We start from the raw sequence: 57,671 nt of genomic DNA on the forward strand, positions 1-57,671 counted from the left end.
AAACCTAGCGGGGCAAAATAATTCAAAAAATATGGGGTTGCTCGGGGGGATACAACCAATCTATTACCCAAAGGGTTGAGGACTTTATACGGGTTAAGAAGAATATCTTCAGAAATCCTTTGAGAACCCTCCTTTTTAGCAAAAGGACTTAAATAAATGAGTTCACTATTATTTTTTAGATAAGCAAACCCAGACCCCTTAGGAATCACAAAACTTACAGGATCATACCTGTAAACCATTCCACCAATCGTATCCGGAGGGTTAGGATATACCTTTAAAATATTTCCAACCATTACATTTAACAGAAAAATATCTTTGCTGCCGGAAATCTGAAAAACAAGTGACTTTTCAGATTCAAAAACCTTGATTGGTCCACCCCACATTGGGTGCCGAGCACTTTTCATCATATCCTCATAAAATCCTGAAATGTTAACAGGAAATTTTATAGGGACTTCTTTATCTATAGAAGAATTACATGAACTCAAAACCAAAACACTACAAGCTACTAAAATCAAAAATTTCATACTTAACTTCATCTTCATTTAGATTGACATAAAATATATTTGTCATCGGCAAATACAGTCCACTTTCAGCAACAAATGCATGATATAAATTATAGACACTTCCGGGAAAAATCACCTCTTCGAGCTTACTGAATTCCTCATCTAGAACGATAATTGAAAATGGATTCTTTTGAGTGGATTTATAGTCAATCAGTTCATTTGGATCATAAGGGCGTCCTATGTAAGCAAATCTATAGTAAAGCCTGCGATATGAATCATAGATCAACCGAGGATAATGAGTCTGTGAAATAGTCAGTCGATCAGATTCCTCTTGACTCAATGGATAGGTTGTTTTCTCGAAGCCTTTGGAAAGTCCACTCTTGCCCAAGTATACTGACTTCAGATTGAAATCCATGTCAAATACATAAAGAGAATCAGAAGCAAACCAAGAAATGACAAACTCGTTTGAATTATTTAGAGCTTTGGAATGAAAAGAAAATGACAGTGGCATAGTACTGCCCAAGAAATCAGCAGGCATTTTCAAATGCTGGACTTGTACAGCTGAATCTTTTTCGAGGTAATAAATAAATTCCGGGTAATGACTTTCAGAAAACTTAGGATTACCTGCGGGATTGCCCAATGTCAATTGCGAAAAAAACAATTTTCCATTGGAAAAAACGGTTGGCATTGTCGGGTTCGAGGCTTGATTTATAACTTTATCTCGAGGGTTATCTGATTCTATAATAGGGCGGTGCAATGATCTTACTTTTCCATTTTTATCAAACAATCCGAATTTTGATAGTAAAAAGGAGGTGAATACGAAAATCGAATCCTGATTGTAAAAATGCATTCCCTGAATATTTCTAACTGGAGTAGGTCCATCTTGAGACACATCGAATCTATCTTCAATATTCCCATCTTGGAGATTATAAAAGTCAATAGAAGAGTTAATCTGATTTAGTACAACCAGTTTCTCCCTACCATCTATCCTGCCAATTTCAAAATAGTTAAAATCGTATCTTGATTTATCATCAATCTTAAGGATTAGGCTATCCTTAAGATAGGCCTGACTATCGATTGATTCGGTAGCCTCGTCCCTATTTCCAGAACAAGCCATTAAATAAAGCACAAAAAAAATCGGCAGACAAATGTATCTGCCGAGTAGTGATATTCTACCACACATACGCTCCAGTACAAGTAGTAGGAGGACCTGCGCAAGCTCCCATCGATGCCGGAGAGGAGCAAATCACAAATAATGCTCCATCTTCCCCTTCACAAACATAAACATCGGCTCCACCCTCCTCTCCAGCAAAAAGCTGGCATGTAGGATCCACATAAACTATTCCGCAATCTCCTGCATACGAAAATGTGAATGACATTAAGCAGAATAAAAGCAAAAAACAGCTTACTTTAATTTTTTTTTGAATTGTCATAGGTTTTATTAATTAAGTTGTTAAATAATCGGACATTTAAATTTCAACAAATACAAATACAAATACTAAACAACTTTTTATTCAGAAAACGTACTCTTTATTTTGGAATGAGCACGTTTTCTGAAAAAAACCTTTCCTTAAATTTATTTATAAAGCCCATTGAAGAGCATTTTAAATGTCCCGTGAGACTGAGCACGGAAGGTAATCTCAGGCCCAAAGGCGTAGAATTTACCCTTACCCATTTGCGCTTCGAAAGCAGTCACCCCATTTCTAAGGTAGGACTGACCCCAAGCCCATCCACTTCGTAGCGGTTCTTCCTCTCCAAACCAAGCGATGGCTTTCACTCCTTGGTTGGATGCTTCCGGGCTTAGCCGGAATACCGGCGAACGGTTAAACATGATGTAGGATTTTTCACCCATACCATAATTAATCGGCTGGGTATTGTCTACCTGCATTTCGAGTACAGAACCGGGAATGTAATACTTCTCCCCACTGAGCGGACGCGCATTTCCATCAGCATCTATCTCTACCAAGGCGTCTTTTACGGGAAGATTGAAATGGAAAGCCAATTCAGTAGCAGAACCTACTGAGATTACCTGACCCCCATTTTCGATAAATGCTCGAAGAGCCGGAACCGATTCATCGGCGGTGAAATTACCTAACATGTGATGGTATTTTTCCTCGATTTCGGAAGCTTCAGGCTGAGATCGTCCTCCACCTCTGCTTCCTACCGAGGGAATTCCAGGACCGATAAAAAGTAACACATCGTAGTTCTCACTCAGATTTCCTTCATTGATTTCCTTTGGAAAAACCTGCTTGTAATCAAAGTGGAATTGCTCGAGCATCCACCTTACCCATCCCGAAGGCATAGAACCTCCGTAATAATCATATAATCCAATTCGTGCTGGTTTTACTTCCTTGACTGATCGAGGTCTGGAGCTGGGTTTACCGTAGACGCCATACTCTTGTGCCGCTTTTTGCAAGATGGATTTTCCACCAGAACCCACAAAAAAGGATCCAGCCGGAAATTCGTCAACAGCGGCTGTGGTTCGATAAACTTTGACGTTTGCCTTAAGCAAATCATTCACCGCCATAAAAGCATTATTTCCACGAATATCAAGGAGATAGCCCGAACCATTGGCTAAAGTTTTAGCTGGGGGCGATTGAATTTGCCCATAAGGAACTGCTTCAAAAGGACCCTCAAAATCATCCATAACCCGATCAATTTCGGAACCCATCTGAAATGCCAAGGTCCAACCGGCAGCGTCGTAAGGCCGGATCGGAGGGCCGCCTGGATACAAGAAATCGTTAGGGTGATCCTGTGGCTCAAACATATCGATCACATGGGGACGGAAAGCCTGAGCCGTTTTGACTACATAAGATCCGGCAGGATAGGATTTTCCATTGACCGTAAAATCCTCAGTGGCTTTATGCACCTGTATTCCAGATTTGATCAAAGCATTCAGAAACTTAATTGCCGTTGGAAAATCAGCCTGATCGGAAGGCAAAATGTATCCATAGGGATCTTTTCGATCCTGATCTTGGTATACCTGATCGTAAAATTCCCTAGGTAGACCCGATCTCCAGCCTCCAGCTCGCTGAGCTGTTCCCTCTTCCCGAGCTTTTTCATACGCGTCTTTCACTGCCTGAGCATATTTTGGATAGGGAGTCCAAGTATCTTTTTGACCTTTCTCGATAGATCTTCTACCCATGAGGTAAATATTGCGTAGCAACTCATCTCCGTGACGCACCGCATGATTGAGAATCGCATAATTCAGGGAAACCGAATAATCGATAGACGTCTTGAAATGCCAATCCCGAGGAGTTACAGGATAGGGAGTCCCATTATTTGGAATCAAACGTTCCGGTACCAAGGGAACTTGAGAAGGAGTAGGATTTCCGATAATTTCGGTCAAAATTCCAATTTGATTATGATAATAAGGTGTGGTGCGCAGACCGCCATTCCACCAAGTAGAAAAAACCGATCCATCCAATCTCGTGTAGCCTGGACGATCTTCCTGATGCATGCGATTAATCATCGCAGCCCCCACCGCATCCAAACTCGTAATAATTAAGGGATCAAAAACATGGTTAAAAGGATCTCGATAGGGAGGGCCTGCCACTACAGACCCTGGAGGTCCTGACTGATGGTGATTGTAAATGATTTGAGGGATCCACTCTACATATTGTTGCAGAGACATATTGGTGGCCTCGGCCATATTATTCATATAGAAATCTCGGTTATTGTCATGCCCCACATATTTTTGGTAGAGAACAGGGATATTTTGATCGCGCTGGGTGGGATCTTCCTTTCTCATGTACCAATCGGACATGATTTCCATTCCATCTGGATTCGCATGGACGAGCAGGATTATGACTTCATCCAAGATTTTTAGTGTTTCCTGATCAGTTCTTGAAGCCAGTTCATACAAGGTCTGAATCAATTGATGCGGCCCGACAACTTCATTGGCATGCAATCCTCCATCAATCCAAATAACCGGCTTACCTTCGGAAATCAAAGCTTCCGCTTCTTCTCTGCTCATTTCTGCATGAGCCAGCTTTTGGGAAATCTCTTTGTATTTCTCCAGATTGGGGAAATTCTGTGGAGCTGTGACGATCATCATCGGTTGTTCACGCCCAAACTCGGTTTTACCAATGCTGGTCATCATCACTCGGTCGGATGCCTCTGCGACCTTTTTGAAATAAGCCTCGGTCTGACTGAAATTTGCCAGCATGTAGTCGTCTCCGATATCGAAGCCAAAATGAGATTTAGGGCTCGGCACCGTTTGGGCTTGCAGTGTAAGACTGCTTACCAAAAATGCCAATGCCCATAGGAATAAACTTTTTCTCATAAATTTTAGGATTGTGTTATTCTTAATTAAGTTCTCAAAATAAGCATTCTTAGGCGCTCTTTAGGAACGAATCCTACCATCAAGCCATTTTTTTACAGGACCGGAAAAATTGGAGAAAAAAACGGGAATTAGATTCAAAAGAAAATTTGGATTAGATCACCTATCGCTTCACTTGCCATCAAAAATTCTTACTTTTGTGAGCAAATCCAATCCAAATCTTCTTCCAAAAAATTCATTCATGTCTGAGGTAAAAATATTTGCGGGCTCCAACAGCAAAAGTCTGGCAGAACAAATCGCAAAAAATTACGGTAAAAAACTGGGGGACCTTACGCTTTCCCGCTTTAGTGATGGAGAAATGTCTCCTTCGTTCAATGAATCTATTCGAGGCTGCACTGTTTTTATTATTCAGAGCACCAATCCTCCCAGTGACAATATTTTAGAGCTTTGCCTGATGATAGATGCAGCAAAGCGCGCGAGTGCTTATAAGGTTTGTGCGGTAATTCCATACTATGGGTATGCACGACAAGATCGAAAAGATCGACCCAGAGTTTCCATCGCCGCCAAGCTCATTGCCAACATGATCACCTCAGCTGGGGCAGATCGAATTGTAACCTGCGACCTACATGCAGGACAGATTCAGGGATTTTTTGATTTGCCATTGGATCATTTGAATGGATCAGCTATCTTTGTGCCCTATTTGAGCCAGCTCAAATTGAAAGACATGATTTTTGCAGCTCCTGATGTAGGCGGAGTAGCTCGAGCAAGGGCTTATGCCAAGCATTTTGCAGTAGAAATGGTCGTCTGTGACAAGCACAGAAAAAGAGCCAATGAAATTGCTTCTATGCAAGTCATTGGTGATGTTGAAGGAAAAGATGTGATCCTTGTAGATGATTTGGTAGACACGGCAGGTACACTTTGCAAGGCCGCGCAGATTATCAAAGAAAAAGGAGCCAATTCGGTTCGGGCCATTGTAACGCATGGAGTCCTTTCCGGAAAAGCTTATGAAAACATCGAGAATTCTGTTTTGGAGGAATTAGTCGTAACGGATACCATTCCACTTAAGCAAGAATCATCCAAAATCCACGTGCTGACCGTAGCTGACCTATTTGCCAAAGCAATTCATGCGGTAACTGGTCACACCTCGATCAGCTCGTTATTTATTTAAGAACCAATTTAAAAACACATACTTATGAAAACGCTTGAGATTATAGGGTTTAAAAGAGCAAATCTCGAAAGCGCAAGCTTGAAAGAAATCAGAGAAGAAGGAAGTGTACCCTGCGTGGTATACGGACCGGGTATCCCTGAGCAAATTCACTTTCATAGCCCAGCTATCCTATTTCGTCCATTGATCTACACTCCTGAAGTTCACTTGGTAGAGTTGAACATCGAAGGAACTATCATTAAAGCTGTCTTGAAAGACGCACAATTCCACCCCGTAAGTGAGGCCTTGCTACACGTAGATTTCATGGCTTACACTGAAGACAGACAGATTAAATTTGAAATCCCGGTTAAAATCGTAGGAAACTCTCCAGGCCTTGCCAAAGGGGGTAAACTAGAGCTTAAAACCAGAACATTGAAAGTAAAAGGTTTGGCAAAGAACTTCCCTGATTTTGTGGAAGTAGATATTTCAAACCTCGACTTAGGCAAATCATTCAAAGTAGGCGAGTTAAAATCTGATGATTTTGAAATCTTGACCTCTCCAAATGTGTCCATCGTGACCATTGGTATCCCAAGAGCACTCAGAGGGAAGAAAGGCGAAGAATAATTTCTTGCCAAAGAAAGATAAATCCTGCCTCCAAAGGGCAGGATTTTTTATTTTAGCATCCACGAATTCTTACTTATGAAATACCTAATCATTGGCTTAGGCAATATCGGTCCTGAATATGAATTAACACGTCATAATATTGGATTTTTAACCATTGATCGTCTTGCCGATAAATTCAATGCGTCTTGGAAAAGCGGTAGATTGGCTTTTACCAGTGAAATAAAACATAAAGGTCGCAGCATCCATTTGATCAAGCCCACAACCTATATGAATCTCAGTGGAAAAGCAGTCAATTATTGGATGAAGGAACTGAATATTTCCAAAGAAAATATGCTTGTTTTGGTCGATGATGTGGCCATCCCCTTTGGAAAGCTGAGAATGCGCGCAAAAGGAAGCGCCGCAGGACATAATGGACTGAAAAATATTGAAGCACTTTGTGGAGGCCAGGATTATCCCCGACTGCGAATGGGAATCGGCGATGATTATCCAAAAGGCCGTCAAATCGATTATGTTTTAGGTCGTTTTACTCCAGCTGAATTTGACCAACTGCCCATTATGATGGATAAAGCCATTGAAATGATACTGGGATTTTGTAGTATCGGGATCGCCCAAACGATGACTCAATATAATGATTGAGGCTTTGGATTTGGAAATCCATTTTTCAACACCTTACTTTGCAACATCAGATTTAGATTTATAAAGAAGAGGTGAGAGAATAGGCTCTGAGACCCTCTGGCAACCATCCGCTGCGGTGGAAAGGTGCCAAATCCTACCCCAATCGGGAACTATAAATTGGCTTTACACTACCTAATTCCTCTTTATTTTTTCCTGAACCAGGGTTAGATTTTCTGATCGACTTCTGAAAATAATCATTCAACCCTTATCTCGATGAGTCCACATTTTGAAACCAATGCCGTTCGGATTTCTCCCTCTAAATCCAATCAAAAAGAGCATTCTGCCCCTATTTATTTGACTTCCAGTTTTACTTTTGACTCTGCCGAAGAGGCAAGGGCTACCTTCGCAGACGAGGTTCCCGGCAATATTTACTCTAGATATGCCAACCCAAACTCCGCTGACCTCATCGAAAAAATATGTGCTGCAGAGGGCACCGAGGACGGGATCGCAACCGCATCAGGCATGGCCGCCATGTTTGGCAGCATAGCTTCACTTTTGAAACAAGGAGATCACATTCTCGCATCCCGATCTCTTTTTGGCTCCACCCATCAACTGCTGACTAAAGTCTTTCCCAGATGGGGAATCACCTCCACTTATGGAGACATTTATGATTTTCAAAATTGGGAAAGATTAGTTCAGCCCAATACTAAAATGCTTTTTATCGAAACCCCCTCTAATCCAGGTCTGGAAATCATTGATTTGGAATGGGCTGGTCAATTTGCAGAAGCGCATAATTTAATTCTTGTCGTGGACAATTGCTTTGCCACCCCTTATTTACAACAACCCGCCAAATGGGGTGCCCACCTGGTCACCCACTCAGCGACAAAATACATCGACGGACAAGGCCGAGTCCTGGGAGGTTTGATTTTAGGATCAAAAGAGCTGATCAAAGAAGTGCAGTTTTTCACTCGGCACACAGGACCAGCCATTTCTCCATTCAATGCTTGGATTCTTTCCAAAAGTATGGAAACCTTGGCCGTTCGGATGGATAGACATTGCAGTAGTGCCCTGCGTGTAGCCGAATATTTTGAAAGAAACTCCGCGGTTTTAGAAGTAAAATACCCTTTCCTAAAATCCCACCCTCAGCATCAGCTTGCCAAGAAGCAAATGAGTCAAGGCGGTGGTATTGTTACGTTAAATCTGGAGGGTGGAGTTGCCCGAGCCCAACGTTTCATTGATCAACTCCAGCTGATTTCAGTGACGGCTAATTTGGGCGATAGTCGAAGCATCATCACACATCCTGCTTCCACCACGCACAGCAAACTCAGCGAAGAAGAACGGGAGAAAGTAGGGATTCATCCCGGATTAATCAGACTTTCGGTAGGATTGGAGCATCCCGAAGACATCATTCAAGATGTGGAGCGTGCCTTAGAAAAATCGAACTAAAAAGCGCCATGGCGCTTTTTTACTACCAGGTTGTCTGTTTGAGTTTAGGAAAAGCCCGGATAATATCACTTAAACTGATTTGACCAATCAGTTGACCATCCTTCATTACGGGAAACCTCCGGATTTTGTATTCCAAAAATTTGCCCGCCGCATCAAAAAGCGAAAGATCAGGCGATAAGGTCAGCACATCTTTGCTCATGTACTCTGCTACTTTCCCAGGAAATTTCGGAGTATTGGTGTACTTTCCTTTAATTATTTCATGAAGGCAATCTACCTCTGAAATAATCCCAACCAGCGCACCGGACTCATCCACGACTGGAGCTCCGGAAATCTTTCTTTTGGTCAGAATTTCCAAGACTTGATCAATGGTGTCCTCAGGGTGAAAAGTCACCAAATTGGTACTCATATGATCACGTACTAAAATCTGATCAATTGGCGATTTTTTGGGCTCAACCATGCGAACCCCTTGGAAACTTTTTACCATAGCTAAAAGAAATTTTGATGAATCTTTAATCTACCGATTATTTGCGAAATAAAAAAATATAAAGGATAAAAAAATTATTATTTCAATACTTTAATATATAATTAGTACCTTTTTAACGAATATTATTCTGAAACATCACAAAGGGAAGCCAATCGGATTTTCGCCTTCGATACAAATCCTCAAAACTAAAAGTCCCTACCACTAAGTCCAGGTCCCCATCCCGGTCGACATCTCCTTTTTTCACAGTCAGCAAACTCAAATCAGGAAGTCCCTCCGGCACATAGGAACTGAAGCCTCCTTTACCGTCTCCAAAAAAGAAAATCAGCTGCTGCTCTGGTATCTGCTCAGGATCTGGGAAAAATGCCAATGCCACTATGTCTAGATGGCCGTCTTCATTGAAATCTCCCACTTCCAATCCAGTTGCCCCATGCATGGGGTAAAACCAGGATTCCTCAAAAGTCCCGTTTCCCTGATTTTTGAAAATCCGGACCCCATGAAAATATTTTAAAATCTGAGATAAATCGGCATTATCTCCATTGACCAAAATTAAATCCGCTAATCCATCGCCATCCACATCCTGGTAGTGAACATCACTAGAACCAAAAGCTGGCTGAAATTGAAGTAAAACCTGCTCCTTGAAATTTCCCTTTCCATCATTTTCCCAAAGGTAAACTCCCTCCCAAGCCTGAGTCATCAAGCCAATTATATCCAAATCGCCATCTTGATCAAAATCAGTCAAAATGGTCTTTCTGGCACCCGGAAGGGCCTTAATTACTTTTTCTTTCAACCCTTCCATTCCAGAGAAATAAACACTTAGCCTCCCGAGGTGATCTCCAAAATGTGCGACAACCTTATCCTCCACTCCATCCCCATTTAAATCCCCATAAGACACGTGAACAGGTCTGGTAAGCGACTCCAAATCTTGAAAATCAACCCATTCCTGATTGATTTTTCGAAAATTAGTAAGCTTCCCCACTGAGTCATTGGCAGGATCCATTAAGCCCATGGTCAATAGATCAAATGACTGATCCGAATTCCAGCGAATGGACACCGGGGCGATGGACGTAGAAACAGAATCTTTGATGCCAAAGCCTTCTAAGGGATCCAAAACAAAAAGCTTTTGGTATCGATGCCCCAACCAAATCTCACCGGTCTTAGGATGAATATCTACCAAAGTCGTTAACGAAGGAAATTGAAAATCATAAGCTGGAATAATCAACTCAAATCCCGGAATTCCTACTTGAGGTTCTTGCTTTCCGACTTGTCTACTAGGTGATTCAGGTGCATTTTCTAGGTAGTAAGTCACTATTTTGTCCCAATCCCTCTGCTTGATTAAGGGATATTCGGAATAGACCCCTTTAGGCACCCCTCTTTCCTCAGGAAGTGAAACGCCCATGTCTTCGGCTAGGTATAAACCCAATCTTCTTCTCATATCCGGCAAAACGGAATTTTTCCAAGTTCTCTGATCGAGAATCTCCGGTTCGGGTTTTAAATGACAATTCCCACAATACACCTCTGCTAGTTTGGGTCCATCCAGCTTAAGGTCCATGGATGCCAATTGGGGAAGAGAAGGCATGGGCTGCTTTCGTTCCGAAATCGGGTTACAGCCGAAAAGGATAGGTACAACAAGAAACCCGAAAAGTAGATTCTTCATCCCAATACCTCCAAAAACTGATGTACACGAGTAGGATCGATACCCAGATGATGAGTAAAGGTTTTCGGATCCGATGAAAATTGTACCTCGGGATTGATCCATTGATTTGAACTGGGAATCCACGTTTTGCACGAGGCATGAATTTCCGAGAAGTGTGGAGATTTTTTAAATTTTAACACGTGTTCCGGCTTGGCACCTCCCCCAGGTAGGATGATGATTTTATCTTTGGCTTTTTCCATGATGGCTTCAATCTGATCAATTCCTTCGTCAATGGAATTTTTAGCTCCGGAAGTCAAAATCCGCTTAAAGCCACTTTGAATGATGGGTCCTAAGGCTTCCTGTTGATCGCTGCACACATCAAATGCCCGGTGAAAAGTACATGGCTTACCTGAGGCTGTGCGAACCAATGCTTCACAACCTTCCTGATTTACCCGGCCTTGGGTATTGAGCACTCCAAAAACAAAGCCATCCGCACCCAATTCTCCAAGTAACTCAATATCCCGCTTCATGACCATGAGCTCTTTTTGCGAGTAGCAAAAATCCCCCCCTCGGGGACGAATCATGACAAAAATAGGGATATCCAGTTCTGATTTCAGAAATTTCAGCATCCCTGCACTTGGGGTCTCTCCTCCTTCGGGAAAATTGGAACACAATTCCAAGCGGTGAACCCCTAACCTGGCAGCATTCAATGCGGATTGCACCGTAAAAACAGGGGCCTCCAATCGATATAAACTCATTTAAAAATGGCTTTTAGAGTCAATTAATACATTTTTCTGCAGGGTTGCTTGGGCATAATTAAAGCCAGGGTGAACCGCAAAAGCACCCACTTCTCCTTCTTTATTCATAGCAAGAAAACCCGCCTGAATATCCTTTATATTCTTGTTTTTTGAGATGAGCCGACGAACTGCCTCTTGGCAAGCCTCCCGGGGACTTCTTCCCTGGCGCATCAGCTCCACAATCAAAAATGCCCCACAAATCCGGATAATGGACTCTCCCAATCCTGTGGCAGTAGCGGCCCCGACTTCATTGTCTACATATAATCCAGCACCGATAATTGGGCTATCCCCAACTCTCCCATGCATTTTGTAGGCCAAACCACTTGTGGTACAGCTCCCGGCCAAATTCCCCTCTGCATCCATTCCTATCATACCAATGGTATCGTGATTTTCAATATTGATAATTGGCTTGTATTGGCTTGTCTTTTTCCACTCATTATAAGCCTCGGCTGCCTTCGGGCTGAGCTCCTCTTTCTCCAGCGGAAAACCTTCTGCAATGGCAAACTGACGGGCCCCTTCCCCAGCGAGCATCACGTGGGGAGTTTTTTCCATTACCGCTCGAGCCAAGGAAATGGGGTGCTTAATCTGCCGGACAAAGGCAACCGAACCACAGGAACCGTCTCCGGTCATAATGGAAGCATCCAAGGTAGTAATGCCTTCTCGATCAGGAAGCCCTTGCAGGCCCACAGAAAGATTATCCATATCCAGCTCGGTATCCTTGACCCCTACCTCCACTGCATCTAGGATACTCCCTCCTGATTTAAGTGTATGGATCGCAGCCTCATTAGCAGACAATCCATGATTCCAAGTAGAGAGAATTAGAGGTTTAGAGAACGTTTCTTTGCTAGGAATTGGTCGGGAAACAGCCTCCAAACCTGGAATTAAAAAAGCAGATCCCATCAGGGATTGTTTGATAAATTTTCTTCTTTGAGACATTGGCCTTATTTTAGATTCGAGAGTTCAAATTATCAAATTTGACTTCGATTTTCCCCAATTTTCAAATAATTCTTCCAAAATCAATGAGACCTTATATCCTAAAAGAAGCCAATTGGAAATCCTTAAAAGATCATCGGTTTGATTTAGCTGTCCTTCCCTGGGGCGCTACTGAAGCGCATAATTACCATATGCCCTATGGGACAGATATTTATGAAGCGGATGCAATTGGCGAGGAATCCGGGAAGAAAGCTTGGGAGAAAGGTGCTAATGTGGTGATTTTACCTTCCATTCCTTTCGGGGTTAATACAGGACAGGCTGATATTTATTTAGACATGAATTTAAATCCCAGTACTCAATTTGCCATTTTGAATGATCTAATCACGGTTTTGGATCGGCAAGGGGTCAAGAAACTTCTCATTTTAAACAGTCACGGAGGGAATGATTTCAAAACAGCCCTTCGAGAATTAGGTTTGAAATTTCCCCAGATGATGTTGTTCACCTGCAATTGGTTTCAGGCTTTGGACAAAACCCGCTACTTTGCTGAACAAGGGGACCATGCAGACGAAATGGAAACTGCTTTAATTTTACATTTGCATCCCGATTTGGTACTTCCACTGGAAGAGGCCGGAGATGGGAATGAAAAGAAAAGTGTCATCTCCGGTGTCCGAGAGCGCTGGGCTTGGGCAGAGCGAAAATGGTCAGAGGTCACAGCCGATACCGGAATCGGAAACCCCAAAAAAGCCAGTGCCGAAAATGGCAAGCGCTATTTTGAGGATGTCACGGAAAAAGTAGCCCAACTTATCGTGGAAATCTGTGAGGTCAAACCGGACAATTTGTATCGATAATCAATCCAATTGGGAGAGGTCTAATTCCTTTTCCTCTCCCCTATAATTGATGGTTTTCAAAGATTGAGCTCCTTTTGGCAACGTAATTTCCCGAGTAGATTGAGAGAAAAATCCGGAGCCAAAAGGGATTTCTATTCGTTGGGTTTTTCCATTTTCCAGTTGGACCAAAACCGCAATAATATCCTTGGGGAGTTTCAAGGAACTTCCCTGTTGAACTAATTTTTCAAAAACCTTAAGTTGACCACGATTTTGCGAAGCGATGTAAAGCGGACCCTTGGAAGCTGAGGACAATTTCACTAGGGCTTTTCCATCTCCTGGGACTAAAAAGCCACTTTCAGCCGGTGTCAGGGGAGTAAAAATCCCGTTACCCTCACCTAACAAAATCAGCCCATTAAACGCGTCTAAACGGCCAATAAAAATCTCATTTCCAAAATCATTTCCAACCAGCATCACATCCAGAAATCCATCTAGATTAAAATCATCCACTTGAATTCCAAAAATCGGAGCCATCTGAGCCGCTACCGGAAGCGGGTGGATTTCAAACTCCCCCTTTCCTTTGTTTTCTAGCCAGACTGATCGGTCATAATTACCCGTCAAAATTACTGCATCCTTGCGTTCTTCTTCTGTAAAAAGTGTAGACTCAGTGGTTTGACCATAAGCTTTGTAACGTTCAAACTTTCTCCTAAATAGCGTACTCTGGCCATACAAATCATCCCAAAAATGAACAGGATAGGACTCAAACTCTCCATTTCTGCTTTTATACCAAGAGAAAATCACTGGGTCCATGCTCCCATTCTGGTCAAAATCTTTGGCGTAAACTTTTACAGGTCTTTCAGCTGAAGGATGATAATGGTTATTGGCACCTAAATTTCCCACGATGTAATCCATATCTCCATCTTGATCAAAATCTCCAGGAGCAATGCTATTCCACCAGCCTAAATAATTTTCCAAACCAGTTTGGGAGGATTTCACCAGTTTCCCCGCCTGGTTTTTAAAAATAGAAATCTCCATTAACTCTCCGACTACGATCAAATCCAACCAGTTATCCCCATCAATATCAGTCCAAAGGGCATCGGTTACCATACCCACAGATTTCAATCCTTCGGCTACTTCATCAGTAACATTTTGGAGTTTCCCCGATTCATTTTTCAGCAAATAGCTATTCTCAGGAAGGGGATAGTGAGCCACCGGGGTTCGCCCGCCTACAAAAAGATCCAAATAGCCATCTCGATCAAAATCTGCTGCCCGTACGACACTTCCGCTTCCTGCTAGTTCTTTAAACTCCTGTTCTTGAGTGAATTCCCCTTTTCCATTATTGATGAAAATCCGGTCCTGATAATTGGGAGATCCTGCTGCAAACTCATTGCTCCCTCCGACTAAGTATATATCCAAATCACCATCATTATCCAAATCAAAAAGTAGGATCCCCTGCTCCTCAAATGCGCGATCCACGTCCTGATCAAATAAGTCCCTTCGATTAAAGCTGCCATCCGAATTTTGCGAAAAAATCACTGGGGAATTTCCCGAAGACGAACCGATGAGAAGATCATCCGTTCCATTTCCATCCAAATCACCTACTGCTAAAGCGGGACCGTATTGGGTGAGTTTATGAGGGAGGGTCCGTTGCACATTATAATCCACCTTATCCAACTCCTCGTGTGTAAAATCCAAACCACTTTCCGAATTAAGTTCATTCAAAAGCTTTTCTCTAAACTCTGCTTCTATCCTAGCCAATGGGAGTTTTCCGGATTCTGCATTTTTATAAGCTACCTCCAGCACTTGATTGGATTTCGGCTGTTTTGTAATGGAAGTTTTTCCATCGGGCCAAATGACCTGAAGGGAAGTGACATTCCCCTTACCCAACCCAAAATGAATAACCTCTTCAACAGATGACATGTAACCTCGAACCACCTGCTGCTCCTGAAATTGCCTAGTCCCATCGGATAAGCTCACTATTACTTTTGCTCCCAATCCCTGAGGATTACCCTTTGGACCCATAAGCTTGACACGGAGAAAATGGGGAGGCTCAGGTTTTTGATTGAGCGTATTTTCAAAAATCGAAGCGGGATCATTGATATTATTGACTACATAATCCAAATCTCCATCCAGATCCAAATCCACAAAAGCCGCCCCATTGGAAAAGGAGGGTTGGTTTAATCCCCAGGCCTCACCCGAATCCTCAAAGGTCAGGTCTCCCTGATTTTTAAATGCATAATTCGGGATTTTGACAATAGGAATGGAATCCAAGAGCTGACGAACCGTTGCTACATTTCCCACATCAGCCCGGTAATTGGCAAAATCTTTATCCGTGATATCCCGAGGGAAGCCATTGGTCACCAACAAGTCTCTCCAGCCATCGTTATCCACATCGGTAAAAAGCGGAGACCAGGACCAATCCGTTTGATAAACTCCTGCATACATCCCAATCTCGCTAAAAGGGACATCCGGTCCATTATTGATATGGAGCATATTTCGGACATGCTGGTATTCATAACCCCATTGTTCATTGCTGATGTAAACCTGATAGGAGTTTTTGCCTATGGTCGTTTTCTTACGATAATTATCTTCACCCAACATATCAAGTGTAATCAGATCAGGCTGGAGGTCATTGTTGAAATCCGAAAAATCCGCCCCCATGGAAAACTGACTTTGGTGCTTTATCCAATTCGAACTTTGATTGGAAAACGTACCATCCTGATTATTGATGTATAAAATATCATTGGTTACATAATCATTGGACACATGAATATCGGGCCAGCCGTCATTGTTGACATCGGTGATCAAAAGTCCCAATCCAAACCCTTCGATGGTAATTCCAGCCTCTTGGGTCACATCGGTAAAAGTCCCGTCACCATTATTACGGTAAAAAGCATCATTATTGATCGCCGAGCCATCGGTTATTTTCTCCCGATAGTTCGAAGGGATGATTTTGCTTTGCTCATTATTGAGCACGTAAAGGTCCAAATCCCCATCCAAATCGTAATCTATAAAGGCTGCCCCCATGCTATTTCCGGGATCAGCAATCCCGTAGGACTCGGCTTTTTCTTCAAATATCAAATCCCCCGCTTCGTTCAATCCCTGATTGACAAATAGGAGATTGTTTCGCTCTTTGGGACCAGTTTTCATGGCAGTAGCCACATAAATATCCATCCAGCCATCGCCATTAATATCGACCACCGTCACTCCCGTACACCAATGGTTCACTGCTCCAATTTCCGATTTGGCTGACACCTCATCAAAGCGAAAATCACCACGATTCAGGTAAAGTTTATTGGCTACCTGATTCCCGGTAAAAAATAGGTCAGGGAGCCCATTTTGATCAAAATCCGCAACGGCAACCCCACCTCCATTGAAAATATACTCATCGGTTAGAATATTAAAGGAATCCGTTTCGGTTATCAAGTTGTTAAACTCAATTCCGGTTCTTTCAGGATCCTTCAATTCAAATAATTTAGCTTCTTTTTGACAAGAGTAAAGTCCCAAAACAAGGACTCCTAGGGCCAGTTGAAATTTCAATTTCATAGGTAGGTTTGGGCTAATTGTTAGGGTTGAAATTAGCATTTATCAGTCAAGCGGAAAAAAAATATGCTAAAATCAATCAAATAAACACAAAAAAAGAAGGCCCGAAAGCCTTCTTTTAAATTCATTCAGATTCTGAAATTAGAATCCAGGGTTCTGAATCAGAATATCCGAACCTACCAAGTCAATTTGATCCAGCGGGATTGGATTATAGATGTAAGGATCGGTAAAGGTAGCTCCTCCGAATGTAGAAGAAAGGAACTGCGCTTCATACTGAAGGTAAGCGTTCATTTCTTCATTGACAATACCCCATCGAACCAAATCATAGAATCGATGTCCTTCCATGCCCAACTCAAGCATACGCTCAAGTCTTACTGCCTTACGGGCAACCGTAGGATCTGTCCAAGGCGTCTCATATAGACCAACTACGTAGTTGGCCGCAAGCGTACCATCTTCTCGTTCAAGGTTTGAGTTCTGAGCTCTTTCTCGAACCCGGTTTACTTTTTGACGAGCAGATTCCAAATTACCCGTTTCGATATCGGCCTCTGCGGACATCAACAACACATCAGAGAATCGGATGATGTACACATTCAATCCAGTGTATCCTGGCGTCCAAGAAGAGTTATCCTGGAATGAACCTACTTCATCTCTAGAGTAAACATACTTTTTGTTCGAATAAGGACCGCCATTGGGCTGGTTACGGATCCAAGAAGATCCGGGGTGATCTTGCCAATCCAAGTACGGAATTCCTCTACGACCTACAGTATGATCCAGACGAGGATCCAAGTTTCCTGTGTCGGGAGTAAAGTCATCTCCACTTCCAAGACCCATATCGTTCTTCACCTGATTGGCTCCTTCATTGTATTGACGGTCTAGTAATGGAAGGCCATTAGCATCAGTACGGAAGGAGTTTACAAAACTAAAGCTAGGCTGGTAGAATCCGCAGCAAACTCCAGGAGCCGCCGAATTATACGGGAAGTTCAAATCAAACTCTGGGTTGGCGTTATTGACAGATCCAGTACCCGCTGCAGACTGATAAGCCCACACCGTTTCCTGATTATTGTCAAATGCACCTCTCCAAAGGTTCTGATATTGGTCAACCAAACCAAACTTCACGCCATTGGAAGTCACCCCATTAGCAATTACATCATCAAATAAGGTCTTTGCCTCAGCGTATTTTCCTTGATACAGATAGACTTTGGCCAAGTAGGCCTTTGCCGCCCACTGATTTACCCGGCCTACTTGAGGCTGAGTAGGAGGCAAGTTATCTACTGCATATTGGAAATCAGCTTCAATAAAAGGCCATAGGTCCTGATTGTTGCTTATTTCTTCGAGACCTGATCCGTAATCTACCGTTTCATCCACATAAGGAGTATTGTTGTAGTCTCTTTTCAGTTCGAAGTAGTAATGACCTCTCAAGAAACGAGCTTGTGCACTGATACGGGTAATATCCGCTTCCGTTACATCATCAGCCGGATTTTGAATCAATCTCAACACTGAGTTTGCACGAGCGATGCCTTCGTAGGCACCATTCCATTTTGCTCCAATATCCCCAGATGCTGAGTTAGTTTCAAACCGCTGAATAGGGTTAATGGTCGCAAAGTCACCGGGGTCAGTCCCTTTGTTGGCTTCACCGCCTCTAATACTACCCCATACCCAATTGGATGCTGAGGCCAAACGGTTTGCACGACCGTTTACCTGGGAATATGCTGCAATCAAAGATGCCTCCAACCCCGCTACCGTAGACAACTGATTCTCTGCCAATACCCCTGTAGGGGCTACGTTAAGAAAATCATCGCTACAACTCACTGCTACCATCATCGCTGCGGATGATAATAGGGCTCCGATTTTTAATTTAAAATTGTTCATTTTTTATAATCTATTATAGTTTCTATAACTCGATTCAGATTTAAATGTTAACTATTAGAAACTCAGGTTTACTCCAAAAGTATACCCTCTTGTTACTGGATAGTTTCCGATATCGATACCGAAAGTGGTATCAGCAGATCCACCTACTGCAGGATCCAACCCTGAATAACCGGTTAAGGTAAATAGATTGTTTGCCCCTGCGAAGATTCTAGCTCTTCCGATGTTATACTTATCCAAGAATTGCTGTGGAAGGGTATAGCCCAACGTCACGTTTTGCAATCTCAAGTACGAGCCGTCCTCAATGTAGTAGGAATTAGCTTGCTCAGAAGTTGAGAAGTTGGTGGTTCTTTCTACGATTGGCACGGTAGCATTTGGATTTTCAGGAGTCCAAGAATCCTTCAATCGCTCAGAAATTGCAGCACCTTCAAAAGTCTGGAAGAAGTCAGTAAACCAACGAGACTGGTTCCATACTTCGTTTCCTACAGATGCATAGAAATAAGCAGCAATATCGAATCCTTTGTATCCTACAGAGAAGTTAAGACCTCCTGTAAAATCAGGAACCGGAGAACCCAAGAAGGTACGATCATCAGGAGTAATTTCTCCATCGCCATCGATATCTTCAAACTTCAATCGACCTGGAGCAGCACCTTGTTGATCGGCATGGCTTGCTACATCTTCTTCACTTTGGAATAGGCCAATTTGCTTATATCCAAAGAAAGCAGATAGAGATTGGCCCACTTGGTTTCTGATTGGCTGGATCCCTCTAAAGCTAGGGTTGATGGAAGTAATGAAATCCAAACCTGGTGCAAGAGATACAATCTCATTTTTCAAAGTGGAACCCGTTACGGTCAACTCATAAGTGAATTGAGAGGAAAGATTACCTCGAGTAGTCACCAAAAGATCCAAACCACTATTGGACATCTCACCAATATTAATAAACGGAGGAGTTGCATTACTACCTGCCGTTTGAGGAATTGGCAATTGGAATAGTAAGTCTTTGGTATCTTTTTTCCACCAATCAAAGATCACATCCAAGCGACCATTGTAGAAGGTACCGTCAAACCCAATATTTTGAGTAACCGCAGTTTCCCACTGGGTATTGGGGTTACCGATACGGGTTCTTCTAAAACCAATCACGGCAGAAGAGTTGGATCCAGAGATATCATAAGAAGATGCTCCGATATCACCTCCAAAGGTAGAGAATTGGTTGGTAGCCGGTACTGGGTTTGAGTTACCCATTTGTCCCCAACCCCCTCGGATTTTCAAATCATCAATCCAAGAAGCGGATTGCATAAAGGGCTCCGAAGAGATTCTCCATGCTGCAGAAAATGCAGGGAAGGTTCCATATCGAGCATTTATACCAAATACGGATGAACCATCGCGTCGTAATACCGCACTAAAGAGGTACTTATCATTGTAAGTGTAATTTACTCGTCCAAAATAGGAAGCAAAGTTTACCCCTCTGAATAATCCAGAGTTTACAATTCGTGTACTTACCGGTAGATTGGTGATGGTAATAAAGTCTGGATCTTGAGAGAAAGGATTCTGTCCATTTGCATCGATATTTCTACCTGATCCAGTATTCAAGGCTTCTTGACCTACAATCACATCAAATGCATGCTTATCAAAGGTTTTCTTCCAAGCAAGAGTATTGGTGAAAGTCCAGGCAAAACTAAATCCAGATCCTTCGTTGTATCCAAAAGCAGAGTTGTTCTCTGAGTTTTCATACTGTCTTCTGCTATAGCCCCAATAGTAATAATTGTTGTATTGCCCCCCGATAGTAGTACGGAACGTCAAATCTTCAATTAAATCAATCTCGGCATACACATTACCAAAAATATTGGCATTGAAGTTTCTATTGTCTTTCTGACCTTCACGACTAGCTACTGGGTTTCTTGGGTTATTAAAATCACCTACCGAAGTACCTGCATAGCCGCCAAACTCATCATATACCGGTATAATGGAAGGCATCCGGAAGGCACCAAGGATATCATTCTCATCCAGTGCAATTCCTCTACCTCCTGCACCACCGGATTGTCCTAAGACTTGACGATAGGTAGCTTGGAAGTTCTCTCCAATACGGATTCGGTTGGTTACATCAAATTCAGAGTTCGCTCTTAAGGAGATACGCTTAAAATCGTTATTCAACAAAATACCTGCCTGATCCTGATAACCCATCCCGATATAGAATCGACTCGTTTCAGAACCACCGCTTAGACCAATGGAATGTCTGTGAAGCGGAGCGGTCCGGGTAATGGCATCATACCAGTCTGTGCCTTCTCCTGTTGCGGCTCTAATTAACTGAAGAACTGGTCCCGCATTAGGATCCACATTGTACCAAGCTGCTTGTTGCTCAATCTGGGCTGCAGAAAGTGGACCGGGTTGACCGGGAACATTTTCGAGTGTCCCGTCTGAATTTTGACGAATCACACTTAGATAATAAGGTAAAACTGGAGAAGTTCCAGAACCAAAATGATCATGTCCAAATTCTGGATCATCCCCATCAATCATGGCTTGATTACGTTCCGCTAACCAAGTGTACTCGGCAAAATCAGCAGGGTTCATCATGTCCAAGCCTTGACCCGGATCGGTAGCACCAAACATCCCATTGTAATCCACTCGGATTTTCTCATTGCTTCTGGTGCCTTTCTTGGTGGTGTAAATAATTACCCCATTGGAAGCTCTCGCCCCATAAATAGAGGCAGCCGCGGCATCTTTCAATACCGTAGTAGACTCAATGTCATCTGGATTTAAGAAGTCCGTATTGGTTACCGGAACTCCATCAACGACATAAAGGGGTTCGTTTCCACCGAAGGAACCAAAACCCCGAACCCGAATGATGGATGTAGTACCTGGCTGACCGTTGGTAATTACAGTCACCCCGGAAACACGACCCTGTAACGTCTGTTCCACGTTACCTGTAGGAATTACCGTCAGATCCTTAGGGTCCACTGTTGCGATCGCACCGGTCGTCTCTCTCCGGCTGTCGATCGTATACCCCGTCACAACAAGCTCTGTTAAGGTTTGCTCATCTGGGGTTAATTTAACATCGATGACGCTGCGGTTTCCCACCAGTTGTTCGACTCTAGTATAACCGATAAAAGAGAAAACTAAAACAGCTTCATCATTAGGCACATTGAGGGAGAACTTCCCGTCAATATCCGTGGCTGTACCATTGGTCGTCCCTTTCACGAGGACAGAGACTCCAGGTAAGCCCGTATCAAATTCATCCAGAACGGTACCGGTCACTACGCGTTGCGCCAGGACAGCCGAACTGGTTATCACTAAGAGCAGGAATGCAGCACTTAGATTTTTGTAAAGATTTTTCATAAACATAGATAGATTGGGTAACAAGATTAATCTCAAATACTTGTTTGTTAATTGATATGCAATCGTTTGCGATTATTCTCAAAATAATTGCAATAGAAGTTTTCTCGAATTTTCGAAAGGTCTATTGCGATTATACCACGGTACGAATACCTGCAAAAGGATGAAATCCTATAGGTTTGAGTGCATCTAGCGATGCCACGTGAGAGACGGAGGTTTAGCTAGGAAGGATAGGTCATAGGCAGTATTTTGGGTTTTATTGTACAACTTAATCATCAATGTTAAAGATTCTAAAACAAAATTCAAATTCCTTAACAGAAATATTATTTGGTAATGGAAAGATTTTACAGTAGGAATCTTCCAATCAATTTTAAATTGACAATCTAATGTAGCCGATTTTTGACTGAATCAAAACCGGAAACTGTTAAAAATGAGCTTCTTTGACAAAAAACACCTCATTTTTTGCCCGGAATTCAAAAATTCTACAAAATCTTCTAGTATTAATTTTTTTTCAAAATCTTAAAAAATTCTGGATCTTCTCTTAACTCTTCGAAGCTTGGATCGGACATAATTCGAGCGTAAATCCCAGCATTGGATTTTGCAGCTCGATCAAGATGGATTAGTGCAGTCTCCTTTTGACCACTATTAATGGCAATCAGCGCTAGCCCATAATAGCCATAACCAAACTCTCGGTTTTTCACCACGGATTCCTCAAAAGAAATGGAGGCATTGGCGTAGTCTCCTGCCAGATAAAAGGCCAAGCCTTTATTAAAGTAATCCGCAGGATCGGTAAAAGGGTAATCAAATCTCAATAGCGCCAGTTTATAATCCCCTCGGATGATATCCAAAGCTCCACGCAAACTTTCATTTTTCATCAAAAAATCAGAATTTCTTGTCATTACGGAGGCATCAGAGAGAAATTGATAGGCTTCCCAATAGTATCCTCGAAGCGCATAAATCTGTCCCAGATTATGTAGGGAGTAGGGATTTTTCTCGATTTTGGCTGCGCGATTGAGGAGCCATTCTGCCTCATCCCAAAGCTTTTCCTTCCGGTCTAAATCCAGTGTTTGTTGGGCTTCACGCATTCGGATAACTGCCAGATTATTATAGGGCAAAGCCAATCCAAAAAGCTCGGTCATTTTACTATAAATCTCAGCTTTCTTCTCCAACCTCGGGCTTCCCTCGGCAGCAATAGCCCAATCCAAAAAGGAAAAACTCGACTGGGAAGATTTCTGATTCAATTCCCTCTGAAGACGAGAATAATCCCGTTGAGACAATCCATTACCCGAGCGGGCTACCACCTCAATTTTTGCCACTCTAAGCTTGGGAAACAAGGATCTGGAAAGCTGTGAAAAACCCGGAATTTGCTTGAGTTTTTGCTGTTGGTCCAAAAAATCCGTCCCATCCATCAGCACCGTATAATATTGTTCTTTTCGTTGGTCACTAATTTCATCCTCTTCCCGCAGTAAAAGTCTAAAATCAAACCAATCATTCCACCGGGCAGACGCTTCAATGAGTGAGTCTCTCAACAGAATTTTCCGAGAAATCAATTCTTGTTTCACTGTCTCAGCCCGATCCATTCCCAATTTGCTGTTTCTCCCTTCCGAGGCTTCAGGAGATTGCAAACCGGTAACTTTAACCGATTCTATAAACGGATGCTCGATCAAAAACTCTCGCAGGGACTTGAAAATGGCTTCATTGGCTTCTGTCTTTCTGAATTCAGAACTTCCGGGATTAAACTGAACAGTCGACTCAAAGGTCCTGCTTATTCCTCGCTCTTGCATCCCGGTTGGGATCATCAGACCGACAGATGGAATCGCTTCCCCCGAATTTACCTGCCCGATTTTCACCAAAAATGGGGTCGTGATGATGCCTTTTGCGAGGACTTTGGATTCAAAAGCTTCCTCTCTATTTTTTTTTCCCTGAAAAAATTCCAAGATGAGCTGTGCCGATTCCATCCAAGGCTCAAAGGCCAGGATAAAATCCCTTTGGTAGGAATAATTGGCTAGATTCTTTTGTAATTCGAAAAATCCCAGATCTAAATTTACTTCTGCTGTTTTCAATGAAAGTTTCACCTGGGGATTTCTGGGAGTAACCACCGATTCAATGGGGATTTCGCCTTGAATGGAAAAGCGGACAGAATCTCTAAAATAGGTTAATTTGTCAGGTTTAAGCTGAACATTTTCCAAAAACCGATAATTCTGAGTCCATCCAATAGTTCCGAATTGGAGAAAAACAAAAAACAGAAGAATATTAAATTTTGATGAAAACAATGAGGCCGACATTTTGCTTAGCTAATTCTAGAATGAATTTTGATATATTTGTATATAACTAAACCACTGAAGATCATGCAGAAATTAAAGTTGTTTTTCGAAGAGCGTGCTTTTGGGGTATGCTCGAGACTAGGTGAAAAGCTCAACTTTCCGATTGACAGCATACGTCTGTTTTTCATTTATTCGTCATTTATCACCTTGGGCTCCCCGGTGATTGTCTATGTTTCGATGGCAATGATGATGAAAATCCGTAAGTATTTCCGCAAGATGAATAATCCTGTTCTTTTTGATTAAAGATTGGAGAAATATTTCTTTCTCAGAACCAAAAAATTCCAGAAAATCAGGTCCACTGGACCTTTTTTTATGGGCTTTGGCCCCAAGTGGTTCGTTTTTTCGACCAAGTGTCGAGATTTCCAAAAATCCCAATAGGCCTCAAAAACTGCGACGAACATTTCTCGCTTTCCAGAAATCAAATAACCCATACCTGCCGCAAATTCCATTCCTGCTTTTAGTAAAAAAATCAAGAAAAAGCGGGCAGCCCCTTCATTTTTTGCGATCATTCGGAGGCTGTTTCGAATATTTAAATAGAGTTTTCGAGGACTACTCCTATCCAAAGTTGCTCCACCCAAATGGTAAACTACGGATTCCGCACTAAATCCAATTTTCCAACCTTTCCTCCTCCACCGAAGACAAAGATCAATCTCCTCCATATGGGCAAAAAAATGCGCATCAAATCCACCCGCCTCATGAAAATGCCTGGCCCGGAGGGCAAAACAAGCACCTGAAGCCCAATCCACTTCGATCGAATCTTCGTATTGCCCCCTATCCTGCTCGATGACATTCCAAATTCTACCCCGGCAATAGGGATAATACAGGGAATCGAGAAAACCGCCCGCTGCTCCCGCATAGTCAAAAAAGTCAGGGTTTTGAACAGATAAAATTTTTGGCTGAACGGCTACGTAGTCCTCCTTTTTCTGAAGGAAACCAATCAGGCTCAGATCCCAATTGGGGCTGACTTCAACATCCGAATTGACCAGAATGTAAAACTCGTATTTCCCTTTAAGCTGCTCCAGTCCCCAATTATAACCTCCGGCATAACCAAAGTTTTCAGAAAGATGTATCAAATGTACCGCTGGAAAAACTCCTGATAAAACGGCTAAAGAGTCATCCGAACTGGCATTGTCAACCACCCAAATGTCATAGCTAGAGCATTGACAAATGGAAGGCAGGAAACGCTCAAGCATTTCCCGTCCGTTATAATTGAGGATGACTATGGCGCAGGTTTTCATCCAAACATGCTTCCCAAGTCCATTCCTGGGATATTCGGCATCATTCCTTCCGTGGCTGATTTCATCGCGGCTTTGATTTTGACCTCAATGGCTTCCATGGCGATATTGGTAGCGGCTACAACCAAGTCACTCAACATCTCTTTATCAGATGGAGTCAAAAGCGATTCATCCATTTCAATTTTGAGAACCTTCCGCTCTCCATTGACCGTGACTTTGACCAAACCTGCACCAGATTCTCCCTCGGCGGTAAGATGAACCAATTTGGACTGGGCTTCTTTGATTTTGGCCTGAGCCTCCTTGACCTTATTCATCATATTCATGATATCAAACATGGGATCCTATTTAAAATTAAACTTATTTTTAACATGCTATTCCAAATAAAATTTGGTATATTTATTCTTATGCAATTTATAAGGTAATTTTTTGTAACATTTATGGAATTTTATCGATTAATGAAGTAATCAAATTTCCTAACCATGCACACAACCATCAAAATCGATAAAGAAAACATTTCAACTCTACGCTTTGGACTCAAAGAAGTTCTTCAATCTCCCGAAGAAATTAAAATGCGGCTTTTTGAATTGGAGCGATCCCAGACGTTGGGCAACTTACTTCAGACCAAAGTCCGGATCACTTTCCAGTCCTTTGACGAACAAATTTATGAAGTGTACACCACCGTATGGGCCGTCGGAAATCAATTTGTCCTTTTAAAAGGAGGAATCACCATCCCCATCCATTCGATTATTCAAATTGACTAAGCTTTCTTAACGTACTCAATCACTTGGTCCAAGGTCCAATTTTCCTGATTTCCTGAAATCAGATTTTTTAAAGCTATAGTTTGATTGGCAATCTCTTCATCTCCGCAAATCCCCACATACGAAATTCCCTTTTTACTCGCATAATCGAGTTGTTTTTTCATTTTAGCTTGATCTGGATAAATTTCTGATCGAATCCCAGCAGCTCTAAGCTTGGTCAACAAACTGAGTGCATAGTCGAATCCTTTTGGGTCAAAATAAGCTAACATTATCTTAGTACCCTGATTGTCTTGCTCGGGAAATAATCCCAACTCCTCCATTACATCATAAATCCGGTCCACGCCAAAAGAAAATCCCACACCGGAAACTCCACTCAGCCCGAAAACTCCGGTAAGATTATCGTATCGTCCACCACCACTCACTGAACCAATTGAAACCGTATTAACTTTGACTTCGAATATAGCTCCGGTATAATAGGACAATCCTCTTGCTAAAACCATATCCAACTGAACATGGGAGAGATCTTCTCCCATTGTTTGGATGATTTCAAAAGTTTCTTCCAGCTCTTTTACACCTTGCAGTCCAATTTCAGATGCCGCAAGATACGTTTTAAGAAAAACCAAATGATCAACCTGCTGTGATGATGCCTCCACGAGCGGTGCTAATTTTTGCACAGCCGATTCGCCAAATCCTCGCTCTAGAAGTTCTTCTCGAACTTTTTCCCAGCCGATTTTATCTAATTTATCAATTGCCACAGCTAGTGAACTTTCCTTACCTGCCTCACCGATGACCTCTGAAATCCCCGTTAGAATTTTACGGTTATTGATTTTAATGGAATAATCCGGTATACCCAAGCCTGAAAAAACCCGTCTGATCATCAAAATAATCTCGGCTTCACAGACCAAACTATCGGTTCCAACCACATCGGCATCACATTGATAAAACTCACGATACCTCCCCTTTTGCGGCCGGTCTGCCCGCCAAACCGGCTGGATTTGATAACGCTTAAAAGGAAAGGTCAGCTCATTTCTGTTCATGACCACGTATCGCGCAAAGGGCACAGTCAGGTCGTATCGGAGGCCTTTTTCTGAAATTTTAGGCAGCATAGCATTTGGCCCTAATTGCAGATCTGAAGCATCCACCTTTTTCAAAAAGTCACCTGAATTTACGATCTTAAACAACAGCTGATCACCTTCATCTCCATACTTTCCTGTCAAGGTACTGAGATTTTCCATTGCAGGGGTTTCAATTTGCTGATAGCCAAAAAGCTGAAAGGCATCTTTGATTGTTTCAAAAATAAAATTTCTTCGGGCCATCTGAACAGGGCCAAAATCTCTTGTTCCTTTGGGCAAACTCGGTTTTTGCATGGTATACTTTTGGTGATTAAAGGTCAAATTTATCGAAAAAATGAAGAATTATTTACCAAATCAGCAAAAGGTCTTGAATTTCTTAGCACTACATGCGGACAAAGAAAAAATGTTTGCATACCTTTGCAGTCCGTTTCGAAACAAAAACATTTAAATTATATAGTCATGGCAGTTACTACTCTGAAAAGAAAGTTAAGAAGAAAAAGACAAAGCCAGAATACCCGTGTGGCTAGAATCAAGCAATTGAGCGCCCAGCCAGTAATTAAAAACGTGGATGTGGAAGAGTTGAAAAAATCTTTTGATAAGAAGTAAACTTCTTATTTCAACAGTAGAAAGCGGTCTTTGATCGCTTTTTTTTTGACTTTTTCCCTTCCTAGCCTACGGGCTTTGAGCAGCTGCATTTGATTTAGTTGCTCCAAATATCGTGGCAGCATTCAAGTCAAAGTATCTAGCTTGCCCCGCTTGCCAAGTTCGACAACCCGGAGATTTTCAACTTTCCCCTGATTCAAGTCAAAGAGCAGAAGCGTACGCATCTGATGAAAACCCTGTTGACCGATCGCCCCGGGGTTCAGGTAAAGGCAATTCAGCTCCCGGTCAAATTCCACCTTACAGATATGGGAATGTCCGCAAACAAATAGCTGTACCTTTTCGAACTTGAGCAGTGATTTAATACCTTTGGCGTATCGGGGAGGCTTACCCCCGATATGGGTCATGGCAATTTTCATTTTTTCCAATTCAAAAATCTGCCATTCAGGATAATCCTGCTGAATCTTACTATCGTCTATATTCCCAAAGACTGCTCGAATCAGTTTCCCTTTTGGCAAGGCCTTCATTACCTGTAGGTCCCCAATATCTCCTGCATGCCATATTTCATCCACTTCCTGAAGATAAGAAAGGGTTTTGTGATCAATGTAACTGTGAGAATCAGAAATCAGTGCGATTTTAGTGGACATTTGAAACGAAAGGGATTAAATTTTGCTTCAATATGTACCGCTTTAGCACAAATCAAAAACCAAACCATGAAAAAACTCATCTTTCTCTCCGCATTCTTATTCCTGTTAACTTTAACTGGAAGTCCGCTCTTCGCCCAAGGAAAAGCAGATTCCGCAAAAGTGGTCTCTGTCGAAAAGTTTGACAAAATGACCTCGAAAAAGAACCATGTACTTTTGGATATCCGAACACCTGAAGAAATCGCAGAAGGTCAAATCGAAGGAGCACTCAACATTGACTTTTTAAACGAAAACTTCGCTCAGAATATCCAACAACTAGACAAATCCAAGACTTATTTATTGTATTGCCGTTCCGGGAAACGAACGGCTAAGGCAGGAGCTGCCATGAAAGCTGCCGGTTTCAAAAAAGTATACATGCTCGATGGTGGATTGACAGCTTGGAAAGAAAAACAAAAACCCACTACCCATGACTAAAATTAGCTCAATTAACCCTTTTACCGGAAAACTTTTAAACCAATTTGACTCTCTTTCCTCCTCTGAACTGGAGGGAAAACTAGAACAAAGCGCGCAAGCCTTTCAGTTGTGGAAGAATTTTTCCATGGAAGAGCGGGGCCAGTTCATGCGAAAGGCTGCCAAAGTTCTGAAGGAAGAAAAAGAATACTTTGCCAAAATCATTTCCTTGGAAATGGGTAAAGTCATCAAGGAATCCATTGCCGAGGTGGAGAAGTGTGCCTGGGTCTGTGACTATTATGCAGAAAATGCAACTGGCTTTTTGGAAGCCGAACCAATTCATCTTCCCGATGGGTCCAAGGCTAAAATTATCCATCAGCCCATCGGTGCGGTTTTAGCAGTGATGCCCTGGAATTTTCCCTTTTGGCAGGTCTTTCGGTTTGCAGCCCCCACACTCATGGCAGGAAATACCGGCCTACTTAAGCATGCCTCAAATGTTCCCCAGTGTTCCTTAGCCATTGAAGAGGTTTTTATCAAAGCTGGATTTCCAAAAGGGGTATTTCTTTCGCTGCTAATTGATTCGAAAACGACCACTGAAATAATTTCGGATTCCAGAATAAAAGCAGTCACGCTAACTGGAAGCGAGAAAGCAGGAGCAGCTGTCGCTTCAGCAGCAGGTCAAGAAATCAAAAAATCCCTGCTGGAATTAGGTGGAAGCGATCCATTTATCATTCTGGATGATGCCGATGTAAAAAAAGCAAGTGAGACGGCAGCAAAAGCCCGGATGATTAATTTTGGGCAAAGCTGTATCGCCGCTAAGCGCTTTATCGTGGTTGAATCGGTTTATGATCAATTTTTGGAACTATTTACCGAAAAAATAAAATCCATGAAGTTCGGTGACCCGCTGGAAAAAAAAAGTGACTTTGGGAGTATGGCCAGGCCGGATTTAGCCCAGGAATTGTATGAACAAGTTCAAAAATCGGTGGCAGCTGGTGCAAGAATCCATTTGGGAGGAAATAAGCCCGAAAAAGATAGCGCACGCTTTGACCCTACAATTTTGACTGAAATCCCGAAAGACAGTCCTGCTTATTCCGAGGAATTATTCGGGCCCGTAGCCTCGGTTTTCAAGGTTAAAAATACAGAAGAAGCAATCAAACTTGCCAATGACTCAGCGTTTGGTCTGGGAGCCTCCTTGTGGTCTGAAGAGTTGGAAAAAGCAGAAAAAATTGCCGAATCCATTGAATCAGGAGCCGTATTTATCAATTCCTTGGTTGCCTCCAATCCACACTTGCCATTTGGCGGAATCAAAAAATCAGGCTATGGTCGGGAGCTAAGCCGGTATGGAATTTTAGAGTTTGTCAATTCCAAAACCGTTTATCTCGGTTAAAAGTCTCCCACATAAACAAGAGCAGGGCCTTTGCAATTGCCCGATTCCTTTCTATTTTTACGAGCCAAAATTTTGTCTTAAACTAATGAGAGAAATACAATTTCGAGAAGCCCTCAGAGAGGCCATGTCCGAAGAGATGAGACGTGATCCCAATGTCTTTTTGATGGGTGAAGAGGTCGCTGAATATAATGGAGCGTATAAAGTTTCCCAAGGAATGCTGGATGAGTTTGGTCCAGAGCGGGTTTATGACACGCCAATTTCCGAATTGGGTTTTGCAGGCTTAGGAGTAGGTGCTGCGATGAATGGATTGATTCCAATTATCGAATTTATGACCTTCAACTTTTCGCTTGTCGCTATCGACCAAATTATCAATTCCGCTGCTAAAATGCTAGCCATGTCAGGCGGAGCTTACTCAGTGCCGATTGTATTTCGAGGTCCAACGGGAAATGCCGGACAATTGGGGGCAACTCACTCCTCCAACTTTGAAAACTGGTTTGCCAATACGCCCGGTTTGAAAGTAGTCGTCCCATCGAATCCTTTCGATGCCAAAGGCCTGCTCAAAGCCTCCATCAGGGATCCAGATCCGGTGATTTTCATGGAATCAGAGCTGATGTACAGTGATAAAGGTGAAGTTCCTGAGTCTGAATATTTATTACCCATTGGAGTAGCGGATATCAAGCGCAAAGGCAAAGATGTGACGCTCATCTCGTTTGGAAAAATGATGAAAGTTGCCCTAGAGGCAGCAGAAGAAATGGCCAAGGAAGGAATCGATTGTGAGGTCATTGATTTGAGAACGGTTCGACCCATCGATTATGCGACTTGTGTCGAATCCTTGAAAAAAACCAACCGGGCAGTCATCGTTGAGGAAGCCAATCCATTGGCAGCCATTTCATCCGAATTGACTTACCATTTCCAGCGCTATGCCTTCGATTACCTGGACGCTCCTGTGATTCGAGTAAATTCCATGGACGTACCTTTGAGCTATGCACCAACCTACATCGAAGCGACTATTCCAAATGTAAAAAGAACGGTAGCTGCGATCAAAAAAGTAACCTATAAAGACTAGGAACCTTATCCCATAAAAAAGCCCTGACTGACTAGCCAGGGTTTTTTGTTACCCAATCTATCTATTTACTGTAAAAAGTATCAACCTAGGATAAGGGTTCCGAAAAAAGGCTCTGGCAACCCAGAGCCTTTGCTTTTTTGATTTTTTTAACGATTACTGTTCTGCATATTTTCCATGCCGCCACCGCCGCCTTCTTTCAGGTCGTCATTGCTAACTGAACGTCTCCTTCTCGGGCGATCATCCATGCTGAGTTTTCCAATTCGATAGCTAAAATTGATCTTAAAGTTCATATTTCGAATCGCACTGGTGCTATTCTGAATGATTGTCGGGGTAATGGTTTCGTTTCGGATGATAAATTCCTTTGCCAAGAAATTCTCCACTCCAAAACCTACACTTCCACGCTTTTCTTTAAACTGCTTGTTCATACTCAATCCGTAAGCCGCAAATCCTCCACTTGTTCCCTGTAGTTGAACTTGTCTTCCCCGGGCAAAAGTAAAGAGCTGCACCTGCCAGTTTTTAGGCAAGGTATAGTTTCCAAACATCCGTCCACTGACTACCCAGCCTTCGTTTTGCGCCGCAAACATCGGATCTGTCAATCCATTATCTAGAATTGCATAGTACAAGTCAAAACCACCATTCAATGAAAACTTATTGTTGATATTGACATTGGCAAAAATATTGGTACCCAAGGCCTGTTCCTGACCGATGTTCTCGAACGTAGTGGAGATGATTCCATCATCAATTACATTTCGAATAGATTGAATGGATCCGGTGGTATTTCTGTAAAAACCAGTGAAGTTTAACATCGTTCCTTTGATGAACGTCGAGTAACCCAACTCGTAGTTATCGGTTAACTCCGGATCCAAAAGTGGGTTACCTTGGCTAATCTGTAGTGGGTTGGAAGCCTCGATATTGGGATTCAAAAATCTCAAGGAAGGACGCTGAATTCTTCGGTTATAGGCCGCCTTGATCAAATTACCGTTCTTTAATTTTCTACTCGCATTGATACTGGGCACCAATGTCCCGTAGCTAGGAATTTCTGCTTCCAATTCGGTTTTGAAATCCGCATTGATCGTGGTGTACTCGTATCGCAGGCCGGGCTTCAAGGTGTAATTTTCTAGGAAAGCAAATGTATAGGACACGTACCCCGCGGTTACATTCTGATCATAGCTAAACTCATTGCTCAAGGTAGGATCGAGCAGTTCCTCATAAGGACCTTCCGCTCCCTCTGCTTGGAAATAGGCAAAATCCGAATAGGCTTTTCTCAATATATTCTTCGCACCATATTCTAGAATCTGATTCCCTTCTTCCCCGAGTGGGTTTACAAAATCCAACTGAACTGTAAATTCTTCATTCCTGCTGGGGTTGTCGTTTCTCAACCTGGAATTAATGGTCTCCAAGTCGTCGTTAAACAAGGAATTGACAAAGGAATTTTCCCGGTTATTTCGACTATAAAGCGTCAATAAACTGACCTCTTTCCCTTTTTTCTCATAGGTCTTGGTGTAGTTCAAGCTTACATCCACAGAGTTTGATTCATCGATGGTGTTTGTTTCCCGAAGGGCAGTTCTCACCAAATCATCATTTACAAAAGTCTCCGTCAAGAAGTTGTTTTGCCAGTTTCTGGAGTTTCTGATACCAAAGTTAACCGCTCCTGTCAAGAAATTGAATTTGTTGATTTCGTAATCTACCCCAAAATTATATCGACCAAACAGGTCTCTTCGCTCGGTATCGGCTGACTGTGCAATTGTCGATTGATTTCCATTGGGATCGATTAATTGCTGTTCATTATCAAAGCGACCAAGAATATTGTATCCAGAACGACCAAAACCGCCTAGAGAAAAGCCGAATTTGCCTTTTCGCGCGCTACCGTTTAACCCTAAGTTTGATCCTCTCAAGCCTACCCCACTATTCACGCTCAGGGTTAAGCCTTGAAGGTTATTTTTCTTGGTGACAATATTGATTACTCCTGAAGTACCTTCTGCATCAAATCGAGCGGAAGGGGAGGTAATGACTTCCACTTCTTTGATTTCGTCAGCTGGAATTTGGCGCAAAGCATCCGTAATGCTACTTGCTGCAATCGCCGAAGGTCTGTTATCAATCAAGACGGTAATGTTACTACTTCCTCTCATGGAAACGTTTCCTTCCAAATCAACCGATAGCATCGGGACTCTACGAAGCACATCAGTGGCATCTCCACCGGCAGTGGTACGGTCATTTTCGGCTTTATAAATGGTCCGGTCTACTCGTTCCTCAATGAGTTCGCGCTGACCTTGAACAGTCACTTCTTCCAGTGCCAAACCTTCGTCCGACATTTTTAGATTTCCAAGATCGGTATCTCCTTTAGTCGAGGTGACTTTGATATTTTCTACAATGAGGGTTTCATACCCTAAAAAGGTCAATTCGAGTTTATATTCTCCCGGATCGAAGCCGGTGATGAAAAACTTTCCATCGCCATCTGCCACGGCACCGGCAAGACTCACCGTCTGTCCTTTTTTAAATAAAGCAGCAGTAGCATATCCTACAGGTTCCCCCGTATTGGCATCAATAGCCACACCGATGATCCGAGCCGGCTTATCTTCTTCTTGTTCTTGCGAAAAGGCCATTTGGGCCGTCAGCACAAAAATTAATGTAAATAGACTGAGTAGTTTTTTCATGGTTTGTTTTCAAATAAGAGGGCACTCACCCAATGGATACCCCAAAGAAAGAGGCTTTGTTTCGGCTTATTTTTTATACTAGACGAATCGGGCAGATTCATCGACAGATCTCCAAAAAACCACTTCCAAAGAGGAAATATCAACTAAACTAACCTTGGTCTATTCAAATCAACAATTCGCCGTCTAAATCTGGGAATTGGCAGATTAGTAGTGAATAAAGCACATTCTTTGTATTAGTTTGCAGCTGAATATCAAGTGTATGCCTGCAATAAACTCTAGAAAAAATCTTTCGATACTTATCCACGTACTAGGATGGATCATGCTTTGCATTGTATTGCTGCTGCTATCTCCCCTTTCCTGGCGAATGGGAGAAATCGAATTGCCGATAGCCTTTTGGTGGAAACAGGTTTTCCTAGTATTTATACTGGTGTCCATTTTTTATACCAATGCCCAAACCATTGTCCCAAAAATCCTTCTTAGAGGAAAAAATTACCTATATCTCCTTTTAGTCCTAGCAGGAGCAGCAATGTTTTATTTTGCTGTGGTTTACTTTGAACAGCTGATCCAATATCCCAGGGCCATGCATGAGCTGTTTAATCCCGATAAGCCTTTTGTACCGCACAAGCGCTGGCTGCCCGGAGATGTTTTTCAGCTTTTACTTTATCTGGTTTCTATTGGACTCAGCACTTCTTTGGCTTTGGTCCAAAAATGGCAAAACGACGAAGCCAATCGTCAAGAGCTTGAAAAGCAACGCATCAATACCGAACTTTCTTACCTGAAAGCACAGATCAATCCCCATTTCTTTTTCAATACGCTCAATAATATCTATTCACTCACCAACTTGGACATCAAAAAAGCCCAGGAGGCATTATTGAAACTTTCGCGTATGATGCGCTATGTGCTGTATGAAAATCAAAAAGAAACCACGCTTTTGAGTAAGGAAGTGGATTTTATCCGGGATTACATTGAGTTGATGAAAATGCGACTAACCGAAAAAGTCAAACTCACTATTCAGCTTGACGAACCCAAAAATAATCAGACTATTGCCCCCATGCTCATTTTACCATTTTTGGAAAATTGCTTCAAACACGGCATCAGTTCTCAGAAGGAATCAGAAATATTCGTCAAGTTAGAAATCATGGGCGATACTGTATTTTTCGAAACCAAAAACTCGATCTTCCCGATCAATCCCGAAAGCCCTGAAGCCAAGGAAAGTGGGATTGGACTGATCAATACACAACGGAGATTAAGTTTATTATATCCTGAAAAACATAAACTGAAGTTTGGAAAAGACGAAAGTCAAAACCACTATTTTATTAATCTTACCCTCAACCTTTCATGAAACTCAAATGTATAGCCGTTGACGATGAGCCTTTGGCACTCGATTTAGTCTGCAAGTATATTGAGCAGACTGCATTTTTAGAACTCGTCGGCCGATTCAGTAGTGCGATCGATGCTCTGGGTTTTCTCAATCAACAGGAAGTGCAGTTGATTTTGATGGACATCCAGATGCCTGATTTGTCGGGAATGGAACTTGCCCGAGTCTTAGATGGGAAGAAAAACTCCGATCATACTCGAATTATCTTTGCGACAGCCTATCATCAGTTTGCCATCGAGGGCTATAAAGTGGATGCTTTAGATTACCTCCTTAAACCCTATAGCTACGAGGAATTCCTCAATGCCGCCACCAAAGCATACAACTATTTTGAGCGGCTCAAGGAAAAAAAAGGAACACCAGCCACCGAGGAAAAAACACTTTCTCCAGAATATATTTTTTTAAAAGTAGAATATCAGCTGGTTAAGGTCATGCTTTCCGACATCACCCATGTCGAGGCCTACAAGGATTACGTGAAAGTTCACCTCCAATCCAAAGCCTCTCCCCTGCTTTCGTTAACCAGCCTTAAAAGCATGGAAGAACTCTTGCCTTCCGAGCGCTTTATGCGGGTACATCGCTCCTACATTGTGGCATTGGAACATATTGATTCTGTTTCAAAAAACATCATCCATATCGGCAATCATCAAGTCAGTGTCAGCGACAATCACAAAGAAGCATTCTTGGAATTTATGAGTCGATGGATGAATTGATAGCGGAAGGTTTGATGGAGAAGAAACTATAGGTAGCCAGCAAAGCCATCGTAAGAAAAATGAAGCGATTACTGAAATTCTAAAAGCCAAAACAAGAAAGGAGTGTAGATGATCAGACCAAAAGCATTAAAGGTTTAACTTTGCTTCATGAATGAATCTCAAAAACACTTTTTAAAATTAGCCATAAAGCTAGCCCAAAACGGAATGGAAGCCGGACATGGCGGGCCATTTGGCCGCATCATAGTCAAAGACGGAAAAATTATCGGAAAAGGGTCCAATAATGTCCTGAAAAACAATGACCCAACCGCACATGCGGAAGTGGTCGCAATCCGAGATGCCTGCAAAAATCTAAATCATTTCCAGCTAGAAGGCTGTGAAGTATATACTTCCTGTGAACCTTGCCCGATGTGCTTGGGAGCTATTTTCTGGGCTCGACCCAGCAAAGTCTTTTATGCCTGCACCAAAGAGGACGCAGCTGAGGCAGGATTTGATGATGACTTTATCTATGAGGAGATCAAAGTCAATCCAGCCGATCGCAAAATCCCTATGCTCAACGAAATGCGGAAGGAATCCCAAAAAGTCTTCGAGCTATGGAAGAAGAAAGAGGATAAGAAGGTGTACTAGATCTTATAAGGGGAGGGAAAAAGAAAAACAGACCGGTTTTCAAAAGCAGTTAAAGCTTTATTTAGGGGTACAAAACAGTAAAATTGGATTTTCAGCCGCTACATTTATTCCCAACTCCTGAGATAAATTAGAAATATCATTCGAACTCATCACTTCAATTTGCTCAGGCTTTATAGAATAGATCATTGCATCCCCTTGATCCCGGCCCACGAGTACCAAGTCCACATCTATCCCCCCGATGGAAACTGACTTGTATGTAGTATTTTCTCCCCCTTTTTTATCAATGATGGTATGCAGAAATTCTCCATTTTGAAATGACCCGACAAAATAGGACGTGAAATAGAAGTTGGGAGACTCCACCAAAGAAAAGGAATGTGCTTTTTTATCTTCATCATTTTGGATCAAATCGAACATGCGATCCTGATCATTTGCAATCGCTTGGATTTCATCTTCCTCGATTTGATATCGATCAAAATCCAAAAAGACATCTTCTTCTCTTGAAAACCCTGTTGTGTATCGTTCGATTCTTCTGCTCAAGGGATAGATTACTGAAATCTTACCCTTGAGAAAAGTCATCGACCGGTCATTTCCAAAAGCCAAGCCATCCAATTCATTTTCAAGTGGAACTTTTAAATCTAATGATTCGGTGAGGAGATTAAGAACCAGAAATTTTGCTCCTGAAGATCCACTGGTAAAAAACACCAAATTATCGGAATCCATAAACTCAAAGGAGAGGATAGAACTTGCCAAGCTCCTTTTAATCGGAACTTCCTTAACCAAATTCCTTTTTGAATCAAAAATCAGCACTTTTCCAAGGCCTCGATCCAGCAGCGCAATTTTTTCTGCATTTGAGTCGATTTTCAAATCCCAAATGGAACGATATTCTCTTGGCCCATCACCTTTTTTATCAATGAATAACTTAACATTTCCTTGAGGATCAACGAAGTAAATCTTTTCTTTTTTGGAATCGGTGTAAATGAAGCCCTCTTGAAATGGCATCATTCGATAAATCGAATAAAGTCCTGTTTCCCCTTCTAATGGCAAGGTTTTTACTTTCCGAAAAATCTGATCCAAAGGCAAGGTCTTAGCTTGAGGCTGAACCCTAATTTGCTCAGGAATGGTATAATTTTCATAGCTTTTACACCCCAATACAAGCAGGACCAAAAACCCTATTAAATTTAAAATTCGCATACTTTTAAAATAATGCTTTCTTTTTTATCCAAAACCAGGAGCTGCCTGGTCTTCGTCTTCTACACATTCTTTTTCGCAACCTTCACTAATTTGACAACTTGACTCACAACCCGATTGAGTACCATAACAATGATTTTCTCTGGTAAAAGTCGTATGTCCATTGGACCAGGTTTCAGTACAGAAATACCTGTTCACGTCTGCAAAAGAGGTGTTTTGGACCCAAATCCCCATAAAAAGAAGAAATGTTAAAATGAGTTTTTTCGTAATTGATTCCTTTAAGTGTTTTCGAAAGAAAGAAAGAACCAAATTTTTAATGAAAAAAATCCAATCCTGTCTTTTAGCATCCTAATCTTAAATTTTCTTCCTCTTCGATACAAAAATCCAAAAGCCCAACGAGGAATTCGATAGGCGTTGCCTGTTTTGATCCTATCCCAGGCTAAATAAGAGTTGGGAACAGCCTGAATCTGACGAGCAGATTTTTGGGTCCGCCTATTTCAAAATCATATCCTTGATCCACTCTAAAATCTCCAAATTTTGGAAAACTCACCTGATGCAAACTTGGAGTTGGTTAAAAAAAGAAAATCTCTCGGATATTTTCTTGATTTACTTCAGATGGACTTATTTTCCTTTCCCAACCTATTTTATCAAACAGATAACCAAGGCATGGAACCCTTAAGTCCCTTAATTTCCGATTGAAATATGTGATTAGCCGATCCAAAGTGTTTTTTCTACAGATCAAAAACACATTTTGTTTACTACAAAAACAATTTAAACTTCTGTTTTCTCAAGAAACATTTTAGAAAATGATAAAAACAAAAAACCCCGATCCTTTCAGACCGGGTTTTTCCTATTTTTGACTTTTTACTTCAGCCTTTATTTCCTTCCCATTCCGGGCATGATTCTACTCATGGCTGCTTTTGCTCCACCCATTTTATTCATTTGCTTCATGAGCTTTCGCATATCCGAAAACTGCTTCATCAAATTATTTACTTCGGTGATATTGCGCCCCGAACCGGCAGCGATGCGCTTTCTTCGGCTTCCGTCGATGACATCAGGATTTTGCCGTTCCAGTGGAGTCATACTTCGGATAATCGCCTCGATCGGTTTGAAAGAATCATCATCGATATCCATGCCCTTCATGGCTTTACCCATCCCGGGAATCATCCCCATCAAGTCTTTGATATTTCCCATCTTTTTGACCTGCTCAAGCTGAGAAAGGAAATCTTCAAAGTCAAAATTATTCTTTCGGATCTTGGAATTGATCCGCTTGGCTTCTTCTTCATCAAAGGACTGCTGCGCTCGCTCCACTAAGGAAATCACATCTCCCATGCCGAGGATTCGCTGGGCCATTCGATCCGGATGGAAAACGTCAAGATTTTCCATTTTCTCCCCGGTAGAGATAAATTTGATCGGCTTTTCGACTACATGGCGAATGGAAATCGCTGCACCCCCTCGGGTATCACCATCAAGTTTGGTCAAAACCACTCCATCAAAATCCAAGCGCTCGTCAAAGGTCTTCGCCGTGTTCACCGCATCCTGACCGGTCATGGAGTCTACCACAAAAAGCGTTTCTGAAGGATTCAAGGCTTTTTTCAACGCCTCGATCTCATTCATCATTTGCTCATCTACAGCCAATCGACCCGCTGTATCGACCACTACCGTTTTCTTGCCTGTTTTCTTGGCATAGGCAATGGCATTATTGGCAATTTCGATCGCATTTTTATTCTCAGGCTCAGCATAGACCTCCACACCGATTTGCTCCCCTAATACTTTCAACTGATCAATGGCGGCAGGTCGATAAATATCACAAGCGACCAAAAGTACTTGCCTGCCCTGTTTTTTCAAAAATGCACCGAGTTTCCCAGTGAAAGTGGTTTTACCCGATCCCTGTAAGCCGGAAATTAAAACTACGGCAGGATCACCGCTGAGTTTGATCTCAACTTTGGATCCCCCCATCAATTTGGTAAGTTCTTCTTGGGTGATTTTAACCAAAAGCTGCCCTGGTGAAACAGAAATCAATACATCCCGGCCTAGGGCCTCAGTTTTGATTTTATCGGTGACTTCTTTGGCTACTTTATAATTAACGTCAGCGTCAATCAAGGCTCTTCGGATTTCCTTGACCGTAGTGGCAACGTTGATTTCGGTTATTTTTCCCGTTCCTTTCAGTGTTTTGAAGGCCCGGTCTAGTTTCAAACTTAAATTATCAAACATGTGGTTTTTCCGCTATTTCCTGCAAAAGTAATCAAATTCACCCGCCAAGGAAAGGAGATTATTCTTAATGAAGCTGAAATTGAACCTAGGTTTGCCCATTAATTCCTAATTTGCGGAGATTCTGTCTCACTGAAGAAAAACTCCATCCATGCAGTTGAATTTTCAAAAAGAAGTCTTGCCTCATTTAATCGGGGTGGCTGTATTTTATCTCATTGTGGTATTTTACTTTTCCCCGCTCGTTTTCGACGGAAAGGTCATTTTCCAAAACGACATCCTCCAATGGGAAGGCTCTGCAAAGGAAGTCTTGGATTATCGAGAAAATACTGGCCAACAGGCCCTCTGGACCAATTCCATGTTTGGCGGCATGCCTTCCTATTTTATTAGCCTGGAATTTCCCGGCGACATTACCAATGCGCTCGTTTCGGTTTTCACCTTGGGTCTTCCCCATCCGATCAACGGACTGTTTTTTGGAATGTTGGGAATGTATACTTTATTACTCTGCTTTCGTGTGAGACCTGTTTTGGCCATCGTTGGCGCTGTTGCATTTTCATTCAATACCTATAATCTACTTTCCCTTGAAGCCGGGCACAATGCCAAAATCTGGGCGGTATGCCTGATTCCATTGATTATTGCGGGGATTCATCTGGCTTTTGAGAAAAAAAACCTGCTCGGAGCTGCGCTATTAGCTTTGGGACTTTTGCTTCAGCTCAAATTCAACCATCTTCAAATCACCTATTACACCCTGCTCACTTCGGTGATTTATGTGGTCGTTCGATTGGCATTTCATTGGAAAAAGGAAAGCTTGGCTTCCTTATCCAAGACCTTTCTATTTCTGGTTATTGGAGCGATCTTGGCTGTGGGAGGAAATATGGGGAGATTGGCAACAGCGCTGGAATACAGCCCCTACTCCACAAGAGGAGAGGCTACCTTGGAAACCGAATCTTCGGGATTAGATAAAGATTATGCCTTCAGCTGGTCCAATGGCAAGTTGGAAACTTTAACCCTACTTATCCCGAATTTCTATGGAGGAGGAAGCCAAACTAGGCTGGAATCCGATTCAAACGCCGGTCAAGCTTTGCGCAGTAATGGAGTGGACAATGCCCAAGCACGGGGATTTCTACAAGGTGCCCCTACCTACTGGGGAGATCAGCCATTTACAGGTGGGCCAATTTATGGCGGAGCCATTTTAGTTTTTTTGGCAATTTTGGGAATTTGGGCAGCGCCAAAAGAAAGCCTGATTACTTTCGGTACGATCATCATATTCTCCTTGATGCTCAGTTGGGGGAAAAACCTCTCTTGGTTCAATTACCTGCTGTTTGACATTTTACCGGGCTACAATAAATTCCGTGCAGTTTCGATGGCTCTGGGCATGACGCTTTTTGCGATTCCCGTACTTGGGATGATTTCGCTGGAGCGATTGCTGGAGCGAAAAGATCTCAAACCACTTTTGATTTCAGGAGCCTCAGTCGGTGGATTACTTTTCCTTTTGGCCGTAGCCGGTGGGGCATTTTTCCGATTTGAGGCGCCTGTCGATGCCAATTTGCCCGATTGGTTGGCTTCTGCGATTCAAAAAGATAGAAAAGAGTTATTATCCGCTTCGGCTTGGAAAAGTCTGGGTTTGATTGCAGCAGCTTTCGTATTAATTTATTTCACCCTGAAAGATAAAATCTCACACAGCCTATTGGGATTAGCGCTGACGGTTTTGGTTGTCGGTGACCTCTGGGTCGAGAACCGAAAATACCTCAATGCCGAATCTTTTCAGAGTAATCCCTCCCGACAGTTTTTTGCCGAAACTCCAGCCGAACAAAAGGTCAGTGCAGATGAGGGTTATTTTCGGGTATTGAATTTGGGGGAATCCTTGACCCAAGGTGCACGAACGAGCTATCGTTTTCACAGCCTGGGGGGCTACCATGGTGCCAAAATGAGACGGTATCAAGATTTGATTGATTACCAGCTTCAGCCCGAAATGGAGGAGTTTATACGCAAAGCACAAGAAGGAAATTTTGATTGGGATGGGATCGGCGTGATCAACATGCTCAATACCAAATACCTGATCGCAGGACAAGAGGCCAATTCAGTCTTTGAAAATCCGGCAGCAATTGGGCCGGCTTGGGTTCCCTCTGAGATAATTCGGGTGAGTTCCAACGAAGAGGAAATCCAACAAATCGGAAAAATTGACACCAAGACCCAAGCTACTTTGGCTGAAAGCCAAGGAACAGTACGCGCCGGAAGAGGCTCGGTTACGCTTCAGGCAAATAGTCCCAATGAACTTCGCTACCAAGCTGATATGGATACCGGTGGATTGGTCGTTTTTTCTGAGATTTTCTACCCAGAGGGATGGACGGCTAGCATCGACGGGGAGGAAGTAAATATCTTACGCACCAATTACCTCCTTCGCGGATTGGAAGTGCCTGAGGGAAGCCATGAGATTGTATTCAGTTTCTCTCCGAGCAGCTATACTGCCACCAAAGCCCCAATGGTAATTTTCCAATACTTAATTGCGTTAGGCTTGATTGCAGGCATCTTTTTTACTTACAAAAATGGGGATGGAAGAAAAGGATAAAATAGTCAGCTTTTATGATCAGTTTGTCGAAAAACAAGAGAAGACTGGAATCAACTCCCGTCATCTCAGTATTTTGGACAAAGTAGTCACCTCAGGTTTACGTTCCCATCACCGGATACTCGAAGTGGGCTGTGGGATCGGAACGGTTTCGCATCTACTGGCCAATCAAGTAAAAAATGGAAATGTACTTGCCGTAGATATCAGTCCGGAAAGCATCGAAAAGGCAAAAAAAATCTGGACTGACCAACCCAACCTTCAGTTTGAAGTTTCGGATATGTCGGATTTTCACAAATCGAATGAAACCTACGATTTTTTTGTATTTCCGGATGTTTTAGAGCACATTCCAATCGATCAACATTCCCGACTTTTCCAGAAAATCAAGGCACATTCCCATTCGGATTCAGTGATCTTCGTACACATTCCCTCCCCGAGGTATTTACAATGGATGATCGAAAACGAACCTGAAAAGCTTCAGGTCATTGACCAACCGCTGGATTCCGGAGATCTGATCAAAAGTATTTCTGAGGCTGGTTTTTATTTGGAAAAAATGGAGACCTATGCCCTTTTCTACGAAGAAAAAGACTATCAATATTTTGTATTTCGAGCGAGCAAACCTCTCGAAAAGTCCACTCCAAGAAGTAAGTGGGCGATAGTAAAAGAAAGGTTAAGTATTCGGTTACGAAATGGAATTATTAATTAAATGAACATGAAGATTCAAGAAAATGCCGTAGTCGGTCTGACCTACGAACTCAAAGTCAGCAAAATAGAAGACGATATCGAGTCAGTACCCTTCAGTGTGGAAGTTCGGGACAAGGAAGATCCTTTTTATTTCCTTTTTGGTCAGAGTGGACTTCCTGAGCGATTTGAGGAATTGCTTGGCGGCAAAAAAGAAGGCGATGAATTTACTTTTAGCCTATCTGTTCAGGAAGCCTATGGCGAACCGGACGATGAGCTTTTGGTCAATTTACCCAAAAGTCAATTTTCACAAGAGCGTGGTTTCACTGAAGAAATGATCAAGGAAGGCGAATTTCTTCCTCTAATGGATGAAAATGGCTATCCAATGCAGGCTAAGGTACTGAAGGATTTGGGGGAAAGTGTACTCCTGGATTTCAATCATCCTTTAGTGGGTTTTGATTTACATTTCGAAGGGACCGTCATCGAAGTTCGGGAAGCAACTGCTGATGAAATCGCCCACGGTCATGTTCACGGGGAACACGGGGAAGAAGAGTAGACCCTTTTCAGTAACCCTAAGCAGCAAAATTTCCTCTTTTCCTTCCGAAGGTTTCAATCCCTCGGAAGGTTTTTTAAGCTTTTTTACGTATTTCGAAACAAGGCCATACCCTTTTTAGCTTAATAGCTGCATCACTTTTTCCTTCTCCCACTGCAAGTACACCCGATCACCTACTTGGTATTTTCTTAATGGATCATCTACCTCCCAGACCTGCCCACTTTCCTTTAATTTGATTTGAAGGGAATTAAAGTGAACCAAAAACCGCAAATCCACCACATGCCCCAAGAGCCCGGCTTTGCTTCTCAGCTTAACTTCATTGGGTCGGATAAATTCATTTTTCTCTCCTGGAATCGCATTGATATGAGAAAACAGGCGGGCAACATACTGGCTTTGGGGCTGAGTACAAAGCTCAAATGAATTGCCTTTTTGGACGACTGCTCCATTTCTGAGAATAATTAGGTTATCTGTCAGTCGTAAGGCATCATCCAAATCGTGGGTAACAAAGATGACGGTGGTTTTGGAGGTTTGAAACAAGTTCCCTAACTCGTCGATTAAACGGTGCTTCTGAATCGTGTCAAGCGAAGAAAAAGGCTCGTCCAGCAAAAGCACTTCGGGTTCGATCGCCAAAGCCGCTGCTATGGCCACTTTCTGCTGCTGTCCACCTGAAAGCTGACGGGGAAGCCGATCCCGAAAATCCTTCAACCCAAATTGCTGTAATAACTTTTCCTCACGGACTTTTGCATACTTTTTATCGTAGTGAAGGAGTGGTCGGCGGATATTCTCCGCCACCGTCGAATTGGGCAATAGATGGTAATCCTGATGGATCAATTTCACCTCATCATAGCCCGGAACCAGCTTTTTCTTTGGATTCAAAATCTCCTCCTGATTCAAAAAAACATTTCCCGAATCCTGTACTTCGAGACCCGCCAAAATCCGCAACAGCGTAGATTTACCCGAGCCACTCTCTCCTACAATGGACAGAAACTCCCCCCGGTTCAGACACAGCGAAAACTCCTGAAGTGCAGGAAGATTTTCATAGGATTTTTTGATTTTTTTGGCCTCGAAAAAACTCATGAATTAATTTCGGCTTGAATTTTCTTTGACAGCGAAGCAAAGATGAGTTGATAGGATTGATCTGCCAAATCCAGAATCAATTGATCGGGAACATCCGATTTTGCATAGACCGAATTCCATGTTTTTTTATTCATGTGATATCCCGGTCGGATTCCCTCATACTGCTCCCTGAGTTCCAATGCATATTCGGGATCACATTTCAAATTGATGTATTCGAAACAGGCTAAATCTGTGATCGCAAAAATCTTTCCTCCTACCCTGAAGCAAAGTGTATTTTCATCAAAAGGAGCGTCCTCAGTCACTCCTGTTTTGGCTAGACAATAATCACGAAAATAGGCTAAGGTCATGGTGAAAGGCATTCCAAAGATTCCGGAGAAATTCCGCTACCAATATCCCAAATCTCACCTTCGGATAAAAGGAAAAACCCTGATTTCAATCAGTTTTTTAATTTCCCCATTGATCCAAATTAAGTTTTTAAATAAGTAGGAAAACAGTAATTTGAGACATTATGAAATAAACTGTTCAATATGACAATTGGTCTGCTAAAAGAACCGGAAGGGGAAAGTCGGGTGGCCTTATTACCCGAAAGCGTCAAAACTTTCATTGATTTGAATGTGAAAGTCCAAGTGGAAAAGGAGGCAGGAAAAACTGCTTTTTCAAGCGATGAAAACTACCTGGCAGTGGGTGCTGAACTCGGCACAAGAGCTGAAATTCTACAATCGGATGTGATCTTAAGCATTCATCCTCCCTCATCTGAAGAAATCGACCATCTGAACGAAAATCAAGTGTTGGTTTGCCAGTTCCAGCCTTTATCTAATAAGAAATTGGTCGATCAACTCTTGGGTTTAAAAGTAACCTCATTTTCCATGGATAATGTTCCAAGAACCACACGAGCCCAGTCTATGGATGTACTTTCCTCCATGTCCACCGTCGCGGGATATCAGGCAGTGTTGACCGCTGCAAACCAATCTCCACGATTTTTCCCAATGTTTATGACTGCAGCAGGTAGTATTATTCCATCCAAAGTTTTGGTATTGGGAGCAGGGGTGGCTGGGCTCCAAGCTATTGCAACTGCCAGGAGGCTGGGGGCGGTAGTGGAAGCCTTTGATGTCCGGGCAGCTGCGGAAGAAGAAGTCAAAAGCTTGGGAGCAAAATTCATCAAAGTAGAAGGCGCCAAAGATGAGGCAAGTGCAGGAGGATACGCTGTAGAACAGAGTGAAGCCTACCAAACCAAACAACAAGCACTCATTCAGGAACATGCAAAAAAAGCCAATATCATCATCTGTACCGCTCAGATTCCGGGACGAAAGGCCCCCTTACTCATCAGCAAAGAAACCGTAGAAGCCATGGCACCTGGCTCGGTAATCGTTGATTTAGCCGCTTCCTCAGGCGGCAACTGCGAACTTACCCAAGACCAAAAAATCTTTGAAAAGCACGGTGTGAAAATCATCGGCAATTCCAACCTCCCCTCCTCCATGCCGATCGATGCGAGCAAAATGTATGGCAAAAATATGGTGAATTTCCTCAAACTCATGATCACCGCCGAAGGCGGACTTAATCTCAACTGGGAGGATGATATCCTCGTCAATACCTGTGTTACCCATCAAGGTGAAGTGATGAGTGCCCGCGTAAAATCAATTCTTTACCCAACCGAAACTGTCAACTAATGGAAGATATCCTCAATCTATTTTATGAAAACAGGGAATTCATTTTCCTCATTCTGGTCTCGATCTTTTTGGGAATTGAGATCATATCCAATGTCCCAGCTGTCCTACACACCCCCTTGATGTCTGGTGCAAATGCCATTCACGGAGTGGTCATCATTGGATCCATCATCATCATGCTTCAAGCGGATCCCACAAATTATTATGCATTAGTCTTGGGATTTCTGGCCGTGATTTTAGGCACGCTCAATGTGGTCGGGGGATTTGTCGTGACCGATAGAATGCTGGAAATGTTTAAGAAAAAAGCCCGGTAATGATGCAAAACGACTTACTCGGATTGAGTCTTTTGGAACTCAGCTACATGATCGCTTCGGTTACTTTTATTCTTGGACTGAAGATGTTATCCAGCCCGGATAAAGCCCGTAGAGGGAATCTCCTTGCTGGCTATGGGATGGGATTGGCTATTGCTGCCACCCTTTTATTCAAAGAGGAATTCAGTGCTGACAAATGGCTGAACTATTCCTTGATTTTGGCCGGCTTGGTGATTGGAACAGTTATCGGGACTCGGATGGCCCTCAAAGTCAAAATGACGGCCATGCCCCAGATGGTCTCCTTCTTCAATGGGATGGGCGGTGCCTGCGCCGGCGTAATTTCTTTGGTGGAATTTGACCACCTTCGTCATGGCGGGGAGATTTCAACTGGAATGCTGATCGTGATTTTGCTCGGATTGATTATCGGCTCGGTTTCATTTTCAGGTTCTTTGATCGCCTATGGGAAACTGGAGGGTAAAATAGCCGACAAAGCCCTTCCTGCGGGTCAGTTTATCAATATCGCTTTACTTTTTGCCCTATTCGGGTTAGCAGTATATCTCGCTGCTTCTGGAAACCTAAGTATGTCGTTGATATATGCATTATTGGTGCTTTCCTTAGTATACGGAGTACTTTTCGTGATGCCAATCGGAGGGGCAGATATGCCGGTGGTAATCTCACTCTTAAATAGTTTTACGGGAATGGCGGCAGCTTTTGGTGGCTTCCTCTATGGAAATCAAGCCATGTTGACCGGTGGGATCTTGGTAGGTTCGGCCGGTACAATCCTAACTGTTTTGATGTGTACGGCCATGAATCGCTCGCTAACCAATGTAATTATCGGATCTTTTGGAGGCGGTGGAACTTCGGCTGCAAAATCCAGAGAACAAGGAACAGTCAAAGAAATCGGAATTACCGATGCGGCGATTTTGCTCGCTTATGCCCATAAAGTCAGCGTGGTTCCCGGGTACGGATTGGCAGTGGCTCAAGCCCAGCACACCGTCCATAATTTGGAAAAAATACTGGAAGATAAAGGAGTCGAATTAAGCTACGCTATCCATCCGGTCGCAGGCCGAATGCCAGGGCATATGAATGTCTTACTTGCTGAGGCAGATGTTCCCTACCCCAAATTACTGGAAATGGAAGATGCCAATGACGACATGGCAAATACCGATGTGGTATTGGTCATCGGTGCCAATGACGTGGTCAACCCTGCAGCGGAAAATGATCCCGGAAGTCCGATTTTTGGGATGCCCATCATCAAGGTTTGGAATGCGAAAAACGTGATTGTTCTCAAGCGTTCCATGGGAAAAGGTTATGCTGGGATCGAAAATGAACTGTTTTTCCACCCCAAAAACCGGATGCTTTTTGGCGATGCGAAAGACTCTTTGGAAAAATTAATTGGGGAATTAAAAAATCTCTGATCACAAAAGGCTTGCGCTATCCAAATGCAAGCCTTTTGTCAACCTCTCCACGCTTTGAATAGCCCTGGAATATTTACTAAGGCAATGATCAAAAGCCCAAACGATTCCCGTCCTTCTTCCATTTCAGGAGTTTTCATCGTCAAGTCGCCCTGTTCCACCTCTTGTCCAATCCAGCCCGAAACTGAATCCGGCCAAAAATAAAAAGCACCGATTAGGCAAACAGTCACCAAGACGGTCAGCGGGATTTTTGGAAATATCCCACGGATAGCTAAGAAGCAAAAAATTATCGCCACTGCATAAATACTTACCCAGACCTCAGGATCGGGATCATTGATCTGCCAATACGCAAATAGGGCGAATAATATCGCCCAAACTCCATAGATAATTTTAGAAAGCTTCATAGTCGGTTACATTCTGAATTTAGGCTTGGGAAAGCTCGACACAGCCCTTGAACAGACCTGGAGCTACTTGATAGCCATGATAATCTACCATCACTTCTTTGACCGTGGTAAACCCAGTGATGGTTTGAGATTTGAATAAAGCGAAAAACTGCTTTTCTTCCTCTACCTCAGAATTGGCCATAGCCAAAAGAATTTCTTCCCTACCTGCCTGATCTTGGTTCAGAAAGTTTGTTTTAGACAATGCCGCCAATTGATTTTTGATCATCTCTTGCTCCTCTTGTTCATAACAATGCTCAATTAATCTAATCAGGTACTTGTCTGTTCCAGTAGATAATGCGCCGATCGGTTTTGGATTAGAAAATGGACTTTTGGCAGGAATCCCCGCTGGAATAAAGGTGTCAGCAATCGCAGAAATCAATTTCTCTTCCTGAAAACTAAAAAAACCTTCATGAGTCAATTGATCCACCAACTGCCATTTCCAATCTGCTAGGACTAAGCCGGCAATTCCCACGCCGGTGGCACCAATGATTTTTAGCGATTTTCTACGGTTCATAGGAGTTAAGTTAATTTCAGATCAAGTTATTAAATTCTGGGATTTTTTCCCGAGCCAGTCCATCAATGGACAAATGAAACTGTTAAAGGTCTTAATGCTGTACTCCAGTTGACTTATTAGAAATCGATCCGTGACGAATCAACTCCATTATTTCCGGTAATCCAGCGGAGCTTTTCGATCTCCCACTAATGCTTCATACACAAAACCTTCACCCTGTCTGTTTTTCAATTCTGCTTTTGCTTTGCTCGCAATTTCTGGATTTTTTAACAGGTCCATCGCTGTTAATGCCAAGGTCTTTGCAGCGACCATCATTCCCTTGATCCCTATACTTGTACCTCCGGCAGCGACCGCTTGCCAGGTATGCGCTGAAGTGCCCGGAACCCAAGTGGCTGTACCCAGTCCAGCTGTAGGCACCAACCAGCTGATATCTCCTACATCGGTAGAACCTCCTGTACCTTTTTCCTGAACCAAAAAAGGATCTATTTTTTCAGCATCGGCTGGACTTACCTCTATTCCCTCAAATCCCTCGATCATTTCCTGGGCAAACTTCAGCTCCTCAGCATCATAGTTTACCCCTCCGACAGTTTCCAGGTTTTTGTGCATTACTCGGGCCAGCGTTTCATTGGGCATGAGATTATACACTCCATTGATGATTTCATATTCCATGGTTGTCTGGGTCCCCTTCGCAGCTCCCTCTGCTGCTGCTACCATTTTTTGAAAAATATCCTTGACAACATTCGCATCTGGATGCCGCACATAGTGGTAGGACTCGGCAAATGCCGGAACTACATTGGGAGCCTCGCCACCCCGGGTAATTACATAGTGCATCCTGGTCTCCTGAGGCACATGCTCCCGCATCAAATTCACCATAAAGTTCATTGCTTCCACACCGTCTAAGGCCGATTTTCCTCGTTCTGGAGCTGCGGCGGCATGAGAGGCCACCCCATAAAACCTGAACTTAGTAGAAATATTTGCCAAGGAGCTGTTGGCTCCAGCATTATTTCTGGAACTTGGATGCCAATGCAGCATCGCATCTACATCCGACACCAATCCCGCACGTGCCATGTACACTTTTCCTCCTCCACCTTCTTCGGCGGGCGTTCCAAACACTCGGATCGTGCCTTTAACCCCATTTGCTTCCATCCATTGTTTTACTGCAATTCCTGCAGCGACTGAAGCCGTACCAAAAAGATGATGTCCACAAGCATGACCTGCCCCCCCTTCAGTAACAGGTTGACGGAAAGGCACGGCATCCTGAGACACCCCAGGAAGGGCATCAAACTCAGCCATTATCCCGATCACGGGCTTGCCCGAGCCAAACTCTGCGACAAAAGCAGTAGGTATAGCTGCTACACCTGCCTTAACGGCAAATCCAGCATCAGATAAGGTTTTCTGAAGTAAGGCAGAGCTCTCGGTCTCTAGGTAGCCCAATTCTGGATTGGACCAAATCTGAAGAGCGATGTCAGCGTAAAAATCTTTTGCGGATTCTATTTTTTGAATCACCTCCTGCTGAGCCTTCAGGCCAAATAGGATGAAAAAAAGCGCAAGTGTAATCGATAATCTTTTCATAGGATAGGCATCAATCTTTCATTACTTAATGAATGGGAAAATAAAAGGAATAAAATCACAGAGCAAAATTTTTCCTTACAAACTAAAAAAAATCCAAATAAAAAGTAAGCAAACCGGACCAACAAAACGATTTATATCTGAAAAAAATCTTTTTGAAAGTATTTTTTATGTATTTGAAATTCAAATTTTGATAATTTTTTATATATTTCTGATTCCCAACCTACTACGTATTATGAAGAAAGCAATTAAAATCTTTGCCTGGATTATTGGTATCGTCCTAATTCTAGTCCTTGCTGGCTTTGCCTATATCACGATGGCATTCCCCAATGTTTCACCCGCACCTGAGCTATCGATTGATTACAGTTCCGAACGAATCGAACGAGGAAAATACCTCGCCAACCATGTCACTGTGTGTATGGATTGCCATTCGGTCCGAGATTTCTCTAAGTTTTCTGGCCCGCCCACTCCGGGCACAGTGGGACAGGGTGGAGATCGATTTGACCAATCCATGGGATTCCCAGGCGTTTTTTATGCCAAAAATATTACCCCTTATGGAATTTCAGATTATACCGACGGGGAACTCTATCGGCTAATTACTTCCGGTGTGACCCATGATGGCAGGGCAATGTTTCCGGTGATGCCCTACTTATACTATGGCAAAATGGACCCAGAAGACATTTATGATATCATCGCCTACATCAGGTCTCTTCCCTCCATAGCAAGTGAAATCCCCGAATCTGAAGCTGATTTTCCCGTAAGCCTAATTTTAAAAACCATTCCAGTAGATCCAGAACCTACCCAAAAACCAGACCCAGGCGATCAAGTCGCTTACGGAAAATACCTGACCAATGCTTCGGGATGTATCGAATGTCATACCCAGGCTGACCCCCAGGGGATGATTAAGAAAGATTTGGCCTTTGGCGGTGGAAGAAACTTTCCTTTTCCAGATGGATCCATGGTGACCTCAGCCAATATTACTCCGGATTCCGAAACGGGAATTGGAAACTGGAGCGAGCAGGCTTTTGTTGAGCGATTTAAACAGTACGATCCAAATCGCTACACCCCAGCCACTGTCAGTCCAGGTGAATTTAATTCAATCATGCCTTGGGTCATGTATGCGGGGATGAAAGAAGAAGACCTGAAAGCCATCTATGCTTACCTCCAAACCGTAAAACCCATATCCAACTCGGTAATAAAATTCACCTCAAGTGTAGAATAGCCTTTCGTTTACTTTAACTATTCAAATGACCTGATTCTCAATTGACTTGGGTCATTTTTATTTCCCCCCTTTTGTAACCAAAGTCACCAAATGGAGTAGCTGGAGATTTCTACTTTTATCAGCGAATTTGGGTAAAAAATAGTATTCCCTCATTCGACTTTGACCATTAAATCACCCAAATAACCCTTACCCGTAATCGATGAAATCCTCCAGAAGAAAATTTATGGCACAACTTGGAGCAATTGGTGCAGGCACCAGCCTGATCCACCTCTCCTCCAGTGTAGCTCATGCCGAAAACAAAAAAATTATTCCAAAAACATTTACACTGACTATCCTTCAGACTACGGATGTTCACTGTCAGATTCATCCCCATGATGAATTGTTTTGGGAAAATGGCCAGGCCGTCTATCGAAAAACCGGAGGATATGCGCAATTGAAAACTTTTTTGGATAAGGAGCGCAAAAAATCAGACTACAGTTTGGTAATGGATACCGGAGATATGTTTCAAGGGTCTGAACTATCTGTCAGAACCACTGGAGAGGCCATGGTGCCGATTCTCAATGAAATGGGATACGATCTCTACCTGCCTGGAAACTGGGAAGTTGTTTATCAAAAACCCGCCATGCAACATCTTTTAGGTTCGCTTCATGCCCCAAAAATCTGTGCAAATATGTATCATGATTTGGGTGAGGGAAAAAAGGGCGAACTTATTTTCAACCCGTATCATATCTGGTCGGTAAATGGTGTCAAAATAGGCTTTCTGGGTTATACCGATCACTTGGTTCCGATGAGACAATCACCCGATTATAGCAAGGGAATCATCTATACCAAGCCAGAGGAAAATCTGGCCCACTACGTCGATGTTCTTCGACATCAAGAAAAATGTGCTTTCGTAGCCATAATTGCCCACTTGGGCCTTTCCCAGCAAATCAACTTAGCCAACCTACCCGAATGCAAAGGAGTCGATTACATTCTGGGCGGGGATACCCATGAGCGGGTCAGAAAGCCCATTGAAGCCAACTATGCAAAAGTGGTAGAACCAGGAGCTTTTGGTTCTTTTGTGGGGAAATTGGAATTGAAAATTGAGGATGGAAAAGTAGTTTCTGACAGCTATGAATTGCTCGAGGTGAAGTCAGATGAAAATAAACCTGATCCGGTGATCGAAAAAATCATTGCCCAAAACGAGGAACCCTTTCAAGAAGATATTTTAAAAATTGCTGGTTACAGTACCGTACCGCTTTACCGCTATTTTGTGATCGAAAACCCAATCGATACCTTGATATTGGATGCCATCAGTTGGCAAGTCCCCGAGGTAGATATCGTGCTTTCGAATGGATTTCGATTTTGCCCCCCACGAACCACGCCTGACCAGACCGGAAATATCCCCATCACAAATGGATTTATTTTTGACATGTTGCCCGTAGATTCCCAAATCCGAACCGGCAAGGTCACTGGAGCCCAAATTTCAGCTTGGCTGGAAAAGGAATTGAATAATGTATTTGCCAAAGAAGCCTCCAAACGCTTTGGTGGCTGGGTCATCAAATTTCGTGGACTCGAGGTCAAATTTTTAGCTTTTGGAGAAGAAGGAAAACGAGTAAAATCCCTCACTGCCAATGGCAAACCACTGGAAGCTGATCGGGTATACAGTATTTGCGCTTGCGAAAGAGATGGAGATCCCGAGGATATGCTTTGCCGATTCAAGGGAGTTAAAGACACCAAAAACACGCCCTTTACCCTTCATCAAGCCCTAAAAAATTATTTAGCGGCCAATTCGCCGGTAACTCCCATCCCTCCGAACTCTGCTGTTGCACTTGATGCTCCGGCCACCTTGCTGACTCAGGTGTATGGTGTGGATTACGAGTTCAGATAGTAAATGCTTCTTCCGTTGAAAAGGAAGGAGAAAAGTGCTTATTCACCCCTAAAGCCGGTCAAAAGCCGGCTTTTTAAGGACCAGTTAAACCAATCGCAAATCATAGGGCCGAAACGCATCGAGCAGGGGATCCTGTGGGTCAAGCTCCGTCACTAATGCATGAACTGCGGTAAGGTCACAGGTCTGAAACTTTTGGACAGAATGTAATTTATCTGAAACCGAGAGAATAATTGTCTTTTTGGCTGCTCTAATCATGGCCCGCTTCACCTGAATCACTTCCCAATCAAACTCGGTTAAACCTGCCTCTGCATCAAGATAACCCGTCCCCAGAATACAAAGATCGACTCGGAGCTGATTCAACGCATTGACCACTGTCCCTCCCACGGCAAATTTAGCCTCATGCAAAAGTTTTCCTCCCAAAAAAATCACCTCCACTTCCGGCAAATCCAAAAGCTGCATGGCTACATGTAGACTTGGGGTGAAGACGGTCAGAGGTAATTTTCTCGGGATCATTTTGGCCACTTCCATATTAGTGGTGCCTCCACTCATCAGAATTACCTGCCCTTCTGAAAGCAAGGAAACTGTCTTTTCGGCAATTTGAATTTTCTTGGATTGGAGATAGATATTCCCATCATCCTTGGAAAAATTCATAAACCCAAAAGAGGTCGCCCCCCCATGGACTTTTTTAAGTTTTTTCTCCTTAGCTAGTTCCTTCACGTCTCTGCGGACCGTATCAATGGAAACATTGAGTGAATCAGCTAAATCATTGAGTAAGACACGGTGATGAAGATGAACTTGATCAAGGATGTATTTTTGGCGTTCTTCTTTAAGCATGGGTTTATCGTTGAAATGGAAAACTACTAAAAACGGCAAAAACATGCAAAAGGCAGGTCTTTTCTTCTACTCCTTGCAAAAAATAGCGAGTAAATCTTCCCAATCCTGCTTTTTTCTAGGTAGTTTAGAGCGTTGAAGAATTACCCTCGCTATGAAACTATTCCTTTTCAGAACTCACTTCACGCTACTTTCGATTGCGCTACTCAGTTTGAACTTCTTCTCTTGCAGTCCAAAATTAAGTCAAGCGACTTTCCGAATTATTGACAAACCCATTACCTGGAATGAGGAACGCGAGCAGCTATCCCTCCAGTACCTCAAAGAAAGGCATGGGTTGGAAAAAGAAACGGCCTCGATTGATCCACAAATGATCGTGGTTCATTGGACCGCCATCGACAATGTCGAGGTGACTTTCGATGTATTTGATGAACCAACTTTGGGCGGACGGGAAGACTTGACCGGAGCGAGTAACTTGAATGTCTCGAGTCAGTTTCTGATCGATCGGGATGGGACGATTTTTAGACTTTTACCGGATACGGCATTTGCTAGACATACTATAGGGTTGAATTATTGTGCTATTGGAATCGAAAATGTGGGTGGACCAGAGGCACCACTCACTGCAGCCCAGCTCAATGCCAATGAAGAGCTCATCCGCTATTTGCAAAAAAAATACCCCGAAATCCATTACGTGATCGGGCATCATGAATACCAACTTTTCCAAGAAACCGAGCTCTGGAAAGAGGCGGACCCAGACTATCGGACTGTCAAAACCGATCCTGGAGATGCCTTTATGAATAAGCTACGCAGAAACCTCTCAGACCTTAACCTTCAGCCCATTCCCCAACAATAATTCGATGAAGCAATTAGGTAAACTCATCGCGTATTTTCTGATTTTTTCGGTTTTATGGGCTTGTAAAAGTTCAAAAAATAGCTCAACAGCCCCCCCTCAGAGAGAATTGGGGGAAGAAACCCCAGCCCTCTCGGAGAAACAGTTGCCGGAAAAACCCCTGGCAAAAGTTCCCGTGATGTTACAACCTTTGCCCTTTGCTATGCCGGAAATGCCTCGGGAATTCCGGGGAGTATGGATTGCGACCGTGGTCAATATCGACTGGCCGGAATCCGGAACCGATAGCTGGGAAAAGCAAAAAGCAGATTTCCTTTCCCTTTTGGATCATTATAAAAAGTTGAATTTCAACGCTGTCATTGTACAAGTTCGAACCGCAGGAGACGCCTTTTATCCCAGCCGCTATGCCCCGTGGTCCCGTTATTTGACTGGAAAAGAAGGAAAAGCACCCACTACCACCGAAAATCCACTGACTTGGATGATCAATCAAGCCCATCAACGTGGGTTTGAATTTCATGCATGGCTCAATCCTTACCGAGCCACTTTCGATGACAAAATCAACCTTTTGAGTAAGGATCACGATTTTTACCTTCACCCAGATTGGATGTTGAAGTACGGTTCTAAATATTATTACAATCCTGGCTTACCGGAAGTAAGGGAAAAATTTGTTGGGGTGATCCAGGAATTGGTCAGCAACTATGATCTGGATGCTATTCATTTTGACGATTATTTTTATCCCTATAAAATCGGAAATCAGGTTTTCCCTGATCAAAAGGCATTTGGACAATACAAAAAACCAGGTCAATCTATTGATGACTGGCGCAGGGAAAACGTTAATCATTTAATTGAAGCTGTCCACCAAACCATTAAAAAATCTAAACCTTGGGTACAATTTGGTATTTCTCCTTTTGGAGTTTGGCGCAATCAGGACAAAGACCCCAAAGGCTCGCCCACGCGCGCCGGACAGACTAATTATGATGACCTTTATGCAGATCCGCTGACTTGGATGAAAAATGGTTGGATCGATTACTTGATTCCCCAGCTGTATTGGAGCTTGGACTATGATTTGGCCAGCTACCGCAAACTCAATGACTGGTGGTCAATCAATAATTTTGGTACCCATATTTATATAGGAAACGGCCCCTACAAAATTCGCGACAATGCCGACAAAGCTTGGGACAACCCACGTGAAATCAACAATCAAATCCATTATTCCCGCACCCTGCCCTCTATTCAAGGCAATGCTTTTTTCTCGGCCAAATCCCTTTATAGCAAAAATCAGGATGTGGCTAAGCTTCTTCAGCAGGAACTCTACGATCGACCAACTTTACCACCTGCCTTCGAACCGAAATCTACCTCAATTATCGAAACACCTGCGGTCCTGCTCGTAGAGGCAACCGAAGATTGGACCAAAATCATGTTAGAGAAACCTTTGGATCCAGCCATCCGCTATGCCATGATACAGGGCGCAGATGAATTAACCGAATTGGCGGAAGCAGAAATTCACACCGTCTGGGTGGGGGGCACCCGTGCTCGTCAACTTGAGGTCAGCAGTTTACACAGCAATTATTTGGCTGTGCGATGGATCGACCATTACGGCCGAATTGTGCAAACACAGGTTTTCCAAACTCCAAAAAAGACTCGTCCATGAAGGATATGCTCGTTCGCTTGATCAGCTTACCCGATATTTCTGACTTAGAAAAAAGGTTATCAGAAAAGGAAAATATGATTTTTCGCAGAGCAATTGCTCCTGAAAAACACTTGCTTTCTGATTGGGTCTTGGAGCACTTTGGAGCC

General features: G+C 42.9%; 50 protein-coding genes and 1 riboswitch (1 of these 51 running past the window's edge). Of the genes, 25 read left to right on the forward strand and 25 right to left on the reverse strand.

Annotation, left to right across the window (positions count from 1 at the left end; genetic code table 11):
• The 4 genes from Q0L00_RS04355 to Q0L00_RS04370 form a co-directional block, all read right to left on the reverse strand.
• The coding region (locus Q0L00_RS04355; RefSeq protein ID WP_297335644.1) for a hypothetical protein at positions 1 to 536 on the reverse strand (536 nt) is incomplete at its 3' end.
• On the reverse strand, positions 496 to 1,620 hold the full coding sequence (locus Q0L00_RS04360) for a DUF4221 family protein (RefSeq protein WP_297335645.1): 1,125 nt from the start codon (positions 1,618 to 1,620) through the stop codon (positions 496 to 498). The genes Q0L00_RS04360 and Q0L00_RS04355, both read right to left, overlap by 41 nt.
• A 55-nt stretch (positions 1,621 to 1,675) precedes the next feature.
• Positions 1,676 to 1,882, reverse strand: a complete 207-nt coding sequence (locus tag Q0L00_RS04365; protein WP_297335646.1) for a hypothetical protein — start codon at positions 1,880 to 1,882, stop codon at positions 1,676 to 1,678.
• Between the two features lie 197 nt (positions 1,883 to 2,079).
• Complete coding sequence (locus Q0L00_RS04370; protein WP_297335647.1) at positions 2,080 to 4,788, reverse strand: M14 metallopeptidase family protein; 2,709 nt, start codon at positions 4,786 to 4,788, stop codon at positions 2,080 to 2,082.
• A 238-nt stretch (positions 4,789 to 5,026) separates the two neighbouring features.
• Here Q0L00_RS04370 and Q0L00_RS04375 point away from each other — a divergent pair, with 238 nt between their 5' ends.
• From Q0L00_RS04375 to Q0L00_RS04390, 4 genes are all read left to right on the forward strand, one after another.
• Positions 5,027 to 5,953 (forward strand): ribose-phosphate pyrophosphokinase, encoded by a 927-nt coding sequence (locus Q0L00_RS04375; RefSeq protein ID WP_297335648.1) that lies wholly within the window; start codon positions 5,027 to 5,029, stop codon positions 5,951 to 5,953.
• Between the two features lie 24 nt (positions 5,954 to 5,977).
• Positions 5,978 to 6,553, forward strand: a complete 576-nt coding sequence (locus tag Q0L00_RS04380) for a 50S ribosomal protein L25/general stress protein Ctc (RefSeq protein ID WP_297335649.1) — start codon at positions 5,978 to 5,980, stop codon at positions 6,551 to 6,553.
• 75 nt (positions 6,554 to 6,628) lie between these two features.
• A complete protein-coding gene (gene pth, locus Q0L00_RS04385) occupies positions 6,629 to 7,189 on the forward strand; it encodes an aminoacyl-tRNA hydrolase (protein ID WP_297335650.1) in 561 nt (186 codons plus the stop codon).
• Positions 7,190 to 7,244: 55 nt separating this feature from the next.
• Positions 7,245 to 7,347, forward strand: a riboswitch (SAM riboswitch).
• A 94-nt stretch (positions 7,348 to 7,441) separates the two neighbouring features.
• Positions 7,442 to 8,614: an aminotransferase class I/II-fold pyridoxal phosphate-dependent enzyme gene (locus Q0L00_RS04390; RefSeq protein WP_297335651.1), complete on the forward strand. Its 1,173-nt coding sequence runs from the start codon at positions 7,442 to 7,444 to the stop codon at positions 8,612 to 8,614.
• 22 nt (positions 8,615 to 8,636) lie between these two features.
• Here the strand turns inward: Q0L00_RS04390 and Q0L00_RS04395 are convergent, their stop codons facing one another.
• From Q0L00_RS04395 to Q0L00_RS04410, 4 genes are all read right to left on the reverse strand, one after another.
• Positions 8,637 to 9,098, reverse strand: a complete 462-nt coding sequence (locus Q0L00_RS04395) for a CBS domain-containing protein (RefSeq protein ID WP_297335652.1) — start codon at positions 9,096 to 9,098, stop codon at positions 8,637 to 8,639.
• Positions 9,099 to 9,210: 112 nt separating this feature from the next.
• On the reverse strand, positions 9,211 to 10,752 hold the full coding sequence (locus Q0L00_RS04400) for a VCBS repeat-containing protein (protein ID WP_297335653.1): 1,542 nt from the start codon (positions 10,750 to 10,752) through the stop codon (positions 9,211 to 9,213).
• The gene (locus Q0L00_RS04405; protein WP_297335654.1) at positions 10,749 to 11,489 is read right to left on the reverse strand and encodes a copper homeostasis protein CutC; all 741 of its coding nucleotides are present in this window, start codon (positions 11,487 to 11,489) and stop codon (positions 10,749 to 10,751) included. The genes Q0L00_RS04400 and Q0L00_RS04405 overlap by 4 nt, the downstream gene beginning before the upstream one ends.
• On the reverse strand, positions 11,490 to 12,464 hold the full coding sequence (locus Q0L00_RS04410; protein ID WP_297335655.1) for a N(4)-(beta-N-acetylglucosaminyl)-L-asparaginase: 975 nt from the start codon (positions 12,462 to 12,464) through the stop codon (positions 11,490 to 11,492).
• 83 nt (positions 12,465 to 12,547) lie between these two features.
• On the opposite strand from Q0L00_RS04410, the gene Q0L00_RS04415 reads away from it, so the two are divergent.
• The gene (locus Q0L00_RS04415) at positions 12,548 to 13,309 is read left to right on the forward strand and encodes a creatininase family protein (protein WP_297335656.1); all 762 of its coding nucleotides are present in this window, start codon (positions 12,548 to 12,550) and stop codon (positions 13,307 to 13,309) included.
• Here Q0L00_RS04415 and Q0L00_RS04420 read toward each other — a convergent pair whose 3' ends face one another.
• The 4 genes from Q0L00_RS04420 to Q0L00_RS04435 form a co-directional block, all read right to left on the reverse strand.
• Positions 13,310 to 16,831: a VCBS repeat-containing protein gene (locus tag Q0L00_RS04420; RefSeq protein WP_297335657.1), complete on the reverse strand. Its 3,522-nt coding sequence runs from the start codon at positions 16,829 to 16,831 to the stop codon at positions 13,310 to 13,312. It lies immediately after the preceding gene.
• 138 nt (positions 16,832 to 16,969) lie between these two features.
• On the reverse strand, positions 16,970 to 18,697 hold the full coding sequence (locus tag Q0L00_RS04425) for a RagB/SusD family nutrient uptake outer membrane protein (RefSeq protein WP_297335658.1): 1,728 nt from the start codon (positions 18,695 to 18,697) through the stop codon (positions 16,970 to 16,972).
• A gap of 54 nt (positions 18,698 to 18,751) precedes the next feature.
• On the reverse strand, positions 18,752 to 22,033 hold the full coding sequence (locus Q0L00_RS04430) for a TonB-dependent receptor (protein ID WP_297335659.1): 3,282 nt from the start codon (positions 22,031 to 22,033) through the stop codon (positions 18,752 to 18,754).
• A 491-nt stretch (positions 22,034 to 22,524) separates the two neighbouring features.
• Positions 22,525 to 24,297 (reverse strand): hypothetical protein, encoded by a 1,773-nt coding sequence (locus Q0L00_RS04435; protein ID WP_297335660.1) that lies wholly within the window; start codon positions 24,295 to 24,297, stop codon positions 22,525 to 22,527.
• A gap of 75 nt (positions 24,298 to 24,372) precedes the next feature.
• Between Q0L00_RS04435 and Q0L00_RS04440 the strand changes: the two genes are divergently transcribed.
• Positions 24,373 to 24,591 (forward strand): PspC family transcriptional regulator, encoded by a 219-nt coding sequence (locus Q0L00_RS04440; protein WP_092788219.1) that lies wholly within the window; start codon positions 24,373 to 24,375, stop codon positions 24,589 to 24,591.
• Here the strand turns inward: Q0L00_RS04440 and Q0L00_RS04445 are convergent.
• Entirely contained in the window at positions 24,588 to 25,586 is a 999-nt protein-coding gene (locus tag Q0L00_RS04445) for a glycosyltransferase family 2 protein (protein ID WP_297335661.1), read from the reverse strand. The genes Q0L00_RS04440 and Q0L00_RS04445 overlap by 4 nt on opposite strands.
• Positions 25,583 to 25,918: a YbaB/EbfC family nucleoid-associated protein gene (locus Q0L00_RS04450; protein ID WP_297335662.1), complete on the reverse strand. Its 336-nt coding sequence runs from the start codon at positions 25,916 to 25,918 to the stop codon at positions 25,583 to 25,585. The genes Q0L00_RS04445 and Q0L00_RS04450 overlap by 4 nt, the downstream gene beginning before the upstream one ends.
• Positions 25,919 to 26,062: 144 nt before the next feature.
• On the opposite strand from Q0L00_RS04450, the gene Q0L00_RS04455 reads away from it, so the two are divergent.
• Positions 26,063 to 26,344, forward strand: a complete 282-nt coding sequence (locus Q0L00_RS04455; RefSeq protein ID WP_297335663.1) for a hypothetical protein — start codon at positions 26,063 to 26,065, stop codon at positions 26,342 to 26,344.
• On the opposite strand, the gene hisS is transcribed toward Q0L00_RS04455, so the two are convergent.
• Complete coding sequence (gene hisS / locus Q0L00_RS04460) at positions 26,341 to 27,708, reverse strand: histidine--tRNA ligase (RefSeq protein ID WP_297335664.1); 1,368 nt, start codon at positions 27,706 to 27,708, stop codon at positions 26,341 to 26,343. The genes Q0L00_RS04455 and hisS overlap by 4 nt on opposite strands.
• Here hisS and Q0L00_RS04465 point away from each other — a divergent pair.
• Entirely contained in the window at positions 27,703 to 28,020 is a 318-nt protein-coding gene (locus tag Q0L00_RS04465; RefSeq protein ID WP_297335780.1) for a hypothetical protein, read from the forward strand. The genes hisS and Q0L00_RS04465 overlap by 6 nt on opposite strands.
• Positions 28,021 to 28,142: 122 nt before the next feature.
• Here Q0L00_RS04465 and Q0L00_RS04470 read toward each other — a convergent pair whose 3' ends face one another.
• Positions 28,143 to 28,661 (reverse strand): metallophosphoesterase family protein, encoded by a 519-nt coding sequence (locus Q0L00_RS04470; protein ID WP_297335665.1) that lies wholly within the window; start codon positions 28,659 to 28,661, stop codon positions 28,143 to 28,145.
• Positions 28,662 to 28,727: 66 nt separating this feature from the next.
• Here Q0L00_RS04470 and Q0L00_RS04475 point away from each other — a divergent pair, with 66 nt between their 5' ends.
• From Q0L00_RS04475 to Q0L00_RS04485, 3 genes are all read left to right on the forward strand, one after another.
• Complete coding sequence (locus Q0L00_RS04475) at positions 28,728 to 29,132, forward strand: rhodanese-like domain-containing protein (RefSeq protein WP_297335666.1); 405 nt, start codon at positions 28,728 to 28,730, stop codon at positions 29,130 to 29,132.
• On the forward strand, positions 29,125 to 30,495 hold the full coding sequence (locus tag Q0L00_RS04480) for an NAD-dependent succinate-semialdehyde dehydrogenase (protein ID WP_297335667.1): 1,371 nt from the start codon (positions 29,125 to 29,127) through the stop codon (positions 30,493 to 30,495). Before Q0L00_RS04475 ends, Q0L00_RS04480 begins: the two co-directional genes overlap by 8 nt.
• Before the next feature lie 85 nt (positions 30,496 to 30,580).
• The gene (locus Q0L00_RS04485) at positions 30,581 to 31,561 is read left to right on the forward strand and encodes a pyruvate dehydrogenase complex E1 component subunit beta (RefSeq protein ID WP_297335668.1); all 981 of its coding nucleotides are present in this window, start codon (positions 30,581 to 30,583) and stop codon (positions 31,559 to 31,561) included.
• A gap of 146 nt (positions 31,562 to 31,707) precedes the next feature.
• Here the strand turns inward: Q0L00_RS04485 and Q0L00_RS04490 are convergent, their stop codons facing one another.
• Positions 31,708 to 34,215 (reverse strand): TonB-dependent receptor, encoded by a 2,508-nt coding sequence (locus Q0L00_RS04490; protein ID WP_297335669.1) that lies wholly within the window; start codon positions 34,213 to 34,215, stop codon positions 31,708 to 31,710.
• Between the two features lie 259 nt (positions 34,216 to 34,474).
• Here Q0L00_RS04490 and Q0L00_RS04495 point away from each other — a divergent pair, with 259 nt between their 5' ends.
• The 3 genes from Q0L00_RS04495 (at position 34,475) to Q0L00_RS04505 (ending at position 36,924) form a co-directional block, all read left to right on the forward strand.
• Positions 34,475 to 35,557 (forward strand): histidine kinase, encoded by a 1,083-nt coding sequence (locus tag Q0L00_RS04495; protein ID WP_297335670.1) that lies wholly within the window; start codon positions 34,475 to 34,477, stop codon positions 35,555 to 35,557.
• Complete coding sequence (locus Q0L00_RS04500) at positions 35,554 to 36,300, forward strand: LytTR family DNA-binding domain-containing protein (RefSeq protein WP_297335671.1); 747 nt, start codon at positions 35,554 to 35,556, stop codon at positions 36,298 to 36,300. Before Q0L00_RS04495 ends, Q0L00_RS04500 begins: the two co-directional genes overlap by 4 nt.
• 147 nt (positions 36,301 to 36,447) lie before the next feature.
• Positions 36,448 to 36,924 (forward strand): nucleoside deaminase, encoded by a 477-nt coding sequence (locus tag Q0L00_RS04505; RefSeq protein ID WP_297335672.1) that lies wholly within the window; start codon positions 36,448 to 36,450, stop codon positions 36,922 to 36,924.
• Between the two features lie 57 nt (positions 36,925 to 36,981).
• Here Q0L00_RS04505 and Q0L00_RS04510 read toward each other — a convergent pair whose 3' ends face one another.
• Positions 36,982 to 38,115 carry a 6-bladed beta-propeller gene (locus tag Q0L00_RS04510; protein ID WP_297335673.1) on the reverse strand — a complete coding sequence of 378 codons (1,134 nt, stop codon included), beginning with the start codon at positions 38,113 to 38,115 and terminating at the stop codon, positions 36,982 to 36,984.
• Positions 38,116 to 38,988: 873 nt separating this feature from the next.
• On the reverse strand, positions 38,989 to 40,326 hold the full coding sequence (gene ffh / locus Q0L00_RS04515) for a signal recognition particle protein (RefSeq protein ID WP_297335674.1): 1,338 nt from the start codon (positions 40,324 to 40,326) through the stop codon (positions 38,989 to 38,991).
• 148 nt (positions 40,327 to 40,474) lie between these two features.
• Between ffh and Q0L00_RS04520 the strand changes: the two genes are divergently transcribed.
• From Q0L00_RS04520 to Q0L00_RS04530, 3 genes are read left to right on the forward strand one after another with little or no spacing between them, the layout of a single operon-like run.
• Positions 40,475 to 42,889 (forward strand): YfhO family protein, encoded by a 2,415-nt coding sequence (locus Q0L00_RS04520; RefSeq protein WP_297335675.1) that lies wholly within the window; start codon positions 40,475 to 40,477, stop codon positions 42,887 to 42,889.
• Positions 42,873 to 43,589 (forward strand): class I SAM-dependent methyltransferase, encoded by a 717-nt coding sequence (locus Q0L00_RS04525; protein ID WP_297335676.1) that lies wholly within the window; start codon positions 42,873 to 42,875, stop codon positions 43,587 to 43,589. Before Q0L00_RS04520 ends, Q0L00_RS04525 begins: the two co-directional genes overlap by 17 nt.
• Before the next feature lie 6 nt (positions 43,590 to 43,595).
• Positions 43,596 to 44,120 carry an FKBP-type peptidyl-prolyl cis-trans isomerase gene (locus tag Q0L00_RS04530; RefSeq protein ID WP_297335677.1) on the forward strand — a complete coding sequence of 175 codons (525 nt, stop codon included), beginning with the start codon at positions 43,596 to 43,598 and terminating at the stop codon, positions 44,118 to 44,120.
• A gap of 114 nt (positions 44,121 to 44,234) precedes the next feature.
• Here the strand turns inward: Q0L00_RS04530 and Q0L00_RS04535 are convergent, their stop codons facing one another.
• Positions 44,235 to 45,194 carry an ABC transporter ATP-binding protein gene (locus Q0L00_RS04535; protein ID WP_297335678.1) on the reverse strand — a complete coding sequence of 320 codons (960 nt, stop codon included), beginning with the start codon at positions 45,192 to 45,194 and terminating at the stop codon, positions 44,235 to 44,237.
• Positions 45,191 to 45,541: an MmcQ/YjbR family DNA-binding protein gene (locus Q0L00_RS04540; RefSeq protein WP_297335776.1), complete on the reverse strand. Its 351-nt coding sequence runs from the start codon at positions 45,539 to 45,541 to the stop codon at positions 45,191 to 45,193. Before Q0L00_RS04540 ends, Q0L00_RS04535 begins: the two co-directional genes overlap by 4 nt.
• Positions 45,542 to 45,721: 180 nt before the next feature.
• Here Q0L00_RS04540 and Q0L00_RS04545 point away from each other — a divergent pair, with 180 nt between their 5' ends.
• The 3 genes from Q0L00_RS04545 to Q0L00_RS04555 are packed head-to-tail and all read left to right on the forward strand — an operon-like array spanning position 45,722 to position 48,587.
• Positions 45,722 to 46,861 carry a Re/Si-specific NAD(P)(+) transhydrogenase subunit alpha gene (locus tag Q0L00_RS04545; RefSeq protein ID WP_297335679.1) on the forward strand — a complete coding sequence of 380 codons (1,140 nt, stop codon included), beginning with the start codon at positions 45,722 to 45,724 and terminating at the stop codon, positions 46,859 to 46,861.
• Positions 46,861 to 47,172: an NAD(P) transhydrogenase subunit alpha gene (locus tag Q0L00_RS04550; protein WP_297335680.1), complete on the forward strand. Its 312-nt coding sequence runs from the start codon at positions 46,861 to 46,863 to the stop codon at positions 47,170 to 47,172. The genes Q0L00_RS04545 and Q0L00_RS04550 overlap by 1 nt, the downstream gene beginning before the upstream one ends.
• Positions 47,172 to 48,587, forward strand: coding sequence for an NAD(P)(+) transhydrogenase (Re/Si-specific) subunit beta (locus Q0L00_RS04555; RefSeq protein ID WP_297335681.1), 1,416 nt, complete (start codon positions 47,172 to 47,174; stop codon positions 48,585 to 48,587). The genes Q0L00_RS04550 and Q0L00_RS04555 overlap by 1 nt, the downstream gene beginning before the upstream one ends.
• Before the next feature lie 38 nt (positions 48,588 to 48,625).
• On the opposite strand, the gene Q0L00_RS04560 is transcribed toward Q0L00_RS04555, so the two are convergent.
• The 3 genes from Q0L00_RS04560 to Q0L00_RS04570 all read right to left on the reverse strand — a co-directional run bounded on the left by Q0L00_RS04560 (position 48,626) and on the right by Q0L00_RS04570 (position 51,110).
• Positions 48,626 to 48,988 carry a transmembrane 220 family protein gene (locus Q0L00_RS04560; RefSeq protein WP_297335682.1) on the reverse strand — a complete coding sequence of 121 codons (363 nt, stop codon included), beginning with the start codon at positions 48,986 to 48,988 and terminating at the stop codon, positions 48,626 to 48,628.
• A gap of 19 nt (positions 48,989 to 49,007) precedes the next feature.
• Positions 49,008 to 49,541 carry a gluconate 2-dehydrogenase subunit 3 family protein gene (locus Q0L00_RS04565; RefSeq protein WP_297335683.1) on the reverse strand — a complete coding sequence of 178 codons (534 nt, stop codon included), beginning with the start codon at positions 49,539 to 49,541 and terminating at the stop codon, positions 49,008 to 49,010.
• A gap of 147 nt (positions 49,542 to 49,688) precedes the next feature.
• The gene (locus Q0L00_RS04570; RefSeq protein ID WP_297335684.1) at positions 49,689 to 51,110 is read right to left on the reverse strand and encodes an amidohydrolase; all 1,422 of its coding nucleotides are present in this window, start codon (positions 51,108 to 51,110) and stop codon (positions 49,689 to 49,691) included.
• Positions 51,111 to 51,342: 232 nt separating this feature from the next.
• On the opposite strand from Q0L00_RS04570, the gene Q0L00_RS04575 reads away from it, so the two are divergent.
• Positions 51,343 to 52,329 (forward strand): cytochrome c, encoded by a 987-nt coding sequence (locus Q0L00_RS04575; protein ID WP_297335685.1) that lies wholly within the window; start codon positions 51,343 to 51,345, stop codon positions 52,327 to 52,329.
• Positions 52,330 to 52,552: 223 nt separating this feature from the next.
• Entirely contained in the window at positions 52,553 to 54,199 is a 1,647-nt protein-coding gene (locus Q0L00_RS04580; RefSeq protein ID WP_297335686.1) for a 5'-nucleotidase C-terminal domain-containing protein, read from the forward strand.
• An 84-nt stretch (positions 54,200 to 54,283) separates the two neighbouring features.
• Here the strand turns inward: Q0L00_RS04580 and Q0L00_RS04585 are convergent, their stop codons facing one another.
• A complete protein-coding gene (locus Q0L00_RS04585; RefSeq protein WP_297335687.1) occupies positions 54,284 to 55,033 on the reverse strand; it encodes a DeoR/GlpR family DNA-binding transcription regulator in 750 nt (249 codons plus the stop codon).
• Positions 55,034 to 55,184: 151 nt separating this feature from the next.
• On the opposite strand from Q0L00_RS04585, the gene Q0L00_RS04590 reads away from it, so the two are divergent.
• The 3 genes in view from Q0L00_RS04590 to Q0L00_RS04600 are tightly spaced (at most 4 nt apart) and all read left to right on the forward strand, a layout consistent with a single transcriptional unit that may run on beyond the window.
• Positions 55,185 to 55,880, forward strand: a complete 696-nt coding sequence (locus tag Q0L00_RS04590; protein WP_297335688.1) for a peptidoglycan recognition family protein — start codon at positions 55,185 to 55,187, stop codon at positions 55,878 to 55,880.
• A 4-nt stretch (positions 55,881 to 55,884) separates the two neighbouring features.
• Positions 55,885 to 57,525: a family 10 glycosylhydrolase gene (locus tag Q0L00_RS04595; protein WP_297335689.1), complete on the forward strand. Its 1,641-nt coding sequence runs from the start codon at positions 55,885 to 55,887 to the stop codon at positions 57,523 to 57,525.
• Positions 57,522 to 57,671, forward strand: the start of a protein-coding gene (locus tag Q0L00_RS04600; protein WP_297335690.1) for a GNAT family N-acetyltransferase. Its footprint extends 330 nt past the window's final position; the window shows 150 of its 480 coding nt (coding positions 1-150); the start codon lies at positions 57,522 to 57,524; the stop codon falls past the right edge of the window. Before Q0L00_RS04595 ends, Q0L00_RS04600 begins: the two co-directional genes overlap by 4 nt.

It is taken from the genome of Algoriphagus sp. (genome assembly GCF_024305035.1).
Classification (GTDB): domain Bacteria; phylum Bacteroidota; class Bacteroidia; order Cytophagales; family Cyclobacteriaceae; genus Algoriphagus.

What these genes read in the sequence shown, in the direction of transcription:
- Q0L00_RS04475 (WP_297335666.1), top strand. Translation starts at nt 28,728, where the DNA reads ATGAAAAAACTCATCTTTCTCTCCGCATTCTTATTCCTGTTAACTTTA.
- ffh (WP_297335674.1), bottom strand. Translation starts at nt 40,326, where the DNA reads ATGTTTGATAATTTAAGTTTGAAACTAGACCGGGCCTTCAAAACACTG.
- Q0L00_RS04545 (WP_297335679.1), top strand. Translation starts at nt 45,722, where the DNA reads ATGACAATTGGTCTGCTAAAAGAACCGGAAGGGGAAAGTCGGGTGGCC.
- Q0L00_RS04395 (WP_297335652.1), bottom strand. Translation starts at nt 9,098, where the DNA reads ATGGTAAAAAGTTTCCAAGGGGTTCGCATGGTTGAGCCCAAAAAATCG.
- Q0L00_RS04445 (WP_297335661.1), bottom strand. Translation starts at nt 25,586, where the DNA reads ATGAAAACCTGCGCCATAGTCATCCTCAATTATAACGGACGGGAAATG.
- Q0L00_RS04380 (WP_297335649.1), top strand. Translation starts at nt 5,978, where the DNA reads ATGAAAACGCTTGAGATTATAGGGTTTAAAAGAGCAAATCTCGAAAGC.
- Q0L00_RS04505 (WP_297335672.1), top strand. Translation starts at nt 36,448, where the DNA reads ATGAATGAATCTCAAAAACACTTTTTAAAATTAGCCATAAAGCTAGCC.
- pth (WP_297335650.1), top strand. Translation starts at nt 6,629, where the DNA reads ATGAAATACCTAATCATTGGCTTAGGCAATATCGGTCCTGAATATGAA.
- Q0L00_RS04365 (WP_297335646.1), bottom strand. Translation starts at nt 1,882, where the DNA reads ATGTCATTCACATTTTCGTATGCAGGAGATTGCGGAATAGTTTATGTG.
- Q0L00_RS04490 (WP_297335669.1), bottom strand. Translation starts at nt 34,215, where the DNA reads ATGAAAAAACTACTCAGTCTATTTACATTAATTTTTGTGCTGACGGCC.
- Q0L00_RS04575 (WP_297335685.1), top strand. Translation starts at nt 51,343, where the DNA reads ATGAAGAAAGCAATTAAAATCTTTGCCTGGATTATTGGTATCGTCCTA.
- Q0L00_RS04525 (WP_297335676.1), top strand. Translation starts at nt 42,873, where the DNA reads ATGGAAGAAAAGGATAAAATAGTCAGCTTTTATGATCAGTTTGTCGAA.
- Q0L00_RS04480 (WP_297335667.1), top strand. Translation starts at nt 29,125, where the DNA reads ATGACTAAAATTAGCTCAATTAACCCTTTTACCGGAAAACTTTTAAAC.
- Q0L00_RS04565 (WP_297335683.1), bottom strand. Translation starts at nt 49,541, where the DNA reads ATGAACCGTAGAAAATCGCTAAAAATCATTGGTGCCACCGGCGTGGGA.
- Q0L00_RS04455 (WP_297335663.1), top strand. Translation starts at nt 26,063, where the DNA reads ATGCACACAACCATCAAAATCGATAAAGAAAACATTTCAACTCTACGC.
- Q0L00_RS04440 (WP_092788219.1), top strand. Translation starts at nt 24,373, where the DNA reads ATGCAGAAATTAAAGTTGTTTTTCGAAGAGCGTGCTTTTGGGGTATGC.
- Q0L00_RS04425 (WP_297335658.1), bottom strand. Translation starts at nt 18,697, where the DNA reads ATGAACAATTTTAAATTAAAAATCGGAGCCCTATTATCATCCGCAGCG.
- Q0L00_RS04375 (WP_297335648.1), top strand. Translation starts at nt 5,027, where the DNA reads ATGTCTGAGGTAAAAATATTTGCGGGCTCCAACAGCAAAAGTCTGGCA.
- Q0L00_RS04470 (WP_297335665.1), bottom strand. Translation starts at nt 28,661, where the DNA reads ATGTCCACTAAAATCGCACTGATTTCTGATTCTCACAGTTACATTGAT.
- Q0L00_RS04450 (WP_297335662.1), bottom strand. Translation starts at nt 25,918, where the DNA reads ATGTTTGATATCATGAATATGATGAATAAGGTCAAGGAGGCTCAGGCC.
- Q0L00_RS04550 (WP_297335680.1), top strand. Translation starts at nt 46,861, where the DNA reads ATGGAAGATATCCTCAATCTATTTTATGAAAACAGGGAATTCATTTTC.
- Q0L00_RS04430 (WP_297335659.1), bottom strand. Translation starts at nt 22,033, where the DNA reads ATGTTTATGAAAAATCTTTACAAAAATCTAAGTGCTGCATTCCTGCTC.
- Q0L00_RS04510 (WP_297335673.1), bottom strand. Translation starts at nt 38,115, where the DNA reads ATGCGAATTTTAAATTTAATAGGGTTTTTGGTCCTGCTTGTATTGGGG.
- Q0L00_RS04405 (WP_297335654.1), bottom strand. Translation starts at nt 11,489, where the DNA reads ATGAGTTTATATCGATTGGAGGCCCCTGTTTTTACGGTGCAATCCGCA.
- Q0L00_RS04585 (WP_297335687.1), bottom strand. Translation starts at nt 55,033, where the DNA reads ATGCTTAAAGAAGAACGCCAAAAATACATCCTTGATCAAGTTCATCTT.
- Q0L00_RS04590 (WP_297335688.1), top strand. Translation starts at nt 55,185, where the DNA reads ATGAAACTATTCCTTTTCAGAACTCACTTCACGCTACTTTCGATTGCG.
- Q0L00_RS04415 (WP_297335656.1), top strand. Translation starts at nt 12,548, where the DNA reads ATGAGACCTTATATCCTAAAAGAAGCCAATTGGAAATCCTTAAAAGAT.
- Q0L00_RS04370 (WP_297335647.1), bottom strand. Translation starts at nt 4,788, where the DNA reads ATGAGAAAAAGTTTATTCCTATGGGCATTGGCATTTTTGGTAAGCAGT.
- Q0L00_RS04400 (WP_297335653.1), bottom strand. Translation starts at nt 10,752, where the DNA reads ATGAAGAATCTACTTTTCGGGTTTCTTGTTGTACCTATCCTTTTCGGC.
- hisS (WP_297335664.1), bottom strand. Translation starts at nt 27,708, where the DNA reads ATGCAAAAACCGAGTTTGCCCAAAGGAACAAGAGATTTTGGCCCTGTT.
- Q0L00_RS04560 (WP_297335682.1), bottom strand. Translation starts at nt 48,988, where the DNA reads ATGAAGCTTTCTAAAATTATCTATGGAGTTTGGGCGATATTATTCGCC.
- Q0L00_RS04535 (WP_297335678.1), bottom strand. Translation starts at nt 45,194, where the DNA reads ATGAGTTTTTTCGAGGCCAAAAAAATCAAAAAATCCTATGAAAATCTT.
- Q0L00_RS04580 (WP_297335686.1), top strand. Translation starts at nt 52,553, where the DNA reads ATGGCACAACTTGGAGCAATTGGTGCAGGCACCAGCCTGATCCACCTC.
- Q0L00_RS04500 (WP_297335671.1), top strand. Translation starts at nt 35,554, where the DNA reads ATGAAACTCAAATGTATAGCCGTTGACGATGAGCCTTTGGCACTCGAT.
- Q0L00_RS04570 (WP_297335684.1), bottom strand. Translation starts at nt 51,110, where the DNA reads ATGAAAAGATTATCGATTACACTTGCGCTTTTTTTCATCCTATTTGGC.
- Q0L00_RS04555 (WP_297335681.1), top strand. Translation starts at nt 47,172, where the DNA reads ATGATGCAAAACGACTTACTCGGATTGAGTCTTTTGGAACTCAGCTAC.
- Q0L00_RS04595 (WP_297335689.1), top strand. Translation starts at nt 55,885, where the DNA reads ATGAAGCAATTAGGTAAACTCATCGCGTATTTTCTGATTTTTTCGGTT.
- Q0L00_RS04360 (WP_297335645.1), bottom strand. Translation starts at nt 1,620, where the DNA reads ATGGCTTGTTCTGGAAATAGGGACGAGGCTACCGAATCAATCGATAGT.
- Q0L00_RS04390 (WP_297335651.1), top strand. Translation starts at nt 7,442, where the DNA reads ATGAGTCCACATTTTGAAACCAATGCCGTTCGGATTTCTCCCTCTAAA.
- Q0L00_RS04530 (WP_297335677.1), top strand. Translation starts at nt 43,596, where the DNA reads ATGAAGATTCAAGAAAATGCCGTAGTCGGTCTGACCTACGAACTCAAA.
- Q0L00_RS04495 (WP_297335670.1), top strand. Translation starts at nt 34,475, where the DNA reads ATGCCTGCAATAAACTCTAGAAAAAATCTTTCGATACTTATCCACGTA.
- Q0L00_RS04420 (WP_297335657.1), bottom strand. Translation starts at nt 16,831, where the DNA reads ATGAAATTGAAATTTCAACTGGCCCTAGGAGTCCTTGTTTTGGGACTT.
- Q0L00_RS04520 (WP_297335675.1), top strand. Translation starts at nt 40,475, where the DNA reads ATGCAGTTGAATTTTCAAAAAGAAGTCTTGCCTCATTTAATCGGGGTG.
- Q0L00_RS04410 (WP_297335655.1), bottom strand. Translation starts at nt 12,464, where the DNA reads ATGTCTCAAAGAAGAAAATTTATCAAACAATCCCTGATGGGATCTGCT.
- Q0L00_RS04485 (WP_297335668.1), top strand. Translation starts at nt 30,581, where the DNA reads ATGAGAGAAATACAATTTCGAGAAGCCCTCAGAGAGGCCATGTCCGAA.
- Q0L00_RS04540 (WP_297335776.1), bottom strand. Translation starts at nt 45,541, where the DNA reads ATGACCTTAGCCTATTTTCGTGATTATTGTCTAGCCAAAACAGGAGTG.